Source organism: Mycobacterium sp. SMC-2 (assembly GCF_025263485.1).
Lineage (GTDB): Bacteria > Actinomycetota > Actinomycetes > Mycobacteriales > Mycobacteriaceae > Mycobacterium.
In genome coordinates this window covers 2,577,819-2,634,228 of record NZ_CP079863.1, presented here as the reverse complement: position 1 = coordinate 2,634,228, position 56,410 = coordinate 2,577,819, and the positions used below count along the sequence as shown (strand labels likewise).

At 69.0% G+C, this 56,410-nt stretch carries 56 protein-coding genes (1 of these 56 running past the window's edge); 17 read left to right on the top strand and 39 right to left on the bottom strand.

Annotation, left to right across the window (positions count from 1 at the left end; translation table 11 throughout):
- Window positions 1-148: 148 nt before the first annotated feature.
- From KXD96_RS12515 to KXD96_RS12505, 3 genes are read left to right on the top strand one after another with little or no spacing between them, the layout of a single operon-like run.
- Complete coding sequence (locus tag KXD96_RS12515; protein ID WP_065440787.1) at window positions 149-463, top strand: putative quinol monooxygenase; 315 nt, start codon at window positions 149-151, stop codon at window positions 461-463.
- Entirely contained in the window at window positions 460-1,281 is an 822-nt protein-coding gene (locus KXD96_RS12510) for a mycofactocin-coupled SDR family oxidoreductase (protein ID WP_260745348.1), read from the top strand. The genes KXD96_RS12515 and KXD96_RS12510 overlap by 4 nt, the downstream gene beginning before the upstream one ends.
- Before the next feature lie 4 nt (window positions 1,282-1,285).
- Entirely contained in the window at window positions 1,286-2,149 is an 864-nt protein-coding gene (locus tag KXD96_RS12505) for an SAM-dependent methyltransferase (protein WP_260744848.1), read from the top strand.
- Window positions 2,150-2,222: 73 nt separating this feature from the next.
- Here the strand turns inward: KXD96_RS12505 and KXD96_RS12500 are convergent, their stop codons facing one another.
- From KXD96_RS12500 to KXD96_RS12470, 7 genes are all read right to left on the bottom strand, one after another.
- Complete coding sequence (locus tag KXD96_RS12500) at window positions 2,223-3,950, bottom strand: ribonuclease J (protein ID WP_396878541.1); 1,728 nt, start codon at window positions 3,948-3,950, stop codon at window positions 2,223-2,225.
- Window positions 3,907-4,809 (bottom strand): 4-hydroxy-tetrahydrodipicolinate synthase, encoded by a 903-nt coding sequence (gene dapA / locus KXD96_RS12495; protein ID WP_260744846.1) that lies wholly within the window; start codon window positions 4,807-4,809, stop codon window positions 3,907-3,909. The genes KXD96_RS12500 and dapA overlap by 44 nt, the downstream gene beginning before the upstream one ends.
- A gap of 87 nt (window positions 4,810-4,896) precedes the next feature.
- Window positions 4,897-5,649: an FAD-dependent thymidylate synthase gene (gene thyX, locus KXD96_RS12490; RefSeq protein ID WP_260744845.1), complete on the bottom strand. Its 753-nt coding sequence runs from the start codon at window positions 5,647-5,649 to the stop codon at window positions 4,897-4,899.
- 44 nt (window positions 5,650-5,693) lie between these two features.
- Window positions 5,694-6,938: a winged helix-turn-helix domain-containing protein gene (locus tag KXD96_RS12485; protein ID WP_260745347.1), complete on the bottom strand. Its 1,245-nt coding sequence runs from the start codon at window positions 6,936-6,938 to the stop codon at window positions 5,694-5,696.
- A gap of 28 nt (window positions 6,939-6,966) precedes the next feature.
- On the bottom strand, window positions 6,967-7,668 hold the full coding sequence (locus KXD96_RS12480; protein ID WP_260744844.1) for a cell division protein DivIVA: 702 nt from the start codon (window positions 7,666-7,668) through the stop codon (window positions 6,967-6,969).
- 92 nt (window positions 7,669-7,760) lie between these two features.
- A complete protein-coding gene (locus tag KXD96_RS12475; protein ID WP_260744843.1) occupies window positions 7,761-8,267 on the bottom strand; it encodes a dihydrofolate reductase in 507 nt (168 codons plus the stop codon).
- Entirely contained in the window at window positions 8,264-9,064 is an 801-nt protein-coding gene (locus KXD96_RS12470; RefSeq protein ID WP_260744842.1) for a thymidylate synthase, read from the bottom strand. Before KXD96_RS12470 ends, KXD96_RS12475 begins: the two co-directional genes overlap by 4 nt.
- A 209-nt stretch (window positions 9,065-9,273) precedes the next feature.
- Between KXD96_RS12470 and KXD96_RS12465 the strand changes: the two genes are divergently transcribed.
- Window positions 9,274-10,014, top strand: coding sequence for a dienelactone hydrolase family protein (locus KXD96_RS12465; protein WP_260744841.1), 741 nt, complete (start codon window positions 9,274-9,276; stop codon window positions 10,012-10,014).
- Here the strand turns inward: KXD96_RS12465 and KXD96_RS12460 are convergent.
- From KXD96_RS12460 to KXD96_RS12450, 3 genes are read right to left on the bottom strand one after another with little or no spacing between them, the layout of a single operon-like run.
- Window positions 10,011-11,105, bottom strand: a complete 1,095-nt coding sequence (locus KXD96_RS12460; protein WP_260744840.1) for an acyl-CoA dehydrogenase family protein — start codon at window positions 11,103-11,105, stop codon at window positions 10,011-10,013. The genes KXD96_RS12465 and KXD96_RS12460 overlap by 4 nt on opposite strands.
- Entirely contained in the window at window positions 11,102-12,295 is a 1,194-nt protein-coding gene (locus tag KXD96_RS12455) for an acyl-CoA dehydrogenase family protein (RefSeq protein ID WP_260744839.1), read from the bottom strand. The genes KXD96_RS12460 and KXD96_RS12455 overlap by 4 nt, the downstream gene beginning before the upstream one ends.
- Before the next feature lie 2 nt (window positions 12,296-12,297).
- Window positions 12,298-13,074: an SDR family oxidoreductase gene (locus KXD96_RS12450; protein WP_260744838.1), complete on the bottom strand. Its 777-nt coding sequence runs from the start codon at window positions 13,072-13,074 to the stop codon at window positions 12,298-12,300.
- A 90-nt stretch (window positions 13,075-13,164) separates the two neighbouring features.
- On the opposite strand from KXD96_RS12450, the gene KXD96_RS12445 reads away from it, so the two are divergent.
- A complete protein-coding gene (locus tag KXD96_RS12445; RefSeq protein WP_260744837.1) occupies window positions 13,165-13,512 on the top strand; it encodes a PE-PGRS family protein in 348 nt (115 codons plus the stop codon).
- Here KXD96_RS12445 and KXD96_RS12440 read toward each other — a convergent pair whose 3' ends face one another.
- Window positions 13,513-16,728, bottom strand: a complete 3,216-nt coding sequence (locus KXD96_RS12440; RefSeq protein WP_260744836.1) for a carboxyl transferase domain-containing protein — start codon at window positions 16,726-16,728, stop codon at window positions 13,513-13,515. It lies immediately after the preceding gene.
- Window positions 16,725-18,260, bottom strand: coding sequence for a class I adenylate-forming enzyme family protein (locus KXD96_RS12435; protein ID WP_260744835.1), 1,536 nt, complete (start codon window positions 18,258-18,260; stop codon window positions 16,725-16,727). Before KXD96_RS12435 ends, KXD96_RS12440 begins: the two co-directional genes overlap by 4 nt.
- A gap of 39 nt (window positions 18,261-18,299) precedes the next feature.
- Here KXD96_RS12435 and KXD96_RS12430 point away from each other — a divergent pair, with 39 nt between their 5' ends.
- Window positions 18,300-19,133: a thioesterase family protein gene (locus tag KXD96_RS12430; RefSeq protein WP_260744834.1), complete on the top strand. Its 834-nt coding sequence runs from the start codon at window positions 18,300-18,302 to the stop codon at window positions 19,131-19,133.
- Between the two features lie 5 nt (window positions 19,134-19,138).
- On the opposite strand, the gene KXD96_RS12425 is transcribed toward KXD96_RS12430, so the two are convergent.
- Genes KXD96_RS12425 through dapB form a run of 3 tightly spaced genes read right to left on the bottom strand, consistent with a single transcriptional unit; the run spans window position 19,139 to window position 20,791 of the window.
- Window positions 19,139-19,594, bottom strand: a complete 456-nt coding sequence (locus tag KXD96_RS12425; RefSeq protein ID WP_260744833.1) for a flavodoxin family protein — start codon at window positions 19,592-19,594, stop codon at window positions 19,139-19,141.
- A complete protein-coding gene (locus KXD96_RS12420) occupies window positions 19,591-20,046 on the bottom strand; it encodes a hypothetical protein (protein ID WP_260744832.1) in 456 nt (151 codons plus the stop codon). Before KXD96_RS12420 ends, KXD96_RS12425 begins: the two co-directional genes overlap by 4 nt.
- Before the next feature lie 7 nt (window positions 20,047-20,053).
- A complete protein-coding gene (dapB, locus tag KXD96_RS12415) occupies window positions 20,054-20,791 on the bottom strand; it encodes a 4-hydroxy-tetrahydrodipicolinate reductase (protein WP_260744831.1) in 738 nt (245 codons plus the stop codon).
- Between the two features lie 391 nt (window positions 20,792-21,182).
- Between dapB and KXD96_RS12410 the strand changes: the two genes are divergently transcribed.
- Window positions 21,183-22,529: an HNH endonuclease signature motif containing protein gene (locus KXD96_RS12410; protein WP_260744830.1), complete on the top strand. Its 1,347-nt coding sequence runs from the start codon at window positions 21,183-21,185 to the stop codon at window positions 22,527-22,529.
- A 9-nt stretch (window positions 22,530-22,538) separates the two neighbouring features.
- On the opposite strand, the gene KXD96_RS12405 is transcribed toward KXD96_RS12410, so the two are convergent.
- Window positions 22,539-23,621, bottom strand: a complete 1,083-nt coding sequence (locus tag KXD96_RS12405) for a dihydrodipicolinate reductase (RefSeq protein ID WP_260744829.1) — start codon at window positions 23,619-23,621, stop codon at window positions 22,539-22,541.
- Window positions 23,618-24,625 (bottom strand): Rieske 2Fe-2S domain-containing protein, encoded by a 1,008-nt coding sequence (locus KXD96_RS12400; protein ID WP_260744828.1) that lies wholly within the window; start codon window positions 24,623-24,625, stop codon window positions 23,618-23,620. Before KXD96_RS12400 ends, KXD96_RS12405 begins: the two co-directional genes overlap by 4 nt.
- A gap of 98 nt (window positions 24,626-24,723) precedes the next feature.
- On the opposite strand from KXD96_RS12400, the gene KXD96_RS12395 reads away from it, so the two are divergent.
- Together KXD96_RS12395 and KXD96_RS12390 are read left to right on the top strand one after the other, a co-directional pair.
- Window positions 24,724-25,377, top strand: coding sequence for a TetR/AcrR family transcriptional regulator (locus KXD96_RS12395; RefSeq protein ID WP_396878532.1), 654 nt, complete (start codon window positions 24,724-24,726; stop codon window positions 25,375-25,377).
- A gap of 22 nt (window positions 25,378-25,399) precedes the next feature.
- The gene (locus KXD96_RS12390; protein ID WP_260744827.1) at window positions 25,400-25,912 is read left to right on the top strand and encodes a GNAT family N-acetyltransferase; all 513 of its coding nucleotides are present in this window, start codon (window positions 25,400-25,402) and stop codon (window positions 25,910-25,912) included.
- Here KXD96_RS12390 and KXD96_RS12385 read toward each other — a convergent pair.
- The gene (locus KXD96_RS12385; RefSeq protein ID WP_260745345.1) at window positions 25,899-27,320 is read right to left on the bottom strand and encodes an NAD(P)/FAD-dependent oxidoreductase; all 1,422 of its coding nucleotides are present in this window, start codon (window positions 27,318-27,320) and stop codon (window positions 25,899-25,901) included. The genes KXD96_RS12390 and KXD96_RS12385 overlap by 14 nt on opposite strands.
- Window positions 27,321-27,367: 47 nt before the next feature.
- Window positions 27,368-27,829, bottom strand: coding sequence for an SRPBCC family protein (locus KXD96_RS12380; protein ID WP_260744826.1), 462 nt, complete (start codon window positions 27,827-27,829; stop codon window positions 27,368-27,370).
- A gap of 100 nt (window positions 27,830-27,929) precedes the next feature.
- Here KXD96_RS12380 and ald point away from each other — a divergent pair, with 100 nt between their 5' ends.
- Window positions 27,930-29,045: an alanine dehydrogenase gene (gene ald, locus KXD96_RS12375; RefSeq protein WP_260744825.1), complete on the top strand. Its 1,116-nt coding sequence runs from the start codon at window positions 27,930-27,932 to the stop codon at window positions 29,043-29,045.
- 81 nt (window positions 29,046-29,126) lie between these two features.
- On the opposite strand, the gene KXD96_RS12370 is transcribed toward ald, so the two are convergent.
- The 5 genes from KXD96_RS12370 to KXD96_RS12350 all read right to left on the bottom strand — a co-directional run bounded on the left by KXD96_RS12370 (window position 29,127) and on the right by KXD96_RS12350 (window position 35,504).
- Window positions 29,127-30,152 (bottom strand): nitronate monooxygenase, encoded by a 1,026-nt coding sequence (locus tag KXD96_RS12370; RefSeq protein WP_260744824.1) that lies wholly within the window; start codon window positions 30,150-30,152, stop codon window positions 29,127-29,129.
- 4 nt (window positions 30,153-30,156) lie between these two features.
- Window positions 30,157-31,419, bottom strand: a complete 1,263-nt coding sequence (locus tag KXD96_RS12365; RefSeq protein ID WP_260745344.1) for a pitrilysin family protein — start codon at window positions 31,417-31,419, stop codon at window positions 30,157-30,159.
- Window positions 31,420-31,516: 97 nt separating this feature from the next.
- The gene (locus tag KXD96_RS12360) at window positions 31,517-33,793 is read right to left on the bottom strand and encodes a polyribonucleotide nucleotidyltransferase (RefSeq protein ID WP_260744823.1); all 2,277 of its coding nucleotides are present in this window, start codon (window positions 33,791-33,793) and stop codon (window positions 31,517-31,519) included.
- 333 nt (window positions 33,794-34,126) lie between these two features.
- Entirely contained in the window at window positions 34,127-34,396 is a 270-nt protein-coding gene (gene rpsO / locus KXD96_RS12355) for a 30S ribosomal protein S15 (protein ID WP_003878661.1), read from the bottom strand.
- A gap of 130 nt (window positions 34,397-34,526) precedes the next feature.
- Window positions 34,527-35,504 carry a bifunctional riboflavin kinase/FAD synthetase gene (locus KXD96_RS12350; RefSeq protein WP_260744822.1) on the bottom strand — a complete coding sequence of 326 codons (978 nt, stop codon included), beginning with the start codon at window positions 35,502-35,504 and terminating at the stop codon, window positions 34,527-34,529.
- Window positions 35,505-35,605: 101 nt separating this feature from the next.
- Between KXD96_RS12350 and mntR the strand changes: the two genes are divergently transcribed.
- Window positions 35,606-36,310 (top strand): manganese-binding transcriptional regulator MntR, encoded by a 705-nt coding sequence (mntR, locus tag KXD96_RS12345; protein ID WP_260744821.1) that lies wholly within the window; start codon window positions 35,606-35,608, stop codon window positions 36,308-36,310.
- Window positions 36,311-36,399: 89 nt separating this feature from the next.
- On the opposite strand, the gene KXD96_RS12340 is transcribed toward mntR, so the two are convergent.
- Genes KXD96_RS12340 through KXD96_RS12320 form a run of 5 tightly spaced genes read right to left on the bottom strand, consistent with a single transcriptional unit; the run spans window position 36,400 to window position 41,448 of the window.
- Window positions 36,400-37,659: an acyl-CoA dehydrogenase family protein gene (locus tag KXD96_RS12340; protein WP_260744820.1), complete on the bottom strand. Its 1,260-nt coding sequence runs from the start codon at window positions 37,657-37,659 to the stop codon at window positions 36,400-36,402.
- Window positions 37,660-37,662: 3 nt separating this feature from the next.
- A complete protein-coding gene (locus KXD96_RS12335) occupies window positions 37,663-38,853 on the bottom strand; it encodes a lipid-transfer protein (protein ID WP_260744819.1) in 1,191 nt (396 codons plus the stop codon).
- Window positions 38,854-38,903: 50 nt separating this feature from the next.
- Window positions 38,904-39,797, bottom strand: coding sequence for a tRNA pseudouridine(55) synthase TruB (gene truB, locus KXD96_RS12330; RefSeq protein WP_260744818.1), 894 nt, complete (start codon window positions 39,795-39,797; stop codon window positions 38,904-38,906).
- Window positions 39,794-40,474: a 4'-phosphopantetheinyl transferase gene (locus KXD96_RS12325; RefSeq protein WP_260744817.1), complete on the bottom strand. Its 681-nt coding sequence runs from the start codon at window positions 40,472-40,474 to the stop codon at window positions 39,794-39,796. Before KXD96_RS12325 ends, truB begins: the two co-directional genes overlap by 4 nt.
- Entirely contained in the window at window positions 40,471-41,448 is a 978-nt protein-coding gene (locus KXD96_RS12320; protein ID WP_260744816.1) for a metallophosphoesterase, read from the bottom strand. The genes KXD96_RS12325 and KXD96_RS12320 overlap by 4 nt, the downstream gene beginning before the upstream one ends.
- 148 nt (window positions 41,449-41,596) lie before the next feature.
- On the opposite strand from KXD96_RS12320, the gene KXD96_RS12315 reads away from it, so the two are divergent.
- Complete coding sequence (locus KXD96_RS12315) at window positions 41,597-42,181, top strand: DUF3558 domain-containing protein (protein ID WP_260744815.1); 585 nt, start codon at window positions 41,597-41,599, stop codon at window positions 42,179-42,181.
- 26 nt (window positions 42,182-42,207) lie between these two features.
- On the top strand, window positions 42,208-43,923 hold the full coding sequence (locus KXD96_RS12310) for a CocE/NonD family hydrolase (protein ID WP_260744814.1): 1,716 nt from the start codon (window positions 42,208-42,210) through the stop codon (window positions 43,921-43,923).
- Here the strand turns inward: KXD96_RS12310 and KXD96_RS12305 are convergent.
- Together KXD96_RS12305 and KXD96_RS12300 are read right to left on the bottom strand one after the other, a co-directional pair.
- Window positions 43,882-44,454: a DUF1802 family protein gene (locus KXD96_RS12305; RefSeq protein ID WP_260744813.1), complete on the bottom strand. Its 573-nt coding sequence runs from the start codon at window positions 44,452-44,454 to the stop codon at window positions 43,882-43,884. The genes KXD96_RS12310 and KXD96_RS12305 overlap by 42 nt on opposite strands.
- On the bottom strand, window positions 44,451-44,720 hold the full coding sequence (locus KXD96_RS12300; protein ID WP_260744812.1) for a DUF2277 family protein: 270 nt from the start codon (window positions 44,718-44,720) through the stop codon (window positions 44,451-44,453). The genes KXD96_RS12305 and KXD96_RS12300 overlap by 4 nt, the downstream gene beginning before the upstream one ends.
- Before the next feature lie 44 nt (window positions 44,721-44,764).
- Between KXD96_RS12300 and KXD96_RS12295 the strand changes: the two genes are divergently transcribed.
- Both KXD96_RS12295 and KXD96_RS12290 read left to right on the top strand, forming a co-directional pair.
- Window positions 44,765-45,514, top strand: a complete 750-nt coding sequence (locus KXD96_RS12295) for an enoyl-CoA hydratase (RefSeq protein WP_260744811.1) — start codon at window positions 44,765-44,767, stop codon at window positions 45,512-45,514.
- A 50-nt stretch (window positions 45,515-45,564) separates the two neighbouring features.
- Window positions 45,565-46,140, top strand: coding sequence for a hypothetical protein (locus KXD96_RS12290; protein ID WP_260744810.1), 576 nt, complete (start codon window positions 45,565-45,567; stop codon window positions 46,138-46,140).
- Between the two features lie 11 nt (window positions 46,141-46,151).
- Here the strand turns inward: KXD96_RS12290 and KXD96_RS12285 are convergent, their stop codons facing one another.
- From KXD96_RS12285 to rimP, 6 genes are all read right to left on the bottom strand, one after another.
- Entirely contained in the window at window positions 46,152-47,162 is a 1,011-nt protein-coding gene (locus KXD96_RS12285) for a bifunctional oligoribonuclease/PAP phosphatase NrnA (protein ID WP_260744809.1), read from the bottom strand.
- Window positions 47,137-47,610, bottom strand: coding sequence for a 30S ribosome-binding factor RbfA (gene rbfA, locus KXD96_RS12280; RefSeq protein WP_260744808.1), 474 nt, complete (start codon window positions 47,608-47,610; stop codon window positions 47,137-47,139). Before rbfA ends, KXD96_RS12285 begins: the two co-directional genes overlap by 26 nt.
- Before the next feature lie 146 nt (window positions 47,611-47,756).
- On the bottom strand, window positions 47,757-50,489 hold the full coding sequence (gene infB, locus KXD96_RS12275; RefSeq protein ID WP_260744807.1) for a translation initiation factor IF-2: 2,733 nt from the start codon (window positions 50,487-50,489) through the stop codon (window positions 47,757-47,759).
- Between the two features lie 64 nt (window positions 50,490-50,553).
- The gene (locus KXD96_RS12270; RefSeq protein WP_260744806.1) at window positions 50,554-50,928 is read right to left on the bottom strand and encodes a YlxR family protein; all 375 of its coding nucleotides are present in this window, start codon (window positions 50,926-50,928) and stop codon (window positions 50,554-50,556) included.
- 96 nt (window positions 50,929-51,024) lie between these two features.
- Window positions 51,025-52,080, bottom strand: a complete 1,056-nt coding sequence (gene nusA, locus KXD96_RS12265; protein ID WP_260744805.1) for a transcription termination factor NusA — start codon at window positions 52,078-52,080, stop codon at window positions 51,025-51,027.
- Entirely contained in the window at window positions 52,077-52,604 is a 528-nt protein-coding gene (gene rimP, locus KXD96_RS12260) for a ribosome maturation factor RimP (protein WP_260744804.1), read from the bottom strand. The genes nusA and rimP overlap by 4 nt, the downstream gene beginning before the upstream one ends.
- Before the next feature lie 187 nt (window positions 52,605-52,791).
- On the opposite strand from rimP, the gene KXD96_RS12255 reads away from it, so the two are divergent.
- Entirely contained in the window at window positions 52,792-53,361 is a 570-nt protein-coding gene (locus tag KXD96_RS12255) for a hypothetical protein (protein ID WP_260744803.1), read from the top strand.
- The gene (locus KXD96_RS12250; RefSeq protein ID WP_260744802.1) at window positions 53,358-53,804 is read left to right on the top strand and encodes a ferritin-like domain-containing protein; all 447 of its coding nucleotides are present in this window, start codon (window positions 53,358-53,360) and stop codon (window positions 53,802-53,804) included. Before KXD96_RS12255 ends, KXD96_RS12250 begins: the two co-directional genes overlap by 4 nt.
- Window positions 53,805-53,824: 20 nt before the next feature.
- On the opposite strand, the gene KXD96_RS12245 is transcribed toward KXD96_RS12250, so the two are convergent.
- Both KXD96_RS12245 and KXD96_RS12240 read right to left on the bottom strand, forming a co-directional pair.
- Window positions 53,825-55,573, bottom strand: coding sequence for a proline--tRNA ligase (locus tag KXD96_RS12245; protein WP_260744801.1), 1,749 nt, complete (start codon window positions 55,571-55,573; stop codon window positions 53,825-53,827).
- Between the two features lie 146 nt (window positions 55,574-55,719).
- Window positions 55,720-56,410: the final stretch of an MFS transporter gene (locus tag KXD96_RS12240; RefSeq protein ID WP_260744800.1), read on the bottom strand. It continues 902 nt past the right edge of the window; only the last 691 of its 1,593 coding nucleotides appear in the window; its start codon lies beyond the right edge, outside the window; it ends in the stop codon at window positions 55,720-55,722.

Genomic DNA, 56,410 nt, shown 5'->3' with positions numbered 1-56,410 from the left:
TGCACCACCCGCCACACTGGTATCGCCTCGGGCAGGTCAGCCATCTGGCGGGTTGGCTGCGGCGCCGCGTGAGTAGGGTGGACAACCGGTGACCTAGATAACAGAAGCCATGCGCGTCACCCACCCCGTAGCCCCAGGAGGCCCCAGCATGCCCGTCGTCGTCGTTGCCACCATGACCGTCAAACCCGAATCGGTCGACACAGTCCGCGACATTCTCACGCAGGCGGTGGAGGAAGTGCACAACGAACCGGGCTGCCAGTTGTATTCATTGCACCAGTCGGGCGAGACGTTCGTCTTTGTCGAGCAGTGGGCGGACCCCGAGGCGCTCAAGGCCCACAGCACCGCTCCCGCCGTCACCAAGATGTTCACCGCGGCCGGCGACCACCTCGCCGGGGCGCCGGACATCAAGATGCTGCAACCGGTCCCCGCGGGCGACCCGGACAAGGGTCAGCTCCGGTCCTGATGACCCGGCCACTCGAAGGCAAGGTCGCCTTCATCACCGGCGCGGCGCGCGGCCAGGGACGCGCGCATGCGGTGCGACTGGCCGCCGACGGCGCGAACATCATCGCGGTCGACCTGTGCGACCAGATCGCCAGCGTCCCCTATGCCCTGGCCACCGAGGAAGACCTGGCGCAAACCGTCAAGCTGGTCGAGGACACCGGCGCCCGCATCGTGGCCGCTCGTGGCGACGTCCGCGACCGGGAATCGCTGTCGGCCGCCCTGCAGGCCGGCCTGGACGAGTTCGGCCGGCTCGACATCGTCGTCGCCAACGCCGGTATCGCTCCGATGCAATCCGGTGACGACGGCTGGCGCGACGTCATCGACGTCAACCTCACCGGCGTCTACAACACCATCAAGGCCGCCATTCCGACCATGGTCAAGCAGGGCGCCGGGGGCTCGATCGTGCTGATCAGTTCGAGCGCCGGGCTGGCCGGTGTCGGCAGCCCGGACGCCGGTTCCGTCGGCTATGCCGCCGCCAAGCACGGCGTCGTGGGGTTGATGCGGGTATACGCCAATCTTCTTGCCACGCAGTATATTCGGGTCAACTCGATCCACCCGTCCGGTGTCGAAACCCCGATGATCAACAACGAGTTCACCCGTGAGTGGCTGGCCAAGATGGCCGCCGCGACCGAGACACCGGGAGCCATGGGCAATGCCATGCCGGTCGAGGTGCTGCAAGTCGAAGACATCGCCAACGCGGTCGCGTGGCTGGTGTCCGACCAGGCCCGCTATATCACCGGCGTGACGCTCCCGGTCGATGCCGGCTTCCTGAACAAGTAGTCCCATGGCACGAAACCGCGCCGCGCAGACCGTCTTTGGTCCCATGGTGTTGACGGCCGTCGAACAGAACGAGCCGCCGGGCCGCCGCCTGGTGGACGACGACCTCGCGGAACTGTTTTTGCCCGCACCACTGCGGTGGCTCGTGGCCACGACACGCGCGGCGCCGGTGCGCCGCTTGATGCTCCGCGGGTCGGAGTGGTCCGGCCGCGGGCTGTGGGTGAACATGGCATGCCGCAAGCGCTTCATCGGCGACAAGCTGGCCGAGGCGCTCGACGGCGTCGACGCGGTCGTCATCCTGGGCGCTGGGCTCGACACCCGCGCCTACCTCATGACCCGCCAGGTCCGCATCCCGGTGTTCGAGGTCGACCTGCCGGTGAACGTCGCCAGGAAGCTCAAGACGGTCCGGCGGGTGCTGGGCGGCCCACCGATGTCGGTTCGGCAGGTGGCGTTGGACCTCGAGCGCGACGACCTGCTCACCGCCCTGGCCGAGCATGGCTATCGCACCGACTACCGGACGTTCTTCATCTGCGAGGGCGTCACCCAATACCTGACCGAAGCCACCGTCCGACGGACGATGGAGGGGCTACGCGCGGTCGCGCCCGGCAGCCGTCTGGTATTCACCTATGTCCGTAGGGATTTCATCGACGGCACGAATAGGTATGGTACGCGCACGCTGTACCGCAGTGTCCGGCAGTTGTGGCACTTCGGCTTGCAGCCCGACGAGGTCGCCGGTTTCATCGGGGAATACGGTTGGCGGCTGCTCGAGCAAGCCGGCCCCGACGAACTCGTCCGGCGTTACGTCGAGCCGACAGGTCGCAAACTCAAGGCCTCGCAACTGGAATGGTCGGCCTACGCGGAGAAGCGCTAGCCGCTCCACGACACATACACGTCTGCGACGACGCGCCGAAAAACGTGGCGGCGGTTTATCTCTCGTGAGCCGGTCAGACCTCGATGACCGTCGGCACGATCATCGGCTGACGGCGGTAGGTCTCGCCCACCCACTTGCCAACGGTGCGGCGCACGGCCTGGGCGATGCGGCCCGGATCGGTGATGTTGTCGGCGGCAAGCAATTCGAGCTCCGCCTCGACCCGGCGCCCGGCGGGTTCCAGCGCCTTGGGGTCTTCGGAGAACCCGCGTGAATGCAGGTGCGGGGCAGCCGCCGGACGCCCGGTGCCGCGCTGGACGACCACGGTCACCGCCACGAAACCCGACGACAGGATGAGCCGTTCCCCCAGCGTGATGTCGCCGACGTCGCCGCCGATCAGTCCGTCGACGAACATCTTGCCCACCGGGACCGCCCCGGAGATCGACGCCGTGCCGGCGACCAGGTCGACGCTGACGCCGTTCTCGGCCAATAGGATCGACTCCTCCGGCACTCCGGTGCTGGCGGCCAGCTTGGCGTTGGCGCGCAGCATCCGCCAGGTGCCGTGCACCGGCATGACGTTGCGCGGCCGCACGCCGTTGTAGAGGAACAACAGCTCGCCGGCGTATGCGTGACCCGAAACATGCACGCGCGCTTGGGCATTAGTGACGACGCGGGCCCCGATCTTGGCGAGCGCGTCGATGACGCCGTAGACCGCCTCCTCGTTGCCGGGGATCAGCGACGACGCCAGCACGATGAGATCACCCGCCGTCAGCGTGATGCTGCGGTGCTCGCCGCGCGACATCCGCGACAGCGCGGACATGGGCTCGCCCTGGGTGCCCGTGGTGATCAGGACCACCCGCTCGGGCGGCATCATCTCGGCCGCGCCGATGTCGATCACATCCGAATCGGCCACCCGCAGAAAGCCCAACTCGCGGGCGATGCCCATGTTGCGCACCATCGACCGCCCGACGAACGACACCCGCCGACCCAATGCGGTTGCGGCATCGATGATCTGCTGCACCCGGTCCACGTTGGAGGCAAAGCACGCCACGATGACCCGGCCCTCGGCCCCCCGGATCAGGCGGTGCAGTGTCGGTCCCACTTCGCTTTCGGACGGGCCCACGCCGGGTATCTCGGAGTTCGTCGAGTCGCACAGGAACAGGTCCACCCCGGCGTCGCCGAGCCGGGACATCCCGGGCAGGTCGGTGGGCCGGCCGTCGAGGGGAAGCTGGTCGAGCTTGATGTCGCCGGTGTGCAGGATGGTTCCCGCGCCGGTGCGCACGGCGATCGCCAGCGCGTCCGGGATCGAGTGGTTGACGGCGAAGTATTCGCACTCGAAGACGCCGTGGGTGCTGCGCTGCCCCTCGGCGACCTCGGCGAACACCGGCTTGAGCCGGTGTTCACGGCATTTCGCGGCTACCAGCGCCAGGGTGAACTTCGACCCGACGACGGGGATGTCGGGGCGCAGCTTGAGCAGGAACGGGATGCCGCCGATGTGGTCCTCGTGCGCATGGGTCAACACCAGCGCCTCGATGTCGTCGAGCCGGTCCTCGATATGGCGCAGGTCCGGAAGTATCAGGTCCACCCCGGGCTCGTCATGGGTGGGAAACATCACCCCGCAGTCGATGATCAGCAGCCGGCCGAGGTGCTCGAAAACCGTCATGTTGCGGCCGATTTCGCTGATGCCGCCCAGCGCGGTGACCCGCAACCCACCGGTGGTCAAGGGACCAGGAGGGGCGAGTTCCTCGTTCACGTTCGGCTCACCGCAGCACCGACGCGGCGCGCATGTCGGCGGCCAGCGCATCGATTTGCTCGGGCGTCGCCGGCATCTGCGGCAACCGGGGATCGCCAACCTCGATGCCCTGCAGCCGCAGACCCGCCTTGGACAACGTCACGCCGCCAAGCCGGCTCATCGCGGCGCACAGCGGGGCGACGGTGGCATTGATCTTGCGCGCGGTGGCGACGTCGCCGGAAGCGAAGGCGGACAACATCTCTCGAAGCTGACCTGCGGCCAGATGAGAGATCACACTGATGAAGCCGGTGGCGCCCATGGCCAGCCACGGCAGGTTCAGCGCGTCGTCGCCGGAGTAGTAGGCCAATCCGGTCTCGGCCATGATCTGGCCGCCGCCGTGCAGGTCGGCTTTGGCGTCCTTGACTCCGACGATATTCGGGTGCAACGCCAACGCGCGCAGCGTGTCCGGCTCGATCGGTATCACCGAGCGTGGCGGGATGTCGTAGAGCAGCACCGGCAGCTCGGTCGCGTCGGCGATGGCGGTGAAATGTGCGATCAGCCCGCTCTGCGGCGGTTTGGAGTAGTAGGGCGTGACCACCAGCAGCCCGTGGGCGCCCTCGGCCGCGCAGGCCTTGGCCAGCCGGACGCTGTGTGCGGTGTCATAGGTGCCCGCGCCGGCGATGACCCGGGCGCGGTCGCCCACCGCCTCGAGCACGACACGCAGTAGCTCGCGCTTCTCGTCGTCGGTGGTGGTCGGCGATTCACCGGTGGTTCCGGAGACCACCAGGCCGTCACACCCGGCGTCTACCAGGTGGTTCGCTAGGTGCTCCGCGGCGGAGGTGTCGAGCGAGCCGTCGGGGGCGAACGGTGTCACCATCGCGGTCAGCACGGTTCCCAACCGGGCCGGGGCGTCGAATCCGACGGTGCTCACGGTCCTTAGGTTACCTGGCGGCGGCAAGGTATTTGGCAACGGCGCAGGCCTGCGTTGCGGCGGGTGGAAGGGGGTGCGGCCGGAATCTCAGGCTTCGGTCGCCAGCGGGCTGGTGGCCACCTCGGTCCCGTCGGCCAGCGTCGAGATCTCGAAGTCGGCGAACACCGCGGGCGCCGCGTCGGCGAGCTGGCGCAGGCACTCGATGGCCAGCCGCCGGATTTCCACGTCGGCGTGTTCGCTGGCGCGCATGGCGATGAAATGCCGCCAGGCCCGGTAGTTGCCGGTCACCACGATGCGGGTTTCGGTCGCGTTCGGCAGCACCGCCCGAGCGGCCTGCCGCGCCTGCTTGCGGCGCAGCACGGCGTTCGGCTGATCGGCGAACTTGGCCTCCAGCCTGGCCAGCAGGTCGACGTAGGTGGCTCGGCTGGCGTCGGCGGCCTCGGTCAGGATCCGGCGCAGTTCGGGGTCGTCTTCCATGCCCGGTGGTACGACGACCTGCGAATCCCCCTCCGGCACATAGCGCTGCGACAACTGCGAGTAGGAGAAATGCCGGTGCCGGATCAGCTCGTGTGTGAGCGATCGGGAAATGCCGGTGATGTAGAACGACACATTCGCGTGCTCGAGCACGGAGAAATGCCCCACGTCGATGATGTGCTTGATGTAGCCGGCGTTGGTCGCGGTCTTGGGATTCGGTTTCGACCAGCTTTGATAGCAGGCCCGCCCGGCGAACTCGACCAATGCCGGGCCACCGTCGGCGTCGGTGGTCCATGGCACGTCCGGCGGCGCCAGGAACTCGGTCTTGGCGATCAGTTGCACGCGTAGCGGCGCGGTCTCGGCCACGGCGCCACCTTAACGTGGTGACCGGATCGGCAACCCACCCGACATCAGCTGGCCGCCCGCAGGTCGGCGGCCAGGTCGCCCCGGCTGGCGACGCTGAACCCGCCCAGCCCCAGCCACGACGCCATGGACCGCAGTTCGCCGGCCAGCGCGGCGGCCACGCGCGGCCGCGGAATGCCGGGCTCGCCGAACGCACCCATGACGCGCAGCGTGTCACCGGCCCGGTCGGCCTTGAGGTCGACCCGCGCCACCAGTTGCCCGTCCATCAGCAGCGGCCACACGTAGTAGCCGTATTGGCGCTTGGCGGCCGGGGTGTAGATCTCGATGCGGTAATGAAACCCAAACAGCCGCTCGACCCGGGGCCGGAAGAAGATCAGCGGGTCGAACGGACACAGCAGCGCGGTGCCACGGTCGGAACGCGGCACCGGCCGGCCGGTGCGCAGATAGGCCGGCGCGGGCCAACGATCCACCTCCACCCGCTCGATCTCACCCGCCGCCAGGAGGTCGGCGACCGCGGGCTTGACCTGCTGGGCCGACAGCCGGAAGTAGTCGCGGATGTCGGCCTCGGTGGCCACGCCCAGCGCGGTGGCGGCGCGCAGCGTGAGTTCCCGGACGGCCTGCTCGTCGTCGACCTCGCGCGCCAGCACGCCCGCCGGCAGCACCCGTTCCACCAGGTCGTAGTGGCGGGCGAAGCCCACCCGGGTGGCCGTGGTGAGCACGCCGGCGGCAAAGAGCGCCTCGGCGACCCACTTGGTGTCGCTGCGGTTCCACCAGGTGCCCTTCTTGCGGCGCGGCTCGGCGGCCAGGTGCGCTTCGATCTGCCCGGCGGTGCTGGGGCCGAGTTCGGCGACGGCGGCGACGATGTCCTCGGCAAGTTGGGGATTGGCCTTGACGATGTGCGTGCCCCAGCGACCATGACGGTACTGGCGCATCCGCCAGCGCAGCAGCGGCCAGTCATCGACGGCCATCAGCGCGGCCTCGTGCGCCCAGTACTCGGCCAGCAGCCGCGACGAACGCGGGCCCCAGGCGGCGCGATCCAACACGTCACGGTCGTAGGGCCCGAGCCTGCTGAACACCGGCGCGTAGTGGGCGCGCACCGCGACGGATACCGAATCCAGTTGCAGCACTTGGATCCTCGATATCAGGCGCTTCAAATGGGATCGAGTGACCGGACCGGCTGGCCGCGGCTCGCTAAAGCCTTGGGCCGCAACGGCGATCCGCCGGGCTTGCGCGGCCGACAGCCTGTGGGTCCGGATCGACACGGCGCCGAGAATACCGGCCGGGTACGACAGCGCTCAGCGGCGACGCGGCCCCGCGGGCTCAGCCCGTGCTGACTTTCCCGTCCAGCGGCACCACGACGCTCGGGTCCGGCGCGTTCTTCTGCTCCTGGTAGGCCGACTCGAGAGCGGCCGGGACCGCCTCGAGGTCGCGGTAGACGCCCATCAGCTGCTCGAGGACGTTGATCCGCTGCCGGATCGCCTCGTCCGCCGCGCGCCGGGCCTGCTCACGATAGTGATCGGCTTCCTTTTGGGCGTCCCGCCACGCCTTGTCGATCGCCGCTTCGGTTTCGGCACGCATCCCGGCCAACTCGGCCTCGAGTTGCTTCTTGGCTTCCTCGTAATCGGTTTCCATGGCTTTTCGTTGCTCGGCCATCTCCGCCAACTCCTCTTCGTGCTTTCGCTGCGTGGCCTCGATCTCGGCCTCGGCCGCTGCGATCAGCCGGCCCGCCTCGCTCCGCGCCTCGGCCTGCATCTCGGCAACCTCGTCGACCGCGCGCCGCAGCATCTTCGCCATCCGGCGCTGCACCGCGTGGGGTGAGGGTGAGCTGTCGGTGAGGACGGCGATTTCTTTGCGCAGCGCGGCCGCTTCGTCGCCGGCTTCCTTCAGCCGGTTCCTCAGGCTCTCGACGTCGTCGAGCAGCAACTGCTGCTTGGTGGTCAACATCTCGATGTGGGCATCGACCGCGGCCGGGTCGTACCCCCTGAACATGCGAGTGAACGCTTTCGTGGGTTCGGTTATCACTGCCAACTCCCCCTCCTGGCAACGTGTGGTGACCTGGTGCGGGCGAGACCGACCCCCGCGTCCGAGTATGTCACGGGCGGGGAGCCCAACACTTATGCCCGACGGTAGCTGTGCAGCCGGTACCGCAGTCCCGTGCGGCTGACCTGCCACTCCCCCGTCTCACCAAGCCAGCTGTCGTCGAGCACGGGCGCGAGCGCGTCGTCGTCGTCCCGCCGCAGGTCGACTTCGACCTCGGTGACCTCGCACCGGGTCGCGTAGGGCAGCGCCAGCAGATAAACCTGCTCGCCGCCGATCACCCACGTCTCCGGCTCGCCCTCGGAGCCGGCCAAAGCCGCCTCGAGCGATCCGACGACCTGCGCCCCTTCGGCCACGAAGTCGCTGCGTCGCGACAGTACGACGTTCTTGCGACCCGGCAGCGGCCGGACCTTGGTCGGCAAGGATTCCCACGTGCGCCGGCCCATGATCACGGTGTGCCCGACGGTCAGCTCCTTGAAACGGGCCAGGTCCTCGGGCACCCGCCACGGGATGTCGCCGCCGCGGCCGATGATGCCCGACGTCGACTGGGCCCAGATCAGGCCCACGACCGTCGTACGCGTCATACGGCGACGGGGGCTTTGATGGCCGGGTGCGGGTCGTAGTTCTTCACGACCACGTCGTCGTAGGTGTAGTCGAAGATCGAATTCCGCTGCGCCAGAACCAGTTCCGGGTAGGGCCGCGGCTCGCGGCTGAGCTGGGTGCGCACCTGCTCGACGTGGTTGTCATAGATGTGGCAGTCGCCGCCCGTCCAGACGAATTCACCGACCGACAGCCCGGCCTGGGCGGCCATCATGTGGGTGAGCAGCGCGTAGCTGGCGATGTTGAAGGGCACACCGAGAAACAGGTCGGCGCTGCGCTGATACAGCTGGCAGCTGAGCCGGCCGTCAGCCACGTAGAACTGGAAGAACGCGTGACACGGCGGCAGCGCCATCTGCGGGATCTCCCCGACGTTCCAGGCCGACACGATGATCCGCCGCGAGTTCGGGTCGGTGCGCAGCAACTCCAGCGCCGCGCTGATCTGGTCGATGTGCTCACCGGTCGGCGTCGGCCAGGACCGCCACTGCACGCCATATATCGGCCCGAGATCGCCTGTGTCGCTGGCCCATTCGTCCCAGATGGTGACGCCGTGCTCGTGCAGCCAGGCGACGTTGGAATCGCCGCGCAAGAACCACAGCAACTCGTAGACCACCGACTTGAGATGCACCTTCTTGGTGGTCAGCAGCGGGAAGCCGGCGGCCAGGTCGTAGCGCAACTGCTGGCCGAACAGGCTGCGGGTCCCGGTGCCGGTGCGGTCGGACTTGGCCGTGCCCCGCTCGAGCACCAGGCGCAGCAGGTCCTCATACGGCGTCGGGATCGGCACGCGGAAAGCTTAGCGGCGATCGCAAGCGCGGCGAAGCCGGGCGCGGCGGGTCGACGCCAAAAAATCCCGCGGCGATCGCAAGCGCGGCGAAGCCGGGCGCGGCGGGTCGACGCCAAAAAATCCCGCGGCGATCGCAAGCGCGGCGAAGCCGGGCGCGGCGGGTCGACGCCAAAAAATCCCGTCCAGACCTCGGGAGTAAAACGGAGGCCATGCCGAAAATCACCGACAGCGTCACCACCGCCGATGGCACCTGCCCCGTCGGCCTGTTCACCCCCGAGGGGCCCGGTCCCTGGCCGGGGATAGTCATGTACTGCGATGCCGGCGGGGTGCGCGACACCTTCGACCAGATGGCCGCCAAGCTGGCCGGGTTCGGCTATGCGGTGCTGCTACCCGACGTGTATTACCGCAGCGGAGACTGGGCCCCGTTCGACATGGCCACCGTGTTCGGCGACGAGCGGGAGCGCAGGCGGCTCTTCGGCATGATCGGCAGCGTCACCGCGGACATGATGGCCGGCGACGCCGCCGCCTTCTTCGACTACCTGGCGGCCCGCCCGGAGGTATCCGGGGAGCGCTTCGGCGTGTGCGGCTACTGCATGGGCGGGCGGACCTCGCTCGTCGTCGCGGGCCGGGTGCCCGAGCGCGTCGCCGCCGCGGCGTCGTTTCACGGCGGCGGCCTGGTGACCGATACCGCGGACAGCCCGCACCTGCTGGCCGACCGGATGACCGCCACGGTCTACGTCGGTGGGGCCAAGGACGACGCGTCGTTCACGCGCGCGGACGCCGAACAGCTGGACAAGGCGCTGACGGCCGCCGGCGTGCAGCACACCATCGAGTGGTATCCGGCGGCCCACGGGTTCGCGGTGCCCGACAATGTGCCGTACGACCCGGCCGCGGCCGAACGTCACTGGCAGGCCATGACCGAGGTCTTCGGTTCCGCGTTACCGCGTTAGCCCGTCGAAGGCAGGTCCACCAACTCGGCCAGTCGGGCTCGGTGACGATACGCGGTGCCGAAGATCAACTGGTCGCTTTTGGCTCGCTTGAGGTACAGGTGCGCGGGATACTCCCACGTCATGCCGATACCGCCGTGCAGCTGTACGCATTCCTCCGCCGCGTGCACGGCGACGCCACTGCAATACGCCTGCGCCAGCGCCGCCGCGACGGGCGCATCTTCGTCGTTCCGGGCGCACGTGTCGGCGGCGTGCCGGGCCGCCGCGGTCGCGGCGCTGACCTCGAACCACAGATCGGCCAGCCGGTGTTTGATCGCCTGGTAGGAGCCGATCGCGCGGCCGAACTGCTTGCGCTGCTTGACATAAGCCAGCGTGGTCTCGAAACACCACTGGGCGACCCCGAGTTGCTCGGACGCGAGCAGCGCCGCCCCGGTGCGCAACGCCTCGGCGACCGGCCCGTCCCCCGGCCCGACCCGTGACGAGTCCGTCGCCGAAAAGCTCACGTTCGCAAGGGGTCTCGTCATGTCCAACGCCAGCAGCGGCGACACCTTCACCCCCGCCGCGGTGCGCGCGACGGTATGCAGCTCGAGCCCGAAGGGGCCGGCGACCGGCACCACCAGCACGTCGGCCTCGGCGGCACCGGCGACGGTGGTCACCGCTCCGCTCAGCCCGTCGGCGCCGCCGGTCACCGCCCCGATCGGATCGCCGGGCACGGTCGACACCGGCACCACCAACGCGGCCGTCAGCTCGCCCTGCGCGAGCGCGGACACGGTCTCGGTATCGCCGGCGCGCAGCAGCGCGACCGTGGCCAGCACAGCGCTGGACAGGACCGGCACCGGCGCCACAGCCCGGCCGATCTCCTCCATGATGACCGCGACCTCCCGGGCACTCGCGCCGGCGCCGCCGAGCGACTCGGGCACCAGCAGCCCGGCCACCCCCAGCTCGGCGGCCAACGTCCTCCAGACGCCCGAAAAGTCCGGCGGCTCAGGGTCGTACGCGCGTGCCACCGCTTCGGGCGGGCAGCGGTCGGCGAACAAATGCCGAACGCTGTCCCGCAGCGCCTCCTCGGTGTCGGAGTACAGCAGGTCACTCACCGATCCAGGTCCTTCCAGGCGACGTCTTTGTCGACGCGGTGCTCACCCGGCAGGCCGAGGATGCGCTCGGAAATGGTGTTGCGCAGGATCTCCGAGGTGCCGCCCTCGATCGAATTGCCGCGAGCGCGCAGGTAGCGGTATCCGGGCTCGCGTCCGACCAGATCGACGACTTCGGTCCTGCGCATGGTCCAGTCGTCGTACTGCAGACCCGCCTCGGCGTGCAACTCGATGTCGAAGCCCGAAATGGCTTGCGCCAGCTTGCCGAAGGCCACCTTCATGCCGGCGCCTTCGGGTCCGGGCTGACCGGCCTGGGCCTGTTGTCGCAGCCGCTCGCCGGCGAGCCGCAGGACCTCCGCGTCGACCCACAGCTTCATCAGCTCGTCGTGCATCGCGGGGTTGCGCAGCCCCGGCTCGTTTCGCCACGCCTTGGCGACCTTCCCGATGATCCCGCCCTCGCGCGGCGTTCCGGCGCGGGTGCCGATGGCGACGCGCTCGTTGTTGAGCGTGGTGGTCGCGACCCGCCACCCGCCGCCGACCGGCCCGAGCCGGTTCGCGTCGGGCACCCGCACGTCGGTGAGGAACACCTCGTTGAACTCCGCCTCGCCGGTGATCTGGCGCAACGGGCGCACCTCGACGCCGGGCTGGGTCATGTCGCACAGGAAGTACGTCAGTCCAGCGTGTTTGGGCACCGTCGGGTCGGTGCGGGCGACCAGGATGGCCATCTGCGCGTGCTGCGCCATCGAGGTCCACACCTTCTGCCCGTTGACGATCCAGTCGTCACCGTCGCGGACCGCGCGAGTGGCCAACCCGGCCAGGTCCGACCCCGCGCCGGGTTCACTGAACAGCTGGCAATAGACTTGTTCGCCGGTGAACAAGGGGCGTAAGAACTTTCGCTTCTGCTCGTCGGTTCCGAAAGCCGCGATGGTCGGCGCCGCCATGCCCATCCCGATGAAGTTCTTCGCGGTGCCACCGACAGGCGCCCCCGCGGCGGCCAGCTGCGCGTCGACGAGTTCCTGGGCCTTCCGCGTCAGGCCGAGCCCGCCGAAGCCGTGCGGCAGGTGCACCCAGGCCAGGCCCGCGTCGTACTGGGCGCCGAGGAACTCCCCCGGGTCGGTACCGGCCGGGTCGTGTTCGTCCAGCAGCGCCTGTACCCGTGCCTTCAGGTCCACCGCCAAGTCTTCGGAACTCATGGCTAGCCCCGCGGCCGAGCCTGAAAGCCGTACGCGCCACCGAGTAGCTGGCCGCCGTCGATGACCATCGTCTCGCCGGTGATCCAGCTCGCGGCGTCGGAAACCAGGAAGGCGATCGCTTCGGCCACATCGACGGGCTCGCCGATGCGGCCGAGCGCTATCGCTGATCCGAGCGGATCCTCGTGGCCCTTCCACAGCGCCTCGGCCAACCGGGTGCGCACCACCCCCGGCGCGACGGCGTTGACCCGGATACCCGGTGAGAGTTCCAGCGCCAGTTGCTTGGTGACGTGGATCAGCGCGGCCTTGGTGGCGTTGTACATGCCCATCGCCGGGGATTGGTGCAGGCCGCCGATGGACGCGGTGTTGACGATCGCGCCGCCGTGCTCACCCATCCACGATTTGACGACGAGCGAGGTCCACAGCAGCGGCGCCCACAGGTTGACGTCGAAGATCTTGGCGAAGCGGGCGTGGTCCTGGTCGATCAGCGGGCCGTAGGCCGGGTTGGTGCCCGCGTTGTTGACCAGGATGTCCACGCGGCCGAAGCGCTCCAGCGTCAGATCCACGCAGCGCCGCGCGGCGTCCTCGTCGACGGCGTGCGCGCCGACGCCCACGGCGTTGCCGTCCACCTGGGCGGCCGCCTCGTCGGCGGCCTCCTGCTTGCGGGCGGTCAGCACCACATTGGCCCCCGCCGCCGCGAGCTGCTGGGCGCTCGCGAGGCCGATTCCGCGGGAGGCGCCGGTGACGATCGCGGTTCGGCCGGTCAGATCCAGTGAGCTCATCGTGCTGCGCCTTCCGTCGCGCAAAATCGAGCGGTTTCCCGTTCGCTACATGGATGTTTTACACGTCTGTTTGGGTGGTATGCGACCTGCATGTTCTCGAAATTAACCGTTACGAAAAGACTGGTGGTGGGCGGGGCTGCGGCCGCTGCCATCGCCGTTGCGCCGATCGCCATCACCGATTCCCTTGCCTGGGCGGCCGCGCCGTCCGCGGCGCCCACGCACGTGGTCTTCAAGGACCAGCCGGGCGGCGGCGGTTGCGATGCTAACGGCAACTGCGGCTCGGGCGGACAGAACCAGGGCCCGGGCGGCGGTCCGGGCGGCCAGGGCTGCGCACCGGGCGTCGGCTGCGGCTCCGGGGGCCAGAACGCGGGACCCGGCGGCGTTCCGGGCGGCCAGGGTTGCCTGCCCGGCGTCGGCTGCGGCGGCGGCCACGCCTGATCAGCCCGATCTGCGCGGCTCCCGGAGCCTGGCGATCCAGGCCCGGGAGTCCGCGGGGTCGATGACGTCGTCGAGTTCGAACGTGGTGGCCGCCCGCAGCGCCTTGCCGTGCTCGTAGGCGGCGGCCACTAGCTTGTCGAACAGTTCCTCGCGCCTGGCGGGGTCGCCCTCGGCGGCCAGCTCCTTGCTGAACCCGAGACGCACGGCGCCCTCCAGGCCCATTCCGCCGATCTCGCCGGTCGGCCACGCGACGGTGAATTGCGGCGCGTGGAAGGAACCGCCGGCCATCGCCATCGCGCCGAGCCCGTAGCCCTTGCGCAAGATGATCATTCCGACCGGCACGGTCAGCCGTGCGCCCAGGACGAACATCCGGCCGAACCGCCGCACCGCCGCCTGGGCCTCCGCCTCGGGCCCGACCATGAAGCCGGGGGTGTCGCACAGCGAAATCACCGGCAGCCGAAACGATTCGCACAAGGCCAGGAAGTCGCCGGCCTTGTCGGCCGCCTCGGCATCGATGGCGCCGCCGAGATGGTGGGTGCTGTTGGCGATCAGCCCATATGCTGCCCCTTCGACGCGCACCAGCGCGGTGACGATGCCGACGCCGTAGTCGGGCCGCAACTCCAGCACCGACCCGGCGTCGACGATCGCCTCGATCGCCCTGTGCACGTCGTAGGCGCGTAACCGGTTCTGCGGCACCACATGCCGAGCCAGGCGCGGCTCCGGTGCCACCCAATCATCCAAGCTGCCCAAAAAGTACGACAGGTACTGCTTGGCGAGTGAGACCGCGTGCGCTTCGTCGCGGGCGACCAGGCTGACCACGCCGTTGCGCCGCTGCACGCCGATCGGCCCGATCGCCTCCGGCGGGTACACCCCGAGCCCGCCGCCCTCGATCATGGCCGGCCCGCCCATCCCGATGTTGGCGTCCGGGGTCGCGATGATCACGTCGCACACCCCGGCAAGCGCGGCGTTGCCGGCGAAACAGCGGCCGGAGACGATCGAGATCAGCGGCACCCGGCCGCTCAGCGCGGCCAGCATCCGGAAGGTCGGCACGTCCAGTCCGGCAGCGCCGCCGACGTCGGTGTCCCCCGGCCGGCCGCCTCCGCCCTCGGCGAAAAGCACCACCGGCAGCCGTTTTCGGGCGGCCAGGTCGAACACGCGGTCGGTCTTGGCGTGGTTGCGCATGCCTTGCGTACCGGCCAGCACGGTGTAGTCGTAGGAGACCACGACGGCCTCGCCGCCCCCGATCGTGGCCAGGCCGGCGACCAGGCCGTCGGCCGGCGTGTTGGCGATGAGGTCGGCTTCGGAGCGCCGGCTGCGCTGCGCCGCAATGGCCAGCGCGCCGTATTCCACGAAGCTGCCCGGGTCGATCAAGTCGGCGATGTTCTCGCGCGCGGTGCGACGACCTTGCTTGTGCCGCTTGGCAATCGCGGCCTCGCGGCCCTCATCGAGGGTGAGCAGATGGCGCCGGAGCACCTCGTCGAGGTCGGCGCGTGGCCGGTCGAGATCCGTGGTGGCCGTTGCGGAGTCACTTGCGGCGTCCGCGCCGGTGCGGGCGAAGACCAGCAGTGGGTCGCCGGTTCCCACCACCTGCCCGGGGGCCACCAGACTGCGCACGGTCCGCAGCGCGTCGGGCGCGACCAGCACGTGCTGCATTTTCATCGCTTCCAAGACGACGAGCTGGCTGCCCGCGGGAAAGTCGGCGCCCTCGGGCACCACTTCGACCACGGTGCCGGCCAGTTGGGCGCGCAGCACGTCCTCACCGGGATAGAGCTCGACCGGCGCGACTGGGACGCCGTGCCGGTGCGACGATGCCGCCGCCACCAGCTGGGGCAGCTCCGCGTCAAGGAAAGCGGTGCTCACCCAACCGGATTCGAGCTGGGGGTGGGACAGCAACTCGCGCAGGAAGTCGATGTTGGTGCGGACGCCTTCGATGCCGAACTCCGCCAGGGCGGTCCGGGCCTTGCGCAGCACGGCCCGCGGAGACGGGGCGTGCACGTGGGCGACGACCTTGGCCAGCAGTGAGTCGTATTGCGGGTTGACTACCAGCCCGGCCCGGCCGTAGGTGTCCACGCGGATCCCCGGCCCGCTCGGCGGCGCGAACGCGGTGAGGGTGCCGGCGGAGGGCACGACCGAGAGGTCGGGGGCGAAAGTCTCCATGTTCACCCGGGCCTGGATCGCGACGCCGCGGTGCGCGGCGGGTTCGCCGATGACTTCGTTGCCGTCGGAGGCGATTCCGGCCGGTAGCCCGAGTTGGTAGAAGGAGCCGCCCGCGGCGATCGCCAGCTGGAGGGCCACCAGGTCGAACCCGGTCGTTTCCTCGGTGATCGTGTGCTCCACCTGAATCCTCGGGTTCACTTCGAGGAACACGAATTCCTCACCGGCCACCAGGAATTCGACAGTGGCCAGCCCCCGTAGCCCGACTCGCGCGCACAACTGGGCCGCGGCCTGGTGCAAGTCGCGCCGTAATCCGTCGGAAAGCCCTTGCGCGGGTGCCATTTCGACGAGCTTCTGATAACGCCGCTGGATGCTGCAGTCGCGGTCGCCAAGCGCGAGCGCGCGGGTTTGGTGCCCCGCCGGCGCGGCGACGACCTGGACCTCGATGTGCCGCGCGCCGTCGAGCAACGCCTCGGCGAACAGCGCCGGATCGCCGAAGCCCAGTTGCGCCTCCGCCCCGCACTGTTGGTAGGCGTCGCCGATCTGATCGGCGCTGCGCACCGTGCGCATTCCGCGCCCACCCCCGCCGGCCACCGCCTTGATCATGATGGCGCCCTGCGCTTCGAAGAAGGCCTCGATGTCCGCGATGCTGCTGGGTCCTTCGGTCGCGGCCAACACCGGCACCTCGGCGGCGACGGCGGCACGGCGGGCCGCGGACTTGTTGCCCATCAGCTCGAGCACGTCGGCGTCCGGTCCCACGAACGTGTACCCGGCGCCGGCGCACGCGCGGGCGAATTCGGCGTTCTCGCTGAGGAACCCGTAACCCGGGTGGATCAGCTCCGCGCCGGAGCTTTTCGCCGCGGCCAGCACGGCGGACTGGTCCAGGTAGGCCCGCGGCCCGTCGCCCGGGAGGCCGATAGCTTCGTCGGCGGCATGCACATGCGGGCTGTCGGCATCGTCTTCGGCGTAGACCGCGACGGTTCGCATGCCCAATTCGATTGCCGTGCGGATGATTCGGAGCGCGATCTCGCCACGGTTGGCAACCAGCAGCGTCGCGTTCATCGCAGCGGCTCCCCCCACTGCACCTGCTCGCGGAGTTTGCCCTTGAGCAGCTTGCCGCCGGCGTTGCGCGGCAGCGCGTTTGCGACCACCGTGACGTACTGCGGCACCTTGAAGTCGGCGAGTTGCTCGCGGCAGTGGTCGAGCACCGCCGGCACGTCGATCTCGTCCGCGCCGCCGAAGAGCACCGCGCCCACCTTCTCGCCCATGACGTCGTCCGGAACCGCCAGCACGCACGCGTCCGCGACATGGGGCGCCGCCAGCAGCACGGCTTCCACCTCGACGCTGGAGACGTTCTCGCCGCCGCGGTTGATGATGTCCTTGAGCCGGTCGACGATGTGCACCCTGCCCGCCTCGTCGACCCGCACCACGTCGCCGGTGTGCAGCCAGCCGTCCACGATGGTGGCCGCCGTCGCTTCCGGCCGGTTCCAGTACCCGGCGGTGACGTTGGCGCCGCGCACCACCAGCTCGCCGACGCCCGGCTCGTCGCCGCCGAACGGGATCAGGCCGAGGTCGATGGACGGGACCGCGTACCCGACCGAGTCGGCGTGCTCGACGGCGTCGCGGCTCGGCAGCACGGTCATCAGCGATGCGCTCTCGGTCATGCCATAGCCGTTGAAGACCGTGGCCTGGGGAAAGGCGTCCTTGACCGCTCGAACCAACGACGGGGCGATCGGGGCACCCCCGTAACCCACCCAGCGGACGCCGGAAACGTCGACATCTGCGAAGGTGTTGTGCCGCAACATCAATGCGTAGATGGCGGGGACGGTGACCATGACGGAGATCCGCTCGGCGGCCAGCGTGGCGATCAGCCCGTCCAGGTTCAGGGCCGGCATGATCACCGAGGCCCCACCCAGCCGGGTGGCGGCCAGAAGCTGTGAGTTGCAACCGGTCACGTGGAACAGCGGCACGGAGATGAGCGTGCGCATCGCTTCGCCCAGGTCGCGCGGCTGGTCGAGGCAGCGAATCCCGTTCTCGGTGTTGGCCAGGAAGGCCTCGTGGGTGGTCGGCACCCCCTTCGGATAGCCGGTGGTGCCCGAGGTGTAGAACAGCGCGGCCACGTCGGCGCGGCCGAGCAGCTCGGTCACGTACGGCCGGCCGTCGGGCAGCGGGGCGTCCGCCGCCAGGTCGAACGTTACCCCGGAGTCCGAGAGGACGAACTCGACCTCCGGCTGCGCCGAACGCGTATTGACCGCCACCGCAACGCCACCGGCCATCACGATGCCCCAGAACGCCAGCACCCAGTCGATGCCGGCGGGGTAGCGCACGGCGACGCGATCACCGGGCCGCAGCCCGGCCGCGCGCAGCCCACCGGCGACGCGCGCCGCGCGGTCCCACAGCTGGCGGTAGGTCAATCGGCCGGCACCGAGCTCGACCACCGCCTCGCTGTCCGGCCGGTGCTCGACCTGTTCGGCGAGCATGTCCAACAGGGTGGCGGGGAGATCGTCGTAGTGCGGGACGCCGTCGGCGTCGCGGGTCACGCCTGTCGTCGGGAACGGGTTGTGTGCGCGCGGAATTTCGATCACTGGAGGCATGCCCCGTCCTTACTATCGGCGTGTCCTATCGTGATAGCGGTGACGATCGACGATTCCGCCATCATGCCCGAGGCGTTCTTCACTGTCGACGGCGACTCCTACCTGCCGGGCGCGCTGACCCGAGGCCCCTGGGGTGCCGCGATGGGCGGTCAGATCGTCGGCGGCCTGTTGGGTTGGGGCATAGAGCAATCCGGCGTCGAGCCCGAGTTCCAGCCGGCCCGCCTCACGGTTGACCTGCTGCGTCCGGCGTTGCTCGAGCCGGTGCAGATCCGAACCTCGGTGCAGCGGGAAGGCCGGCGGATCAAGCTCGTCGACGGCGCGCTGGTGCAGAACGGGAACACCGTCGCGCGGGCCAGCGCGCTGTTCCTGCGCCGAGGCGAGCACCCCGAGGGGACGGTGTGGTCCGCGCCCCTGGCCATGCCGCCGCTTCCGGCCGATGCCGAGCGCTTCCCGCCCGACATGCCGTTTCTGATCTGGGGTTACGGGGCCACCGCCGCGGGCAGTCCGGGCATCGCGGCCGGCGAGTGGGAACAGTCCCATTCCCAGAAGTTCGCCTGGACGCGAATCTTTCGCCCGATGGTGCAGGGCCACCCGCTGACCCCGTTCACCCGGCTGGCCTTCGTCGGTGATATCACGAGTTCGCTGACCCATTGGGGCACCGGCGGATTGCGCTACATCAACGCCGACTACACCGTCACCGCGAGCCGCTTGCCCGACGGCGAGTATCTGGGGCTGGCCGCGCAAAGCCACTACGCCACGGCCGGTGTGGCCACCGGCGCCGCCACCCTGTTCGACCGGCATGGGCCGATCGGTACCAGTTCGGCGCTGGCCCTGGCCCAACCGGCCGAGGCGTTCAAGCCGACCTACACCTAGGCGGCTCATTCCATCAGCTGGGCCGCGACCGTCGCGCCGAGCTCCCAGCAGGCCTGTAGGTCGCTCTTGTCCGGCTTGCCCGAAACCACCACGGTCTCTGCGGCTTTCGTCCAGCCGAGCCCGGTGGTGATCGACATGACGCCGCGCTCGGCGCCCTCGGTGCCCTCGTTGCCGTGCAGGTACAGACCGAACGGGCGCCCACGCGTCGAGTCGAGCAGCTGGTAGTAGGAGCAGTCGAACGCGTGCTTGAGCGCCCCGCTCATGTAGCCCAAGTTCGCGGGGCTGCCGAGCACATAGCCGTCGGCCGCCAGCATCTCGACGGGTGACACCGTGAGCGCCGGCCGTCGGACGACCTCGACGCCCTCGATCTCGGGGTCGGTGGCGCCCGAGACGACCGCCTCGAACATCTCTTGCGTATGCGGTGACGGCGTGTGATGGACGATCAGCAGTGTCTTGCTCATCGGCGGCCCTGCAACTCGAGTGCGGTCTTCATCGCGTCCCGCGCCCGGCGGCGGTCTCCCGCGTAGTCGTACGCGCGGGCCAGCCGGTACCAGCGCCGCCAGTCGTCCGGGTGGTCTTCGACTTCCGTGCGCACCGAGGCGAACAGCGCGTCGGCGGCGCCTCGTTCGATGCGGCCGGACGCCCGCCGCGGCAGCGCGGTGACGTCGAGCTCCATGCCATCGGCCGCAATGAGATTGGCCAGCCTCTGGTGGGCGAACCCGGACCGCAGGGTCGCGACCATGGCCCACAGCCCGATCAGGGGCATGATCAACACCGCCAGGCCCAGCCCCACGGCGGCGGCCCGGCCCGAGGCGATCATCGCGACGGCCATCCGCCCCAGCAGCACGAAGTACGCCAGCATCGCCACGCACATCAACGCGATCAGCAACTGGGTGCGCAGGGCGGCGTTCATTGCATGTTCACTGCAGGTCGAGCAAGGGTTCGAGCCCCACGGTGAGGCCGGGCCGTTCCCGGACGCGCCGCACGGCCAGCAGCACGCCGGGCACGAACGAGGTGCGGTCCAGGCTGTCATGGCGGATGGTGAGCGTCTCCCCCTCGGTGCCGAAAAGGATTTCCTGATGCGCGACCAGCCCGGCGAGCCGCACCGAGTGCACCGGGATGCCGTCGACGTCGGCGCCGCGGGCGCCGGGCAGGCTGGTGCTGGTGGCATCGGGGTTGGGCGGCAGGCCTTTTCGCGCTTCGGCGATCAGCTTGGCGGTGCGCGCGGCGGTGCCCGACGGGGCGTCGGCCTTGTGCGGGTGGTGCAGCTCGATCACCTCCACCGACTCGAAGAAGCGCGCCGCCTGCTTGGCGAAATGCATCGACAGCACCGCCCCGATCGCGAAGTTGGGCGCGATCAGCACCGCCGTGTTGGGGCTCTTGGCCAGCCACGCCTGGACCTGCTCCAGCCGTTCGGCGGTGAAGCCGGTGGTGCCGACGACGCCGTGAATTCCGTTGCCGATGAGGAACTCCAGGTTGCCCATCACCACGTCGGGGTGCGTGAAGTCGATGACCACCTCGGTGTCGGAGTCGGTGAACAGGCTGAGTGGATCGCCGGCGTCGACCTCCGCGGAGAGGGTCAAATCCTCGGCGGCCTGCACGCCCGCCACCATCGCCGAACCGACCTTGCCCTTGGCTCCCAAGACGCCTACCCGCATTGCTGCAGCCTACTGCGGCGGCTCTTTCGGGCGAGCGTGCGCGTTGACGTGCGCGTCGACGTGCGCGTTGGCATGGCGACGCGCCGCAATGGCCGGCATTCTGCGCGCGCTCAGCGTCTGGCTGCTTCGCCGGCCGATACCCTGCTGCGGCAAGCCACGCTCGGGCACGGCCACCTGGCGCTCGCGGGGTAAAGGGCCTGGACGACGGAACCGTCATCGCGAATCGCTGCCGCTTGCAGGGCTTTGACGGCGCTCGCGTGCCAGTGACGCACGAATTGGCGGTAACGAGCAACGGCACTCAACTCGCCGGCTTTGTCCACAGTGCGGCATTCATCCACAGATAGCTCCGGCGCCGTGGCTTCCGGCTCCGTCGCGAGCCTATGATTCGAACATGCTTTCGATTGGTGACCCGGCCGACGTGGATGCCGCGCTCGACGCGCTCGACGCAGCCGTTGCGACGATCGGTGAGCTCAAGTTCGACACGATGAGCCCGGTCGTGCGGCTGCGAGCGCTGGAACGGATGGAAACCTCGCGCCGCCGCCAAGTCGCCATCAGCTATGACGTGATCGCCGGTCTCGATAAGGAGGACCCCGCCGACGTCGGCGGCCCCGTCCACAAGGTGCTCGCCGACTGGTTGCGGATTAGCTGCGCCGAGGGCGCCCGGCGGGTGCGCGACGCCAAACAGCTTTCCCCGAGGGTGACCCTCACCCGCCAGGAGCTGCCACCGGAGTTGCCAGCCACCGCGCAGGTGTGGCGAGAGGGCATGCTCGACGGGCAGCACCTGCGGGTGATCCAAACGTTCGTCCGCGACCTGCCGGAGGACGTACCGGTCGATACGGTGGAAAAAGCCGAGCGATTTCTGGCGCAGCAGGCGGCGAAATTGCGGCCCGATCAGCTGGAAAAGGCGGCTCGTCGGTGCGCATTGCAGCTGAACCCCGATGGAAAGTTCTCCGACAACGACCGCGCGCGTCAGCGCGGTTTCACCTGGTGCGGGCAGCGGGCCGACGGGATGAGCCTCGGCAAGCTGGTGGCGTCGCCGGAATTGCGCGCCAATATCGATGCCTGGCTGGCGCGGTTCGCGGCGCCCGGCATGTGCAATCCGGACGATGAAAGCCCCTGCGTCGCCGGCGAACCCGCAGAGGAAGTTGCAAGCAGGGACACCCGCAGCCACGCCCAGCGCCAGCACGACGCGCTCAACGCTCTGGTGCGCGGCCAGCTGGGCGACCCAAAGCTTGGTCAGCACAACGGCTTACCCGTCACGGTCATCGTGTCGACCACGCTGCAGGAGTTGACCTCGTGCACGGGGCAGGCGGTGACGGGCAGCGGCAACGTGGTTCCGATGCGCGACTTGATCCGGATGGCAAGCCACGCCTACCACTATCTCGCCGTGTTCGACCAACACTCAAGCCGCCCACTGTATCTCGGCCGGTCGCGGCGAATCGCCACACCCGACCAGCGCATCGTCCTCTACGCGAAGGACCGCGGCTGCACGCATCCGGGCTGCGATGCGCCGGGCTACTGGTGCGAGGTGCACCATGTCGACGAGTGGGCCGCCGGCGGACTGACCGATGCTGACAAACTCACCTTCGCCTGCACGCCGCACCACAAGCTGATCGAACAGGGCTGGCGGACAAGGAAGCTGCCCAACGGGCGCACCGAATGGCTACCGCCGCCGCACTTAGACCGCGGGCAGCGCACCAACCACTACCACCACCCCGAACGCTTTGAAGATCCTTGATCCGCGCGCTTACCTCTTGAACCGCCCCGCGAACCCGCGCAGCGGGAGGTCGGCGCTGGTGAGGAGTCCCGGCGGCGCGGCCACCACCGATTTGATCGAGGCGAGCGCGGGCATGCCGGTGACGGTCATCCCGATGGAGGCGAAGTTGTCCGGGTTGGAGAGGTCCACGCCGGGCTTGGGGAAGATCATGTGCTTGTTGTAGATGCACGGGTCGCCCTGAATCTGGGTGATGTAGCAGCCCTTGATATTCCAGCTTGGGTCGGTGTGCGGGGTCATCTGCCACTCCAGGTGCGTCTCGACCCGGGGAATCCCGTTCACCATGCCCTGGTACTTGATGTAGTTGCCGCCCAGCGAGCCCTTGGGCAGCGTGTACCAGCCCAGGTCGACGTCCTTGGTGCAGGCGCCCAGTTCGTAGCTGAACTTCACCTCGTCGAGGGTCAGGTCGAAGCAATCGGCCATCATCAGCACGCTGTCAGCGAAGACGCGGGTGTACTTCTCCAGCTTCGACGGGATCTCCGGATCGTCGACCGGCTGGCCGTAACCCACCTCGATCCAGGTGTCCTTGGAGTGGTGGCACGACACGTCGACGGACTCGATGGTGGTGACGTTCTCGATATCGGCGACGTCGGCCGAGCACACCACACCCAGTATCTGGTTCAGCCCCGGGTTCATCCCGGTCCCGTAGAACGTCGCGCCGCCCTTTTCGCAGGCCTCGGCCAGCAGCTGGCTCACCGGCTTGCCCGACGGGTGCGGGTGGTTCTTGTCGCGGTGCCAGCCGGTGATCCAGTCGGCCGTGGTGACGATATTGATGCCCGCCTCAAGCACTTTGACGTAGAGGTCCTCGTCGGGGAACACGCCGTGGAAGGTGAGCACATCCGGCTTGGCGGCGATGATGTCCTCGATGGAGCCGGTGAACTTCACCCCGTTGGGCGCCACACCCGCGAACTCACCCGTGTCCTTGCCGACCTTCTCCGGCGAATAGCAATGCACGCCAACGAGTTCGAGGTCGGGATGGGTGGCGATCCGCTTGATCATCTCCGTACCGACGTTTCCGCTTCCGACCTGGAAGACGCGGATCGGTGCTGTACTCATTCCGTCGAGCCTCTCTGCGTTGCGAATGCATCGGGATAGAACTGCTTGGCCCACTTGCGGATTGCCGTGAAGCCCTCGTACTCGTCGGTGGCCAGGGCCGGCGCGTCCGAGTAGCGCTGATGCTGCCAGATCTCGATGTCCTGCTCGAACTGCCGGATCACCTCGCGGCCGAACTCGGCGGCCTTGCGCTCGGCGCGGTCGGGATCTTTGCCCGGGGTTCGGCCGATGTAGACCATGAACCGGACATCGGAGGTGAACTCGTCGACCGGGGTGACCGCCGAGATGGTGCGGTTGTCGACCATCCCCCAACTCTTGGTCACCGCGACGCCCAGACCGCCGTTGATGGCCTCCACGCCGCTGTTGACGTCCTCGATCTTCTGCCCGTCGTCACCCTCGAAGGTGATGGTGAAGTCGACGAACGACACCGGCCCGGCGAAGTCGTGGCGGGTGAACACCGGCACGATGGGGGTGTTGTGCACGAACTTGAAATGCGCGAAGTCGACACCGTTTTCGAGCACGTACTGCGGATGCAGCTCCAGGGCCTGCCGGTACAACCGCTGCTGCGGGTAGTAGTCGTCCGCGCTGCTGTCGTCGCGGAACGCGCCGAACACGTCCGGCGCGTCGAAGTACGGCTCGCGGCGCTCGACGTCGTGCCAGATGTAGACCGACGCGTTGCGTTCCACCACGGGGTAGGTGCGGATGCGCCGCCCGCGGTTGGGTCGATCCTGGTAGGGAATGCAGACGTTGCGGCCCTCCTGGCTCCACTGCCAGCCGTGGAACGGGCACTGCAGTACCTCGCCGACGACCTTGCCGCCGTAACCCAAGTGCGCGCCGAGGTGTTCGCAGTAGGCATTCATCACGCTGAGCTGCCCGGACTCGGCCCGCCAAGCGACCAGTTCCTGCCCGAAGTACTTCATCTTGTGCACGTCGCCCACACCGATCTCATCGGACCAGGCGACCTGAAACCAGCCGGTTGGTTTCATCGACAACGGCGGCTTAGCCATGCGGGATCCCTCCTTGAGAACGAGGATAGGCCGCCGCCCCGTGCTAATCAAAGTACCTTCTATGAAAATTTCGGGGCTCCGCGCGATATCCTCGGCACATGGCCCCACAGCCGAACGGCACCGGAACGGCGAACCGGCGCCCCAATCGGCGTGGCAACGCCACGCGCGAGAGCATGCTCGAAGCCGCGCTCCGGTCATTGGCCTCCGGCGACCCGGGCTCGGTGTCGGCCAATCGCATCGCCAAGGAGATCGGCGCCACCTGGGGCGCGGTGCAGTACCAGTTCGGCGACACCGACGGGTTCTGGGCGGCGGTGCTGCACCGCACCGCCGAGCGACGCGCCGCGACCTTCTCCACGCTGTCGACGCCGATCTCACCGGATGCACCCCTGCGCGAGCGGGTCGGCGCCATCATCGACACCCTCTACAGCGGGCTCGCGTCACCGGATTCCCGCGCGATCGAGAACCTGCGGGCGGCGCTCCCCCGCGATCCCGGCGAGCTCGAGCGGCTGTTCCCGCGCACCGCCGCCGAGCTGTTCTCGTGGGGCAAGAGCTGGCTGGAGACCTGCCAGAACGCCTTCGCCGGCCTGGACGTCGACCCGGACCGGGTACGCGAGGTGGCCGCGCTGATCCCCGCCGCGATGCGCGGGCTGGTGTCCGAACGCCAGCTCGGCTCGTACGCCGACCTCGATATGGCGCGGCGGGGCCTGACCAACGCGCTGGCCGCCTACCTGGAGCAGTCCCGCCCGGCATGACCACGAGAACGCCTTAGCCCCGGTGAAACCCCGCGGCCTCACCATCCGCCGGGCCGGGCCAGGCGATCTGGCGAACGTCGCCGAGATGCATTACCCGGTCTGGCGGCAATCGTGGACGGGCATGCTGGCGGATTCCACGCTCGACGCCCTGGGATCGCCGCGGCGCTGGGCCATCCTGGCCTACCCGCGGATCCTGCAGCGCCGCGGCTGGAGTATGTGGATCGCCGAGTCCGGTTCGCAGACAATCGGAATGACCATTTTCGGTCCAGATCCCGACAGTCCCGGGCAGGTTGAACTGGACTCACTCTACGTCGCGGCACAATGTCAGCGGCACGGCCTGGGCGGCCGCCTGCTCGACACCGCCCTGGACGCACATCCTTTCGGTGATGTCGTGCTGTGGTGCGCGGAACACAACGCGCAGGCGCGAAAGTTCTACGAAAGAAACGGCTTTCGCGCCGACGGCCGCACCCTGGACTGGGAGCCACTGCCCGGTGTCAAGGTGGCCCATCTGGGCTTCCGGCTCAGCCGGCGGTGACGTGCCGGCGCAGGTCGTATTGCCCGAGATCGGTATTCGCCAGCATGGCGCGATGTTCGCCCGGCGTGAAGGGCCACACCTCGGGCACCCCGTCCTTGTTCAGGTACCAGCTCTGACACCCGGTGGTCCACACCGTGTCCGGCATCGCGGCGCGTAGCTTGGCGTTGAAGCTCTCGGTCGCCGGCCATGTCGGCTCCACGGTGTCGAATTCGCCCCGCCGCCAACGTTGAATCCACCGCAGTATGTGGTCGGCCTGCGATTCCGCGACCGTCGTCAGTGCGAGATTGCCGACCGGGCTGTGCGGCCCCAGCATCATGAAGAAGTTGGGGAAGCCCGGGAGCGCCACCGTCTGGTAGGCACGCGGACCGTCGCGCCACACGTCGTCGGCGGCGATGCCGTCGCGGCCGATCAATTGCATCGGGCGGAAGAAGGCGTGGGTGTCGAATCCGGTGGCGAGCACGATGATGTCCACCTCGTGCAGGACGCCGTCGTCGGTCACGACGCCGCGCCGTTCCACGTGGTCGATTGCGGCGGTGACCAGTTCGACGTCGTCGCGCTGGACGGCGCGGTAGAAGCCATTGGACATCACCAACCGCTTGCACATCGGCGTGTAATCCGGGGTGAGGGCCCGGCGCAGCTCGGGATCGCGGATCTCGCGCAGGCTCGCGCGGCACAGCGCCCCCATGATCTTTCGGCGCAGACCGGGCTTTGTGAGCCCGGCGGCGAAGAGGTCGTAGCCAAAGCTGTAGCACCGGTAGGCCATCCGGTCGAGCCAGCCGAACCTGTTGTGGGTGACGTTGGTGAGCCTGCTGTATCGGGGATTGGGCAACCGAAGCACCCACTGCGCGGTGCGCTGGAACAGCATGATCCGGCCCGCCACGCCGGTCAGGCCGCAGACGAGCTGCACCCCGGTCGAGCCGTTGCCGATGATGGCGATCCGCCGATCGCGCAACTCCACTGGGTGATCCCACCGCGCCGAGTGAAAAGCGGTTCCGCCGAAGTCATCCAGGCCGGGGATCGACGGTAGGCGCGGGTGATGGAGCACCCCGGTGGCGCAGATCAGGAAGTCGACGGTCGATTCCGCGCCGGCGTTGGTGCGCAGCCGCCAGCGTTCACCGTCGAATCGCGCGCAAACGATTTCAGTGCCGAACCGGATGCGGTCACGCACCCCGAAGCGCTCGGCGACGTCGCGAAAATAGGCCTGGATCTCGCGGCCGGGCGAGAAGAGGTGCGACCAGTTGGGATTTTGGGCGAACGTGTACTGGTAGACCCGCGACGGGATGTCACAGACCAGGCCGGGGTAGGTGTTCTCGCGCCAAGTCCCGCCGACCTCGTCGGCCTTCTCGTAAATGGTGACATCCGTTATCCCGCTGCGCAGCAACGCGATCGCGACGCACAGCCCCGACATGCCCGCTCCGACGACGGCAACGGCGGGATCGCGTCGCACGGTCGCCGCTACTCGGACTCGGCGCGCTGCTTGAGGCGCTCCAGTGTGAGCCGGATGTGTTCGGTGTTGGCGGCCAGGCGATCCGGGACACCGGTGGCCCTGCCGGCGAGCTTGCGGAACCAGCCGGGCCTGCGGTCCCAGGTGCTCTCGGTGACCCGGCAACCACCGTCGGCCGCCACGATGTCGTATTGCCAGCGCGCGATCGGGAGCATGGAGTACCGCACGTCGAACGCGAAACGCCGCCCCGGTTCCGCGTCGGTGACCGTGCACGCGGTGCTCCAGCGCCGTTTGCCGTTCTCGTTGTGACCGGTGAACACTGCCCCGGGGCGGGCCACATGGCCTTTGCGCCACTCCATCGCCACCGCCTCTTCGGCGAACGAGGCGAGCGTGGGCAGGTCGGTGATGAGCCCATACACCACGTCGGGGCGGGCGTCGACCTGCACGGTGGCCGTCACGCACGGATCAGTCATGCGCCGATCATAGCCACGACACGGGCGGCTTCACCTCGATTGCGGCCCAACCGAACTTTCTCCACACTTGAGGGCGAACCTCCCAAAGCAAGGGGCAACCATGCGAGTCGGCGTACCGACCGAGATCAAGGCCAACGAGTTCAGAGTGGCCATCACCCCCGCCGGTGTCGCCGAACTGAGCCGCCGCGGCCACGAGGTGCTCGTCCAGGCCGGCGCCGGGGACGGGTCGTCCATCCCTGACGAGGAGTTCAAGGCGGCGGGCGCCCAATTGGCCGGCTCGGCCGAACAGGTGTGGGCCGAGGCCGATCTGCTGCTCAAGGTCAAGGAACCGATTCCGGCCGAATACGGCCTCCTGCGCCCACGTCAGGTGTTGTTCACGTATCTGCACCTGGCCGCCTCGCGCACCTGCACCGAGGCGCTAATGTCTTCCCGCACAACCTCGATCGCCTACGAAACCGTGCAGGCCGCCGACGGCTCGCTGCCGTTGTTGGCTCCGATGAGCGAGGTCGCCGGGCGGCTCTCGGCGCAGGTCGGCGCCTACCATCTGATGCGGTCCCACGGCGGGCGCGGCGTGCTGATGGGCGGGGTGCCGGGAGTCAAACCCGCCGACGTCGTGGTGATCGGCGCCGGTACGGCCGGTTACAACGCCGCCCGGGTCGCCAACGGCATGGGCGCCAGTGTGACGGTTCTCGACGTCAACATCGGCAAGCTCCGGCGGCTTGACGCGGAGTTCGGCGGACAGGTCCGCACGCGCTACTCGTCGGCGTACGAGCTGGAGGGCACCGTCACGCGAGCCGACCTGTTGATCGGCGCGGTGCTGCGGCCGGGCGCCAAGGCGCCGAAACTAGTTTCGAATTCCCTTGTCGCGCAGATGAAGCCGGGTGCCGTGCTGGTGGATATCTCGATCGACCAGGGCGGCTGCTTCGCGGATTCCCGGCCGACCACCCACGATGACCCGACGTTCCCCGTGCACGACACGCAGTTCTACTGCGTGTCGAACATGCCCAGCGCGGTACCCAAGACGTCGACCGTGGCGCTGACCAACGCGACGATGCCGTACGTGCTCGAACTGGCCGACCAGGGCTGGCAAGCGGCGTGCCGGTCGGATGTCGCTCTGGCTAAGGGCCTTTCGACGCACGACGGCGCGCTGCTGTCCGAACGGGTGGCCGCCGACCTGGGCCTGCCGTTCACCGACCCCGCGAGCCTGCTGGCCTAGTTGTACTGGCCTAGCTGTACTGGCCTAGTTGTACTGGCCTAGTTGTACTGGCCTAGTTGTACTGGCCTAGTTGTACTGAACCTAGTCGGCCTCGACCAGGCTGGCGATGATGTCGGCCACCGGACCGGGTCGGGCCTCCTTGAACGACGTTCCCGCCCACAGCGGAATCCCGTTCGGGTCCTCCATGGCGGCGGCCGCCTCCCGGATCGGGGACGTCATCTGGTTGACCTCGGGGTAGCCCAGTGGCGCCACGTTGTCGAGCAGGCGGGTGAAGTTGTTCTCCAAGCCGCGAGCGTAGCGGCCCGAGAAGGCGCGCGTGACGACGGTGGTGCCGAAGATCGGATTCTTCAGGGCGGTGCGATGCGCGGTGCTGGTGCCCGCCTCGTCGCTGAGCAGCAGCGCCGTACCGACCTGAGCGGCCACGGCGCCGCGGTGCAACACGGCGGCGATGTCCCGGGCGTTGCCCAAGCCGCCGGCCGCGACGAGCGGCACGTCATGGGCGCTGCGGATCCGGGTGATCAGCTGGTGCAGCGATTCACTGCCGGGCTCCATGTCGGGCGCAAAGGTGCCCCGGTGCCCGCCCGCATCCGGGCCCTGGACGATCAGGCTGTCCGCGCCGGCGGCGACGGCCACGCCCGCCTCGTACGCCGAGGTCACGGTGACCATCACCAGCAAGCCGAGCGCCCCCAGCCGCCGGATGACATCGGGCGGTGGGACCCCGAAGGTGAACGACACCAGCTCGGGCCGCAGGTCGGCCACCACCTCGAGCTTGGCCTCCCAATCGTCATCGTCGCCGTGGTGCGGGTGGCCGACCTCCACCTGGTAGTAGTCGGCGATCTCTTCGAGTTCTTCGGCGTAGTAGTCCAGCGCCATCCAGTCGGCAACGCTGGGTTGCGGAACGAACAGGTTGACGCCCAGCGGTCCGGTGGTCGCGGCGCGGGCGGCGACGATGTTCTCGGCGAATCGCTCCGCGGTTTGGTGGCCGCCGGGGACGAAGCCGAGCCCACCCGCGTTGGACACCGCGGCGGCCAGTTCGGGCGTGCCCGGTCCGCCGGCCATCGGCGCACCCACGATGGGCACCATGATGTCCCAAAAGCCCAGTACCACGGAGCTAATTTACCATCGCCCGAAGTTGTTGGGGCAGTGACCGTTTGGAGGCATACGGACCCAGGACCGCGCCGCCGTAGGGCTGGCCCAGCAGCCGGTGGGCGACCGCGTTGACCTCCGCGACGGTTACCTGGTCGATCTGCCGCAGGGTGTGCTCGATGCTGCGGTACTCGCCGTAGTTCAGCTCGTTGCGGCCCAGACGACTCATCCGCGAGCTGGAATCCTCCAGGCCCAGGACGAGCCCGCCACGCAACGACCCCTTGGCAATGCGGCACTCCGCCTCGGTGATGCCGTCGCGCGCCACCGATTCGAGGACCTCGTTGGTCACCTGCATCACCTCGGCGAACCGCTCGGGCTGGCAGGCGGCATAGATGGACAGCGCACCGCTGTCAGCAAAGATGTCCACCGTCGAGTAGACCGAGTAGGCCAGCCCGCGCAACTCGCGAACCTCTTGGAACAGCCGGGAACTCAGGCCTCCACCGAGTGCGCTGTTCAGCACCGCAAGCGCCCAGCGATGCCGCCAGCTACGCCCGGGGGTGCGCACACCCAGCGCGACGTGGGTCTGCTCGGCGTCCCGATTGCCCACCGTCAGACCCGGCCGGCCGCTCACCCGTCCGGCGCCCTTGCGCGGGGCGATGGGCCGGCGCCCGCGGACCAGATGCGGCCCGAAGTGCTCACGCACCAGCGCGACCACCTCGTCGTGGTCGACGTTGCCGGCCACCGCGACCACCATGCGTTCCGGCGTGTAGCGCCGCACGTGAAAGGAGTGCAGTTGAGTCCGGGTCATCGACGACACCGAGTGCGCGGTGCCGATCACCGGCCGGCCCACCGGATGGTCACCAAACATCGCGCCCAGGAACATGTCCCCCAGCGCGTCCTCGGGGTCGTCGTCGCGCATCGCGATCTCTTCGAGCACCACGTCGCGTTCCAGCTCGACGTCTTCGGCGGCGCAACGACCGTTGAGCACCACGTCGGCCACCAGGTCGACCGCCAGCTCGAGGTCGCTGTCCAGCACGTGCGCGTAGTAGCAGGTGTGCTCCTTGGCGGTGAAGGCGTTCAGCTCCCCGCCGACCGCGTCCATTGCCTGCGCGATGTCCACCGCGCTGCGGGTGGGCGTCGACTTGAACAGCAGATGCTCGAGGAAGTGCGCCGCTCCCGCCACGGTGGCACCCTCATCCCGCGATCCGACCCCGACCCAGACCCCGACGGACGCCGACCGCACCGCCGGCAGGTGCTCGGTGACGACCCGCAGGCCGCCCGGAAGCATGCTGCGGCGCAGCGACGTCTGGTCTGCCGGTTTCGCCTCGGCGATCTGCTTACCCCGGCGCAGGGCGCCCGCACGAGCCGGACGCGGCCGGGGGTCGTCAGCTGCTGGCGGTCGCGGCATCGGCTGGTGCGGCCTCCTGAGGAGCCCCGGCGTCGGCCGAAGCGGCGCTGTCTTCTTCGACCAAGACGAGAGAGATCTTGCCGCGCTTGTCGATGTCGGCGATCTCGACCCGCAGTTTGTCGCCGACGTTCACCACGTCCTCGACCTTCGCGATGCGCTTGCCCTTGCCGAGCTTGGAGATGTGCACCAGGCCGTCACGTCCCGGCAACAGTGACACGAAGGCACCGAAATCGGTTGTCTTGACGACGGTTCCGAGGAACCGTTCGCCCACGGTCGGTAGCTGCGGGTTGGCGATGGCATTAATCCGGTCGATCGCGGCCTGCGCCGAGGGCCCGTCGGTGGCGCCGACGAACACGGTGCCGTCGTCCTCGATGGAGATCTGCGCGCCGGTTTCCTCGGTGATGGCGTTGATAACCTTGCCCTTGGGCCCGATGACCTCGCCGATCTTGTCCACCGGGACCTTGATGGTGGTCACCCGCGGTGCATACGGGCTCATCTCGTCGGGCCTGTCGATGGCCTCAGCCATGACCTCGAGAATCGTCAGGCGCGCATCCTTGGCCTGCGCGAGGGCACTCGCCAGGACCTGGGAGGGGATGCCGTCCAGCTTGGTGTCCAGCTGCAGCGCGGTGACGTAGTCCTTAGTGCCGGCGCACTTGAAGTCCATGTCGCCGAACGCGTCCTCGGCGCCGAGGATGTCGGTCAGGGTGACGAAGCGACGCTCGGTCTTGCCCTCGACCTCGACGTCGTCGGAGACCAAGCCCATCGCGATGCCGGCCACCGGCGCCTTGAGCGGCACGCCAGCGTTGAGCAGCGCCAGCGTGGAGGCACACACGGATCCCATCGACGTCGAGCCGTTGGAGCCCAGCGCTTCGGACACCTGCCGGATGGCGTACGGAAACTCCTCGACGCTGGGCAGCACCGGGATCAGGGCCCGCTCGGCCAGGGCGCCGTGCCCGATCTCACGCCGCTTGGGCGAACCGACCCGGCCGGTCTCGCCGGTGGAGTACGGCGGGAAGTTGTAGTGGTGCATGTAGCGCTTGGACGTCTCGGGCCCCAGCGAGTCGATCTGCTGGGCCATCTTGACCATGTCCAGCGTGGTCACACCCATGATCTGGGTCTCGCCGCGCTCGAACAGCGCGCTGCCATGCGCCCGCGGCACCACGGCGACCTCGGCCGACAGGGCGCGGATGTCGGTGATGCCGCGGCCGTCGATGCGGAAGTGGTCGGTCAGGATGCGCTGGCGGACCAGCTTCTTGGTCAGCGAGCGGAAGGCGGCGCTGACCTCCTTTTCCCGGCCCTCGTAGGTCTCGGCGAGCCGCGACAGCACCTCGACCTTCAGCTCGTCGGTGCGCTGCTCGCGCTCGGCCTTGCCGCCGATGGTCAGCACCTTGGCCAGCTCGTCGGTGGCCACCGAGGCCACCGAGTAGTAGACGTCGTCGCCGTACTCGGGGAACACCGGGTACTCGCCGGTGGGTTTTGCCGCCGCGTCGGCCAGCTCCTGCTGCGCGGTGCACAGCACGGCGATGAACGGCTTGGCGGCCTCCAGGCCTTCGGCCACAACGGTTTCCGTCGGCGCCTGGGCCCCGCCTTCCACCAGCTCGATGACCTTCTCGGTGGCCTCGGCCTCGACCATCATGATGGCCACGTCGTTTTCGTCACCGTCGCCGACCTTGCGGCCCGCGACCACCATGTCGAACACGGCCCGCTCGAGCTGCTCGACCGTCGGGAACGCGACCCAGGTGCCGTCGATCAGTGCCACCCGCACGCCCCCGATGGGACCGGAGAACGGCAGCCCGCCCAGCTGGGTGGAGGCCGACGCGGCGTTGATCGCCAGCACGTCGTACAGGTCGTTGGGGTCCAGGCTCAGGACCGTCACCACGACCTGGATCTCGTTGCGCAGCCCGGCGACGAACGACGGGCGCAGCGGGCGGTCGATGAGCCGGCAGGTCAGGACCGCGTCGGTGGAGGGCCGGCCCTCGCGACGGAAGAACGAACCCGGGATGCGGCCGGCGGCATACATCCGCTCCTCGACGTCGACCGTCAGCGGGAAGAAGTCGAAATGCTCCTTGGGGCTCTTGCTGGCGGTGGTCGCCGACAGCAGCATGTTCTCGTCGTCCAGGTAGGCGACGACGGCGCCGGCGGCCTGGCGGGCCAACCGACCGGTCTCAAAACGGATGGTGCGGGTGCCGAAGCTCCCGTTGTCGATTACGGCGGTTGCCTCGAACACGCCTTCTTCAATTTCAGCGACAGACATGGGTGTCCGTACGGCCTCTCTGGGTATTCAGCTTTTTCGCGTCGTCACGCGCAAGTAACCCGAGAGCTTCCTCCGAGAGGAAAGAGTCTGAATGCGGCTACGGCCATCGATCGAAGCGGCCGACCTGCCCCAGATCCGGAGAGCCCGGCAGCCACTACCGAAGACCGCCCGATACAGACTGGGCTGCTCCCTCGTGACACGCTGGAACGGCACACGCGGATCTGCGCGGCCGCACCATTCGCTCGGGCCAAACCGGCCCAGAACGCTCCCACTCTACACGGGCGGGCTTAGCCCCCAGTAGGGCTGGGAAGGGTTGGCGGTCTCCTGCCCGGGTCAGCGGCGCAGGCCCAGGCGCTCGACCAGCGAGCGGTACCGCTCCACGTCGATCTGCGCGACGTACTTCAGCAGCCTGCGCCGCCGCCCGACCAGCAGGAGCAACCCCCGCCGGGAGTGGTGGTCGTGCTTGTGCACCTTCAGGTGCTCGGTCAGGTCGGCGATCCGCTTGGTCAGCAGCGCGACCTGCGCCTCCGGGGAGCCGGTGTCGGTGTCATGCAGGCCGTAGGTGCCCAGGATTTCTTTCTTCTGCTCGGCTGTCAGCGCCACGAAAACATCTCCATCGATTGGTCCGCGAAAATTTCGAATCAAGGCGCGGCCACCGCGAACCGCAGCGCGCGCCGATGTCGCCCGGCAGTTTAGCAGCCGCGCGGGCCGCACCCCGAATCGTCGGACGGGGTCAGGCGTCAGCGGCCAGCAGGGCGCGCGCCCGCTGGGTGTCGTTCCCCATCGCGTCTATCAGGTCATTCACCGAGTCGAACTTGCGCTGCCCGCGGATGCGTGCGACAAAGTCCAGCGCCACATACTGCCCGTAGAGGTCGGCGTCGGTATCCAGGACGAACGCCTCGACGGTGCGGGTGCGGCCGGAGAAGGTCGGGTTGGTGCCGACGGACACGGCCGCTTGGTAGCGCTCACCCGGGACGACGGTGCCGGTCACCGGCCCGTGCCCGAGCACGGTGAACCAGGCGGCGTAAACGCCGTCGGCCGGGATGGCCGAGTACATCGGCGGCGCCACGTTGGCGGTCGGGAATCCCAGCTCCATGCCCCGCCCCTCGCCCCGGACGACGACGCCCTCGACGCGGTGCGGGCGGCCCAGCGCGTCGGTGGCCGCCACCATGTCGCCGGCGTCGACGCACGAGCGGATGTAGGTGGACGAGTACGTCACGGTCTCGTTGCTCAGGTGCTCGGTGAGCAGCGACATCGATTCGACCGCAAAGCCGAATCGCTCGCCGGCGCGCCGCAGGGTGTCGACGTTGCCGGCCGCCTTCTTGCCGAACGTGAAGTTCTCGCCCACCACGACCTCCACCACGTGCAGGTGTTCCACCAGCAGCTCGTGGATGTAGCGCTCCGGCGTGAGTTTCATGAAGTCGCTGGTGAACGGCATCACCAGGAAGACGTCGATGCCCAGCTCCTCGACGAGTTCGGCGCGGCGGGTCAACGTCGTCAGCTGCGCCGGGTGACTGCCCGGGTAGACCACTTCCATCGGGTGCGGATCGAACGTCATCAGCACGGTCGGCACGTTGCGGGCGCGCCCGGCCTTGACGGCGTGCGCGATTATCTCCGCGTGGCCCCGGTGCACGCCATCGAACACCCCGATGGTGAGCACGCATCTGCCCCAGTCCGTGGGAATCTCGTCTTGGCCGCGCCACCGCTGCACGACCGCAAGCCTACGGCTCGGAGCGGTCCGCCGGGAGATCCGCACGCGCGCGGGTGGCGAGGAGCACACGATCAGGCTTGGGTTGCCTAAACTTTCTCGTTGTGAAGGCTGACGAAGAGCGTGGCGGTCTCACCCCGGTCGGCCAGGACTACCTCAAAGCCATCTGGAACGCCCAGGAGTGGTCCCCCAAGGACGCGCCGCAAAGGGTCAGCACCAAGATGCTGGCCGAGAAGATCGGGGTGTCGGCCAGCACCGCCTCAGAGTCGATCCGCAAACTCGCCGAACAGGGCCTGGTGGATCACGAGAGATACGGCGCCGTGTCGCTGACCGAGGCGGGCCGGCGGGCGGCGCTGGCGATGGTGCGCCGGCACCGGCTGCTGGAGACCTTCCTGGTCAACGAGCTCGGGTATGGCTGGGACGAGGTGCACGACGAGGCCGAGGTGCTCGAACACGCGGTGTCGGATCGGCTGGTGGCCCGCATCGACGCCAAGCTGGGGTTCCCGCAGCGCGACCCGCATGGCGACCCGATCCCGGCCTCGGACGGGCAGGTGCCCACGCCGCCGGCCCGTCAGCTGTGGGCGTGCGACGACGGCGACAGCGGGACGGTCGCCCGCATCTCCGACGCCGACCCGCAGATGCTGCGCTATTTCGCCGACGTCGGCATCAACCTCGACTCGCGGCTGCGGGTCCTGACCCGTCGCGAATTCGCCGGCATGATCTCGGTGGCGATCGAGTCCGGCGACGGCGCGGAGTCGACGGTCGACCTGGGCAGCCCGGCCGCCCGGGCGATCTGGGTGGTGGGCTAGCTCGTCTTGCCTCGCGCCGAGCGTGAAACTGCGGCGACTTTTGGCGCGAATTTTCGCCGTGGCTTCACGCTCGGCGCGGCTTGGCAGCTTCAGTCGGCCAACAACCCCTTGGCGATGTGGGTCACCTGAACCTCGTTGCTGCCGGCGTAGATCATCAACGACTTCGCGTCGCGGGCGAGCTGTTCCACCCGGTACTCGGCCATGTAACCGTTGCCGCCGAAAAGCTGGACGGCCTCCATCGCGACCTCGGTGGCCGCCTCCGACGAGTACAGCTTGATCGCCGACGCCTCGGCCAGCGTCAGCGGTTTGCCCGCCTGCTGCCGCTCGATGGTGTGAAACACCATGTTCTGCACGTTCATTCGGGCGATTTCCATCTTGGCCAGCTTGAGCTGGATCAGCTGGAACTGCCCGATGTTGCGGCCCCACAGCGTGCGCGTCTTGGCGTAATCCACACACAGCCGGTGGCATTCGTTGATGATGCCCAGCGCCATCATCGCGATCCCGATCCGCTCCGCGGCGAAATTGTCGCGCGCGCTGTCGCGGCCGTCCCCTCCCGCGTGCTGTTCGCTCTCCCCCAGCAGCCGGTCGCGGCCCAGCCGCACGTTGTCGAAGAACAACTCACCCGTCGGCGAGGACATCATGCCCATCTTCTTGAAGGGCTTGCCCTGTGTCAGCCCCGGCATGCCGGAATCGAGCACGAAAACCAGCACCGGCCGGTTGCGCTTGTCCTGCGCGTCCAGGGCTGAGCCATCTTCGAGCTTGGCGTAGACCACCAGGACGTCGGCGTAGGGCCCGTTGGTGATGAACGTCTTCTGCCCATTGAGGATGTAGTCCTCACCGTCGCGTTTGACGTAAGTCTTCATGCCGCCGAACGCGTCCGAGCCGGAGTCCGGCTCGGTGATGGCCCACGCCGCGATCTTCTCCAGCGTCATCAGCTCCGGCAGCCAGCGTTCCTTCTGGGCCAGCGTGCCGCGGCTCATGATGGTCGCCGCTCCCAGGCCGAGGCTGACCGAGACGGTGCTCAACAGCCCGATGCTCACCCCGGCCAGTTCGGAGACCAGCATGGCCACCATCGACGCCTGAGCGGCCAGCCCACCGGAACCGCCTGCCCCGTCGGACTTTTCGCCGGCCGCCGCACCGGCCTGCCTGGCGCGCTCGCGCTCCAGCATCGATTTGACCGACTCGGCCGCCATCGCGTCGAGACCGAACTGGCTGAACAGCTTGCGCGCGATCGGATACGGCGACAGCGCGCCGGTTTCCAACTCGTCGAGGTGCGGACGAATCTCCTTGTCGATGAACTGACGGACGGCGTCGCGAACCATCAGGTCCGCGTCGGACCACTCGATCACGGGTCAGCGTTCGGCGCGCCGGTAGGCGGTGACGACGGCCGCGCCGCCCAGCCCGATGTTGTGTTGCAGTGCGGCGCTGACGCCCTCGACCTGACGCTTGTCGGCGGTGCCCCGCAGCTGCCAGGTCAGCTCGGCGCACTGCGCCAGCCCGGTCGCGCCCAGCGGGTGCCCCTTGGAGATCAGCCCGCCCGACGGGTTGACCACCCAGCGCCCGCCGTAGGTGGTGTCGCCGTTGTCGATCAGCTTGGGCGCCTCACCCGGGCCGCACAACCCCAGCGCCTCGTACAGCAGCAGCTCGTTGGCCGAGAAGCAGTCGTGCAGCTCGATCACCTGGAAGTCCTCGGGGCCCAACCCGCACTGATCGTAAACCTGTTGCGCGGCTTGGACATTCATGTCGTAGCCGATCAGGTTCTTCGCGCTTCCGTCGAAGGTGGACGCGAAGTCCGTCGTCATGGCCTGGCCGACGATCTCCACCGCCCGGCCGGCCAGCCCGTGGCTGTCGACGAAGCTCTCCGAGGCCAGGATCGCCGCGCCGGAGCCGTCGGAGGTGGGCGAGCACTGCAACTTGGTCAGCGGGTCGGAGATCATCCGCGACGCCAGGATGTCGTCGAGCGTGTAGGACTCCTGGAACTGCGCGAACGGGTTGTTGACCGAGTGCTTGTGGTTCTTGTAGCCGATCTTGGCGAAATGCTCGGCGGTGCTGCCGTATTGCCGCATGTGTTCACGGCCGGCGGCGCCGAACATCCACGGCGCGACCGGCATCGCGAACTCGTCGATCGCGGCCATCGCCTTGACGTGCCTGCCCATCGGGGATTCGCGGTCGGAGGCGCCGCCGCCCAGCGAGCCGGGTTGCATCTTCTCGAAGCCCAGCGCGATCGCGCAGTCCACGATCCCGCCGCGGATGGCCTGGGCCGCCAGGAACAGCGCGGTCGAGCCGGTCGAGCAGTTGTTGTTGACGTTGACGATCGGGATCCCGGTCATGCCCAGCTCGTAGAGCGCCCGCTGCCCGGACGTCGAATCGCCGGCGACGTAGCCGACGTAGCCCTGCTGCACCTCGCGGTAGTCGACACCCGCGTCGGCCAGCGCGTTGGTGCCCGACTCCCTTGCCATGTCGGGATAGTCCCAGCCCTCTCGGCGGCCGGGCTTCTCGAATTTCGTCATACCGACGCCGACGACGTAAACCTTGCTGGACATAGCGCGCACCTTCTTCGACAGGCTTGGACGATCCGCGCCCCAGCGTATTCCTAGAGCGTCGCCGGCCGGATCACAACCACCGACTTGGTGCGCGAGCCCTCGTCGCGCAGCAGCGCGATCACCCGGCCGCCGGCGTCGCAGGCGGCGTACACGCCGTCGATGCCGGCCGCCGAAAGCGCCCGCCCGTTGGCCGTCGCCTCGGCCTCCTGGCCGGTCAGGTCGCGGCGCGGAAACACCAGCAGGCACGCCTCGTCCAGCGTCAACGACAGGGTGGGCCGCTCGGCCAGCTCGTCGAGCGAGCGCGCCTGCTCCAGGGTGAAGCGGCCGACGCGGGTGCGCCGCAGCGCCGTCAGGTGCCCGCCCACGCCGAGCGCGGCGCCGACGTCGCGGGCCAGCGCGCGAACGTAGGTTCCCGACGAGCAGTCGACCTCCACGTCGACGTCGACGAACTGGCCAGCGGATCGAACGTCGCACACCTCGAACCGGTCGATGCGCACCGGCCGGGCCTCGAGTTCGACGGTCTGCCCCTCGCGGACCAGCCGGTAGGCGCGCCGGCCGTCCACCTTGATCGCGCTGACCGCCGACGGCACCTGCTCGATGTCGCCGCGCAGGCCGGCGACCGCCGCGGCGATCGCCTCACGCGTCAGGTGCGCGGCCGAGACGCTGTGCAGCACTTCGCCTTCGGCGTCCTCGGTGGACGTGGTCTGGCCGAGCCGGATGGTGGCGGCGTACGACTTGGAGGCCGCCGTCAGCAGGCCGAGGATCTTGGTGGCCCGGTCGACGCCGATCACCAGCACGCCGGTGGCCATCGGGTCCAGCGTGCCCGCGTGCCCCACCCTGCGGGTGCCGAAGATCCGACGGCAACGCCCCACCACGTCGTGACTGGTCATCCCGGCCGGCTTGTCGACGAGGACCAATCCCGGGCCGCTGGGGCTTGAGCTCATAGCACGATGGCGGTCAGCACCAGTCCCCGTTCGACCGACCACCGGCCCCTCAGCGCGGTCAGCGGCGGGCCGTCGAGGGCCTGCCCGTCGATGAGGATCTTGGACACGAAATCGCCGCTGGTCGCCCCGTCGGGCGGGTCGAGGTCGAACACGACGTGGGCGTCCTCGAAACCCAGCCACCGCTTTGTCAACGGAAACCAGGCCTTATACGTTGCCTCCTTGGCGCAGAACAGGATTCGGTCCCAATGCAGACCTTCGGGCAAGGAGGCGAGCTCGTGTCGCTCCTCCTGCAGGCTGATCGCGTTCAGCACGCCGTCCGGCAACACGTCGTGCGGTTCGGCGTCGATACCGACCGAGCGCACCGCTTCGGTGCGGCCCACGACCGCACCGCGATAGCCGGTGCAATGGGTGAGGCTGCCCACCACGCCGTCGGGCCAGCACGGTTCGCCCTTCTCGCCCTTGAGGATCGGCACCGGCGGCAGGCCGAGCTCGCCCATCGCGACGCGCGCGCAGTGCCGGACGGTGATGAACTCGTTGCGCCGCTTGGGGACCGACCTGGCGATCAGGGGCTCCTCGTCGGGCAGCGGGGCCAGGCCGGGTGGGTCGGAATACAGCTCGGAGTAGGCCAGCTCGCCCATGTCGGGCAGTACCGAGGAGACCAGCATCTGCTCGGTCATCGTGATTGCCGCTGCCGCAACCGTTCCCGGAACTGCTCGGCCTGCTGCCGCATCTCGGGGGTGATCTCGAAGTGACCGCCGAAATCGTTGAGGTATCCGGGCGCATATTGCGGATCGGGCAGCACCTGGCGCAGCCAGCTGTGTGGCTTGCGGCGCCGCCACTCCCGCGGGTAACCCACCGACACTTCCTCGAAGCGCACGTCGTCGTACCAGGTGGTGCGCGGAATGTGCAGGTGACCGTAGACCGAACAGACGGCGTTGTAGCGGGTGTGCCAGTCGGCGGTCTTGGTGGTTCCGCACCACAGCGCGAACTCCGGGTAGAACAGCGCGTCGCAGGGCTCGCGGACCAGCGGGAAATGGTTCACCAGGACGGTCGGCGTCATCCAGTCGAGTTGCTCGAGACGGGCCCGCGTGGCGGCGAGCCGCTCCCGGCACCAGGCCTCCCGGGTGGGATACGGCTCCGACGAGAGCAGGAATTCGTCGGTGGCGACCACGTTGCGCTCCCGCGCGATGGTCACCCCCTCGCCTTTGCTCGTCGCGCCCTCCGGCAAGAAGCTGTAGTCGTAGAGCAGGAACATCGGCACGATCGTCGCCGGGCCGCCGCGCTCGGTCCACACCGGGAAAGGATGCTCGGGTGTGACGACGCCCATCTCGTCGCACATGTTGACCAGGTAGTCGTAGCGGGCCTTGCCGAAGATCTGCACCGGGTCACGCGTGGTGGTCCACAGCTCGTGATTGCCGGGCACCCAGATCACCTTGGCGAATCGCCGGCGCAGCAGGTCGAGGGCCCAACGGATGTCGTCGGTGCGTTCGGCGACGTCGCCGGCGACGATCAGCCAGTCGTCCGGGGACGACGGGTGCAGCGATTCGGTGACCGGCTTGTTGCCGAGGTGACCGGTATGCAGGTCGGAGACGGCCCACAGCGTCGGTTGCCCCCCATTGGGCGATTCGGACCCCGCGTTTTGACCAGCCACGATTGACCAGCCTAATGACCCGCGGCCACGGGCCGGTCGGGGCCGGGCGCTTGCTCGCGGCAGTAGAACGTGTTCTTGTTTCACTGTGACCCTGCTCAGGGCGACTTGTACACTCCGGGCAAGGAGCGCCGAGCCGTCAGGGGGTGTCGTGTTCGCCAAGGTGCGACTGATCGGGGCGGTCGGCGCCCTGGTCGCAGCGGCCGTAGCAGGCACCGCGGGGTGGCAGGGCGCAGCGCCCGGGCCGGCGGGGGGCGGGCGCCTCGAACTGCGCTCGACCGCGGCGCCGATGGAAACCACCATGAAGAGCCCGATCGTGGCGACCACCGACCCGCGCCCCTTCGACGCGTGCGAGGACATCCCGTTCGACGTGGTGCAGCGACTCGGGCTGGCGTTCACACCGCCCGAGCACGAAGACGGGCTGCGCTGCCACTTCGACGCGGGCAATTACCAGGTGGCCGTCGAGCCGATCATCTGGCGCACCTACGAGGAGACGCTGCCGCCGGACGCCGTCGAGACCACCATCGCCGGCCACCGCGCCGCGCGGTACTGGGTGCTCAAGCCGACGTATCACAACAGCTACTGGTATTACTCCTGCATGGTGGCGTTCAAGACCGGCTACGGCGTGCTGCAGCAGGCGCTCTACTACTCGACCGTCTACTCCAATCCCGAGGTGGACTGCATGTCCACCAATCTGCAGCGCGCCAACGACCTGGCGCCTTACTACAAGTTTTGAAGCCGCCCGGCCTTAACCTGGGCACCGTGAGTACCACCTCGCGTCCCGCCCAGCCCACGCTGCACACCCTGCGGCACGTCGGCGGCAAGGCCGTCGGGCGGCTGCTGGGCCTGCCGCCGGCGGTCACCGACTACACCGTGGAACGCGTCCGGGTGCCCATGCGCGACGGCGTCGACCTGGTGGCCGACCACTACACACCGAGCACCGCGTCGGCCGCCGGCACCCTGCTGGTCCGGGGGCCTTACGGGCGGGCCTTCCCGTTCTCCCTGCTTTTCGGCGCGCTGTACGCGGCGCGCGGCTACCACGTCGTGCTGCAGAGCGTCCGCGGAACGTTCGGGTCCGGCGGGGATTTCGAGCCGATGGCCAACGAGGCCGCCGACGGCGCCGACACGGTGGCCTGGCTGCGCGAGCAGCCCTGGTTCACCGGCCGCTTCGCCACCATCGGACTGTCGTACCTCGGGTTCACCCAGTGGGCGCTGCTGCAGGATCCCCCGCCGGAGCTCGCCGCGGCCGTGATCGCCGTGGGACCGCACGATTTCAACGCCTCGGTGTGGGGCACCGGCTCGTTCGCGATCAACGACTTCCTGGGCTGGAGCGACATGGTTGCCCACCAGGAGGACCCGGTGCGCGCCCGCTCCGCGCTGCGGCAACTGCGGACCCGGAACAAGGTGGCACAGGCGGCCCTCGGCCTGCCCGTCGGCGACACGGCGCGGGCGCTGCTCGGTGCGGGCGCCCCGTGGTTCGAGTCGTGGATCGAGCACGCCGACCCGGACGATCCATTCTGGGACGCCCTGCGCTGCGTCGACGCGCTGGACCGCGTGGACGTGCCCGTGCTGCTGGTCGGCGGTTGGCAGGACATCTTCGTCAGGCAGACGCTGCAGCAGTACGCGCATCTGCGCGGCCGGGGCGTAGACGTCGCGCTCACCATGGGCCCGTGGACCCACACGCAGCTGATCACCACGGGGCTGGGCACCTGGGCGCGGGAGTCGCTGGATTGGTTGGGCGCCCACCTCGGTGGCGAGCCCGCGCTGCGCCGGCCGAGCCGGGTCCGCGCTTACGTCACCGGCCAGGGTTGGCGCAACGTGGCCGATTGGCCGCCCGCCACCACCGAGCGCGCGTTCTATCTGCGTCCCGGCGGCCATCTGGGTGAGACCGTGCCGGCGGACCTGGCGGGGCTGGCGCCGGCGACTTTCCGCCACGACCCCGCCGACCCGACCCCCACCACCGGCGGCCCGCTGCTGTCCCCGAACGGCGGCTACCGTGACGACGGCCGGCTCGCGTCGCGCGACGACGTGCTGGCCTTCACCAGCCTCACCCTCACCCACGACCTGTGCGTCTACGGGAGCCCGGTCGTCGAGTTGGCGCACCGCGCGGACAATCCCCACGCCGACCTGTTCGTCCGGGTGAGCGAGGTCGACGCCAAGGGCAGGTCGAAAAACGTCAGCGACGGCTACCGGCGGCTGCCCGTCGCCGCCAAGAACTCGAGGAAAACCGTTCGGGTCGAACTCGACGGCATCGCACACCGCTTCCGCGCCGGCTCACGCATCCGAGTGCTGATCGCCGGCAGCTGGTTTCCCCGCTACGCGCGCAACCTGGGCACCGACGAGCCGATCTTGACGGCTCGACACTCCAAGCCGGCCACCCACAGCGTGCGCTACGGACGCTCCCGGCTGCTGCTGCCCGTCGGCCCGCTCGACCTGTCAGCCAACGGCGCGGCGGACGCGGGCCGCGACCTCGGCTAGCGCGGCTTCGTCATGAACCGGCGGCGCCGCTGGCGCCCGCACCGGCAGCTCCACCCAGCTTTTGCAGCCGCCGTACTCGGGCGTCCGGGTGATTTCCACCGGCTCGGCCAACGGGTGCACCGACAACACCAGCACGGCCAGCTTGTGCCTGGGGCGAAAGTCGAGCCGGTCGGCGCGCACCGACTCGGCGGTCCAGATGTGCAGGTCCTCGATCGCCGGCAGCCCCTCGGGCCGCTCAACAGCCACCGCCGCAACGACTTTCGCGGCCGCCCGGATCACCAGGCGGTCGTCGGTGCTGTCGGTGGCGGCCACGTCCAGCAGATCGCGGTGCTCGGGCCGGACACGCTCGGCGTGGCTGTGCGCGACCGTCGGAAACAGCAGGAATTCGTTGGCCGCCAACGCGAACCGCTTCTCGGAGATGCCGCCCTTGCGCAGCAGCACCCGCTGGCGGCCGTCCAGCAGGGCGTGCACCGCGGCGCTCCACTCCTTGAGCGCGGGCGTCGTGGTCGGGGTGGTCGCGGTGAGCGTCATTGCGCCCCGGCCAGCCGGGCGAGGACCTCGGGCCGGCGCAACGGCGGGACGGTCTTGGGCGGCTGGCGCCGCGGCGGCAGTGCCGCCAACAACCGCGCCGTCGCCTCCGTGACCTCGGCGACCGCCGCCTCGAACGCCTCGGCGTTGACCGCGTTCGGGCGCGTGATGCCGCTGACCTTGCGCACATACTGGCGCGCCGCCGCCGCGATCTCCTCGGCCGTGGCCGCCGGCTGCAACCCGCGCAGCTCGGTGATGTTCCTGCACATGCCCACAACGATAGGCGCGGCCCGCGACCCTTTACGGTGATCCCATGACCGACGACATCCTGCTGATCGAAACCGACGAGCGGGTGCGGACCCTGACGCTGAACCGGCCGCAGTCCCGCAACGCGCTGTCTTCGGCGCTGCGCGATCGGTTCTTCGGCGCCCTGGCCGACGCGGAAATCGACGACGACGTCGACGTCGTGATCGTCACCGGCACCGACCCGGTCTTCTGCGCGGGGCTGGATCTCAAAGAGCTGGGCGGCCAGTCGGCGCTTCCCGACATCTCCCCGCGGTGGCCACCGCTGAGCAAGCCGGTGATCGGCGCGATCAACGGCGCCGCGGTGACCGGCGGGCTGGAGCTGGCCCTGTACTGCGACATCCTGATCGCCTCGGAGAACGCCCGGTTCGCCGACACCCATGCCCGCGTCGGACTGCTGCCCACCTGGGGGCTGAGCGTGCGCTTGCCGCAAAAGGTGGGCGTCGGCCTGGCCCGGCGGATGAGCATGACCGGGGACTACCTGTCGGCCACGGACGCGCTGCGCGCCGGGCTGGTGACCGAGGTGGTGCCCCACGACCAGCTGTTGAGCGCCGCCCGCGCAGTGGCGGCGTCGATCGTCGGAAACAATCAGGACGCGGTGCGCGCGCTGCTGGCCTCCTACCACCGGATCGATGACTCGCAGACCAGCGCGGGGCTGTGGCTCGAGGCCATGGCGGCCCGCCAGTTCCGGACCAGCGGCGACGACATCGCCGCCAACCGCGAGGCGGTGCTGCAGCGCGGGCGGGCCCAGCTGCGTTGATTGGCGGCGGTCGGCTCCCGCCAGTCGCGGTCAACACCTACGATCAGCTGATGCGTGTGGTTGTCGACGTCGCCGTGAGGGTGCTCGCGGGCGCCGTGGTGCTCGCGGCGGCGATCGGGCCCGCCCCGTATGCGGCCGCGCTACCGCCGCCGGGATTTCCCAGCGTGGATGGCTTCGTGCCCGTCCCGGCCGACGGTTACGTGAGCAGCGCCGGTCCGGGCACCTCGCCGCGGATCAGCTTCTCCACCCCGTACAGCCTGGCGTGCGACTTCTATGGCGGTCCGGCGCCCGCACCGCCGCCGTCACAGGACATCAGGTGCAAGGGCGACATGCCCGGGATCGACGACGTTCCCGTTCTGGGCGGACGCCCCCGCCCGGGCGATTGCCTGGTGGGCTCCGCCGAGTTCAAGGGACCCGGCTACAAGTTGAGCCGGATGTCGTACGGCGGATGCGACGGCAACCCCGCCGCCCTGCCGCCGGGCGGCAAGTTGCTGGGCGCGGGTCAGAAGTTGACGTACCTGAACGTCACGTGCGCCGTCGGCGCCGACAACCTCGTCGCCTGCCTGGACACCACCAGCGGGGATCACGGGTTCGTGCTGCAACGCTCGGGCAGCTGGGCGTTCTAGCCGGGGGCGTTCTAGCCGAGGGCCGCGCGCAGCGACGCCACCGCGTCGTCGATCGAGCCGCTCGTCGAATAGCCGGCGGCCAGCCGGTGGCCGCCCCCGCCGAACCCGGACGCGACCGCCGCCAAATCCACGTCGGCCTTGGCCCGCATCGACACCGACCACTGCTGCGGGTCGACTTCCTTGAACACCGCGGCCACTTCGGCCTGCTGCGTGGTGCGCACGATGTCGACGATGCTTTCGACTTCCTCTGGGCGCGAAGTGACCCAATCCCGGTGTCCGACAACGGCATACACCAGCCCGCGACCGCCAGCCGCGTCGGGCAGCAACTGCGCCGAGCCCAACACGCGGGACAGCAGCGGCAACCAGGTGAAGGGATGACTGTCCATCAGCGTCCGGCTGAGCGCGCCATTGTCGACCCCGGTATCGACCAGCCGGGCCGCCAGCCGAAGGGCACGGGCACTGGCCCAGCGGAAGGACCCGGTGTCGGTCGTCAGCCCGGCGTAGATGCAGTGCGCGACGTCGGGGTCGATCGGCTTGTCCCACGCGTCGAGGATGTCGGCGATCATCATCGTCGTCGAATCCGCCGACACGTCAACGAAGTTGGCGGTGCCGAACTCCTCGTTGGAGGCGTGGTGGTCGATCACCAGCAACTCGCGGCCGGGACCGGCAAGCTCGCTGAGCACGCCCAGCCGCTTGATGCTCGGAACATCGACGGTGACAACCAGATCGACGTCGCGCCGCATCGCATCCGCGCTGACCAGCAGCCCACAGCCGGGCAACGACGCCAGCGACTCCGGCAGCTCCGCCGGCTCGGCGAAACCGACCTCGACGCTCTTGCCGCACCTGTCCAGCACCAAAGCCAGCGCCAGGCCCGCGCCGATGGTGTCGGCGTCGGGGTGGACATGGGCGACCACCGCGATAGTGGCTGCGGCGGAGAGCAATTCGACCGCGCCGTGGACGTCGACACGTGTCCCCGCTCCCGCGGCGCGGGAAAGCTCAGTCTTCGCGTCGGTCGTCGTCACCGGTGTCCTCGTCGCTTGACCCGCTGGCACGGTATGGATCGGCATCCCCGGCCGGCTTGGCCCCCGAGCGAACGCGCGCGAGGTCGGCGTCGGCGGCGCGGGCGCGCGCCAGCAACTCGTCCATCCGCTGCACGGTGTCCAACGTGGTGTCGCGGGTGAAGGTCAGGGTGGGTGTGAAGCGCACGCCGGTGCCCGCCCCCACCATGGTGCGCAGCGCACCCCTGGCCCGTTCCAGTGCGGCAGACGCGGCGGCGTAGTCCGGCTCGTCGTCCAGGGTGCGGCCCAGCACGGTGTAGAACACCGTCGCATCGTGCAGGTCGGCGGTGACCTTCGTGTCGACGATCGTCACCCCGTCCAGCCCCGGATCCTTGATCTCGAATTCGATCGCCGAAGCGACGATCGTGTTGATGCGTTTGGCCAGTCGGCGCGCCCGGGCCGGGTCAGGCATATCGATTCACCGCCTCTCCCCCGCGAGCGGGTGGGGTCCACGCGAAGCTGGGGAGTACCCCCACCTCATCACACATTCGCTTTCTGCATCGTCGGCTTCTGCATCGTCGGCTTCTGCATCGTCGGCTTCTGCATCGTCGGCGGTGGTCAGGCTCGCTCCTTCTGGACGAGCTCGTAGGACTCGATGATGTCGCCTTCCTTGATGTCGGAGTAGCCCAGCGTCATACCGCACTCGAAGCCCTCGCGGACCTCGGTCACGTCGTCCTTCTCCCGGCGCAGCGAGGTGATCGTCAGGTTGTCGGCGACCACGATGTTGTCCCGCAACAGGCGGGCCTTCGCGTTGCGGCGCACCACGCCCGAGCTGATCATGCAGCCGGCGATGATGCCGACCTTGGAGGACCGGAAGATCGCGCGGATCTCCGCCCGACCCAGCTGGTTCTCCTCGTAGATCGGCTTGAGCATGCCGCGCAGGGCCTTCTCGATGTCGTCGATCGCCTGGTAGATCACCGAGTAGTAGCGGATCTCGACGCCCTCGCGGTTGGCCAGCTCGGTCGCCTTCCCTTCGGCGCGAACGTTGAAGCCGATGATGATCGCGTCCGACGCCGACGCCAGGTTGACGTTGGTTTCGGTGATGCCACCGACGCCGCGGTCGATCACGCGCAACATCACCTCGTCGTCGACCTGGATGCCCATCAGGGCCTCCTCGAGCGCCTCGACGGTACCGGCGTTGTCGCCCTTGAGGATCAGGTTCAGCTGGCTGGTTTCCTTCAGCGCCGAGTCCAGGTCCTCCAGGCTGATGCGCTTGCGCGACCGCGCCGCCAGCGCGTTGCGCTTGCGCGCGCTGCGCCGGTCGGCGATCTGGCGGGCGATGCGGTCCTCGTCGACGACCAGGAAGTTGTCGCCGGCGCCAGGGACCGACGTGAAGCCGATGACCTGCACCGGCCGCGACGGCAGGGCCTCCTCGACGTCGTCGCCGTGCTCATCGACCATGCGGCGGACGCGACCGTAGGCGTCGCCGGCCACCACGGAATCGCCGACACGCAGCGTGCCGCGCTGCACCAGCACCGTGGCGACCGGACCGCGACCGCGGTCCAGGTGCGCCTCGATCGCCACACCCTGGGCCTCCATGTCGGGGTTGGCCCGCAGGTCCAGGGCGGCGTCAGCGGTCAGCAGCACCGCTTCTTCCAGCGCCTCGATGTTGGTGCCTTCCTTCGCCGAGATGTCGACGAACATCGTGTCCCCGCCGAATTCCTCTGGCACCAAACCGTATTCGGTGAGCTGCCCGCGGATCTTGGCCGGGTCGGCGCCCTCCTTGTCGATCTTGTTGACCGCCACGACGATCGGGACGTCGGCCGCCTGCGCGTGGTTGATGGCCTCCACAGTCTGCGGCATCACGCCGTCGTCGGCGGCGACCACCAGGATCGCGATGTCGGTGGCCTTCGCGCCGCGGGCACGCATGGCGGTGAACGCCTCGTGACCCGGGGTGTCGATGAAGGTGATCAGCCGCTCGTTGCCGTCGAGGTCGACGGAAACCTGGTACGCGCCGATGTGCTGGGTGATGCCACCCGCCTCGGCCTCGCGCACGCTGGCGTTCCGGATCGTGTCCAACAGCCGGGTCTTACCGTGGTCGACGTGACCCATCACGGTCACCACCGGCGGCCGGGTCTGCAGGTCTTCCTCGGTGCCCTCGTCCTCGCCGTAGGTGAGGTCGAAGGACTCCAGCAGCTCGCGGTCCTCGTCCTCGGGGCTGACGACCTGGACGTTGTAGTTCATCTCGCTGCCCAGCAGCTCGAGCGTCTCGTCGCCGACCGATTGGGTGGCCGTCACCATCTCGCCGAGGTTGAAAAGCGCCTGCACCAGCGCCGCCGGGTTGGCGTTGATCTTGTCGGCGAAGTCGCTCAGCGACGCGCCGCGGGCCAGCCGGATGGTCTCGCCGTTGCCGTGCGGCAACCGCACGCCACCGACGACCGGCGCCTGCATGTTCTCGTACTCGGCGCGTTTCGCCCGCTTGGACTTGCGGCCACGCCGCGGCGCACCGCCGGGACGACCGAACGCTCCGGCGGCACCGCCGCGCTGACCGGGACGGCCGCCGCCGCCACCGCCGCCGGGACGGCCCCGAAAGCCTCCCGGAGCGCCGCCGGCACCGGGCGGCGCGCCGACGCCGCCGCGGTAGTTGCCGCCGCCACCGTCACGACCACCGGGCCCGCCGGGCCGACCGCCACCCGGTCGCGGGGCGCCGGGCCGGGCCGGGCGGCCCGCACCGACGGCACCGCCGGGACGGGGCGGCATGTTGCCGGGCGAAGCGCCGGGACGTGGCCCGCCGGGCCGGGGCGCCCCGGGGCGGGGCACCGGGCGCGGGATCGGCCGGTCGACGGGCTGCGCGGAAGAGAACGGGTTGTTGCCGACGCGGGGGGTGCGGACTCCAGGCTTCGGCGCCGGACCGGGGCGCGGGCCCGGCGTCATGCCGGGTTGCGGTCCAGGCTGGCCGGCCGGCTGCCCGGGAGCGGGGGGTTTCGGCTGCCCGGGCGCCGGGGCGGGGCGCACTGGCGCTTCCGCGGGTGCGGCCGGCGACGCTTGCGCGGCGGCGGTCGTCGTTCCGCCGGCACCGGTCGCTTCGCCGTTGCCGATGGCCTTGTCGAGGGCCTGGTCGAGCGATTTGTCCGGCGCCTTGGCGGGGGCCTTGGCGGCCTTGGTCGCGGTCTTTTCGGGAGCCGCCTTGCCGCCTCCGAAGGATTCGCGCAGTCGACGGGCGACCGGCGCCTCCACCGTCGACGATGCGGATTTTACGAATTCGCCCTGTTCATTCAGCCGGGCGAGAACTTCTTTGCTGGTAACACCGAGTTCCTTAGCCAACTCGTGTACGCGGGCCTTACCTGCCACTACATCTCCTGTCTATGAGGCGACAGTCGTGGGGCCGCGCCTCGGGTTTAGCTATGACGCATGGTCATCGGGACTTCACGGTGTGCTCATGTTCTTTGCTGCCTGTTCTGTTGATGCCGAGAGGATCGGGTACCCCTAGAGACTCTAGGTGCTCGACCACCGCGGACAAGTCCGGGGAACCGGTGATGCGCAGCGCTCTGGTGAAAGCACGCCGCCGAATCGCCTGTTGCACGCACTGCGGTACGGGATGCAGCCACGCACCCCGCCCCGGCAGGCTACTCCTGGTGTCAACGATCACGGCATGCTTGCCGTTCCCGTCCGACACAGCCACCACGCGAAGCAGTTCGACGGCCAACTCTCGCTTCCGGCACCCGACGCACGTCCGGACGGGTCCGTCCACACGCCTGTGCGCCGAGACCGAAGGCTCACGCTGGATCACGGCTCAGTCTAGCGTCACTTACCCGATCGTCAGAACCGCCCGACGGTGCGGGCCGTTCTCCCCCCCGCGACGGCGCCGCGGGGCCCGGTCGCTGCGCTAGCGGTCGTGCGCCATCGGATGGGCGGCGCCGCGTTCGGGGTGGGCCTCCGAATGCGCCTCGGGCCCACCCGGCGTATCGCCGCGGATGTCGATGCGCCACCCGGTGAGCCGGGCGGCCAACCGCGCGTTCTGGCCCTCCTTGCCGATGGCCAGGGACAGCTGGAAATCGGGCACCACCACGCGGGCGGCCCGGGCGGCCTGGTCGATGATCGACACGGAGACCACCTTGGCCGGCGATAACGCGTTGGCGACGAAGCGCGACGGGTCCTCGTCGTAGTCGATGATGTCGATCTTTTCCCCGGAGAGCTCGCTCATCACGTTGCGGACCCGCTGGCCCATCGGGCCGATGCAGGCCCCTTTCGCGTTCAGGCCGGGGACGTTGGATTTCACGGCGATCTTGGAGCGATGGCCGGCCTCACGGGCCACCGCCACGATTTCGACCGAGCCGTCGGCGATCTCGGGAACTTCCAGGGAGAACAGCTTGCGCACCAGGTTGGGGTGCGTCCGGGACAGGGTGATCATCGGCTCCCTGGAGCCGCGGGTGACGCCGATCACGTAGCAACGCAGCCGGTTGCCGTGTTCGTAGCTTTCGCCGGGGACCTGTTCGGCCGCCGGGATCACGCCCTCGGAGGCCTTGGTCTCGCTGCCCATCCGGACCACGACCAGACCGCGGGCGTTGGCGCGGCTGTCCCGCTGAATGACGCCGGCGACGATCTCGCCCTCGCGGGTGGAGAACTCGCCGTAGGTGCGCTCGTTCTCCGCGTCCCGGAACCGCTGCAGCATGACCTGACGCGCGGTGGTCGCGGCGATGCGGCCGAAACCCTCGGGGGTGTCGTCCCATTCGCTGATCACGTTGCCGTCTTCGTCCGTCTCGCGGGCGATGACGCGCACGACACCGGTCTTGCGGTCGATCTCGATGCGCGCGTCGTTCTGGTGGCCCTCGGTGTGCCGATAGGCGGTGAGCAGCGCCGACTTGATCGTCTCGAGCAGCTCGTTGACCGAGATGCCCCGATCGACCTCGATGGCATGCAGCGCGGCCATGTCGATGTTCATGCTCCGGCCTCCGTCCTGTCGGCCTGGCCCGCCAGCTCCAACTCCGCTTGGGCCGGCGGTGAAAACTCCACCTGGACAACGGCTTTGGCGATATCGGCGAGCGGGATCTCGCGCACCCGCAAGTCGCGGCCTTCCCGGACCACCAGCGCGACGGCGTGACCACGCGTCTCGCCGACGCGACCGGTCAGCCGCGAACCATCCGACAAGACGACGTCGACCTTGCGGCCACGGGCGCGACGGAAGTGCTTTTCACTGGTCAGCGGGCGGTCCACGCCCGGCGAACTGACCTCAAGCACGTAGCGATCCTCGATGTCGTCGAGGCCGTCCAGCAAAGTCGACGCCGAACGCGACAGGGTCGCTATGGTGTCCAGGTCGAGGGCTTTGTCGCCGTCGGCGACCACCATGATCCGGGGCGGGCGCGTCCGGGCGTCGATGACCACGTCTTCGATCTCGTATCCCGCGCGCGCGAACTCATCACCGAGTAGCTCGATCACCTGCGTCTGCGAAGGTAGCCCGGTGGTCACGGCGAGCTCCTCATCTTGAGTTGTCCGGTCAGCTGGAGGGTGTCGCCGCCCGCTGGTTTGCGGGCGGCTCCAGTGTCCCGGCGGAACGCAAAGGCTGCCGTTCCGCGAGAGCCAGCTATCAACGATACGCCAGGAATCGCGTCTGACGGCCGGATCGCGTCCTGGCTTCGGACCCACCTCCGCACCGATGGCAGGATGTGACCGATGGCAGGATGTGTTTGTGCCTAGCGCAGTTCCCGCCATCAACCGGCGGGGTGTGCTCGCCGGCGGCGCGGCTCTGGCTGCGCTCGGGGTGGTCGCCTCCGCCTGCGGCGAGTCCCCGCCCAAGCCCCCGCCCGTCGAAGAGCTGCTGGGGCCGTTGGACCAAGCCCGCAAGGACAGCGCGCTGGCCGGTGCCGCCGCGACGGCCGTCGGCAACCCGCCGCAGATCGCCGCCGCGCTGACGGTGGTCGCTAGCCAACGCGCCGCGCACGCCCGCGCCCTGTCCACGGAGATCTCGCGGGCCGCCGGCAAGATCACCAGTTCGTCGACAAGCGAAACGACGAGCGCCAGCCCGAGCGCGGCCGAACCGGCGGGGCCGCCGCCGCCCCCACCGCCGGTGTCCGACGTGATCAACGCGTTGCGCGCCTCGGCCGACAGCGCCAGCCGGCTGGTGGCGGGTGAATCGGGCTACCGGGCGGGGTTGCTCGCTTCGATCATCGCGTCCTGCACGGCGTCGTACACCGTCGCCCTGGTGCCCGGGGGCCCGTCGATATGAGCACCGGCAAGGACGCCGACAACGCGGCGCTGTGCGATGCGCTGGCGGTCGAACACTCGACGATCTACGGCTACGGCATGGTCTCGGCGCTGTCGCCGCCCAGCGTGAACGGGCTGGTGGTGGAGGCCCTGACCCAGCACCGGCAACGCCGCGACGACGTGATCGCGATGCTGACCGCCCGCAAGGTCAACGCGCCGGTCGCCGCCCCCGGCTACCAGTTGCCGATGCTGGTGGGCAGCGCGGCGGACGCCGCGCGCCTGGCCGCGCGGATGGAAAACGACGGCGCGTCGGCCTGGCGCGTGGTGATCGAGCACGCCGAGACCGCCGACGACCGCGCCTTCGCTTCGACGGCGCTGACGCAGAGCGCCGTGATGGCCGCCCGATGGAACCGCGTGCTGGGCGCCTGGCCCATCACGACGAGTTTTCCGGGCGGAAACGACTAGCGCCGCATGGTCTTTCGTCGCTATCCGGCCAGCGCGGCCGCGACGTCGGTGGCCAATGACGGCCCGGTGGGCAGCTCGCGCGTCTGTCCGCTGAAGCGGTCGCGCAACTCGACCACGCCGTTGCCCCAGCCGCGCCCCACCACCAAAATCCATGGCACGCCGAGTAATTCGGCGTCCTTGAACTTCACCCCCGGCGACGCCTGACGGTCGTCGAGCAGCACCTCGACGCCCAACCGGTCCAGGTCGGCCGCCAGTGCGTTGGCCCCGGTGCGGGCGTCCGCGTCCTTGTTGGCTATCACCAGGTGGACGTCGAACGGCGCGACCGCCACCGGCCAGCGCAGGCCCAGCTCGTCATGGTGCTGTTCGGCGATCACCGCCACCATCCGCGACACCCCGAGGCCGTAGGACCCCATGGTCAGCCGCACCGGTTTGCCGTCCTCACCCAGCACGTCGGCGGTGAAGGCGTCGGTGTACTTGCGGCCGAGCTGGAAGATGTGGGCGACCTCGATGCCCCGCGCCGACACCAGCGGCCCGGCGCCGTCGGGAGACGGATCGCCGTCGCGCACCTCGGCCGCCTCGATGGTGCCGTCGGCGGTGAAATCCCGGCCCGCCACCAGGCCGACGACGTGCCGGCCGGGTTCGTCCGCCCCGGTGATCCAGCTGGTTCCGTCCACCACCCGCGGATCGACCAGATAGCGAACGCCATTGTCCCGCAGCGCTTTCGGCCCGATGTAGCCCTTCACCAGAAACGGATACTCGGCGAAGTCGGCGTCGTCGAGCAACGCGTATTCCGCGGGCTCGAGCGCGGCGCCCAGCCTCTTGTCGTCGACCTCCCGGTCGCCCGGCAGCCCGATGCCCAGCAGCTCCCACTCCCCGCCGGGTTGGCGCACCTTGAGCAACACGTTCTTCAACGTGTCCGCCGCGGTGACGCTGCGGCCGAGGTCGGCCGTGTTGGCCCAGTCGACCAGCGTGGCAATGGTCGGGGTGTCGCCGGTGTCGTGGACCACCGCCTCGGGCAGCCCCTCGATGGGCCTGGCCTCCGGTCGGGCGGTGACGACGGCCTCGACGTTCGCCGCATACCCGGATTCCAGGCAACGCACGAAGGTGTCTTCACCGACCGGGCTTTCGGCCAGGAACTCCTCGGAAGCGCTGCCGCCCATCGCTCCGGAGACCGCGGACACGATCACGTAGCGCACCTGGAGCCGATTGAAGATGCGCTGGTAGGCCTCCCGATGCGCGTGATAGGCGGCCTTGAGCCCGGCGTCGTCGATGTCGAAGGAGTAGGAGTCCTTCATCAGGAACTCGCGCACCCGCAAGATCCCGGCCCGCGGCCGCGCCTCGTCGCGATACTTGTTCTGGATCTGGTAGAGCAGCACCGGAAAGTCTTTGTAGGAGCTGTATTCGCCCTTGACGGTCAGCGTGAACAGCTCTTCGTGCGTCGGCCCCAGCAGGTAGTCGTTCCCGCGGCGGTCCTTGAGCCGGAACACGCCGTCGCCGTATTCGGTCCACCGGTTCGTCGTCTCGTACGGCGCGCGGGGCAGCAGGGCGGGAAACAGAATCTCCTGCCCGCCGATCGCGTTCATCTCCTCGCGGACGATGCCTTCGATCTTGCGCAGCACCCGCAAACCCAGCGGCAGCCAGCTGTACAGCCCGGGCGCGATGGGCCGGATGTAGCCGGCCCGGATCAGGAGTTTGTGGCTGGGCACTTCGGCGTCAGCGGGATCATCGCGCAAGGTGCGCAAGAAGAGCTCGGACATCCGGGTGATCACAGCGGGCCAGCCTAGCGGTGGGAACAAGCCCCGGGGATTAGGGACCATACGAGGCTTCAAGAATTTGATATCGCCGGCGCTATCAAATCCGGCGAGCACCACTTGGTCCTCGGCCCGCTACGGCGTGCGCATTAAAAACCGGCGAGTTACAGCTCGCCGGCGTCGATCGCTTCCTTGACCTCTTGCGCGTGGGCCACCTGCGCCGGCGTGTAGCCGATCAACAGCGCCGCACCGCCGACAATGACGGCCACTCCGGCCACCCACAGCAGGCCATAAGTGTAGCCCTGGTCGAGCGCGTGCAATTGGAGGTCGTTCATGATCTTCACCGGGCCGGTGGTGCCGCCCAGGTACAGCGTGCGCGAGGTGATCACGGCCTGGATGACGGCCAGCACCAGCGGCCCGCCGAGGCTCTGCAGCATCAGCGCGATCGCCGACACCGGACCGATCTGATCGAAACCGACCCCGGCGATGGCCGACAGCGTCAGCGGGACGACGCAGATCCCGATGCCGATGCCGCCGACGATGATGGGCAGCACCAGGTTCGGGAAGTAGGGCACGCCGCGGTGCATGAACCCCCAGCCGTAGAGCATCGCCCAGAACAGCAGGACGCCGCCGCCGATGGTCAAGACCCGCGGCGAAAACCGGGACACCAGTTGCGAGGAGACGCCCAGGCCGATCCCCATCGCGATGACGAACGGGATGAAGCCGACGCCCGCGCGCAGCGCGCTGTAGCCGAGGATGTCCTGCACGTACAGGCCGATGCACACGGTCAGGCTGAACATCAGGCCGCCGGCCAAAAAGATCGCGGCGAAGGTGACCAGCCGGTTGCGGTCGCGG

Bases quoted from the DNA above. Each gene is read 5' to 3' on its own strand.
- KXD96_RS12515 (WP_065440787.1), top strand. From the start codon at position 149: ATGCCCGTCGTCGTCGTTGCCACCATGACCGTCAAACCCGAATCGGTC.
- KXD96_RS12505 (WP_260744848.1), top strand. From the start codon at position 1,286: ATGGCACGAAACCGCGCCGCGCAGACCGTCTTTGGTCCCATGGTGTTG.
- KXD96_RS12500 (WP_396878541.1), bottom strand. From the start codon at position 3,950: ATGCGCTGGCCGCCGACATGCGCGCCGCGTCGGTGCTGCGGTGAGCCG.
- KXD96_RS12475 (WP_260744843.1), bottom strand. From the start codon at position 8,267: ATGACGCGTACGACGGTCGTGGGCCTGATCTGGGCCCAGTCGACGTCG.
- KXD96_RS12465 (WP_260744841.1), top strand. From the start codon at position 9,274: ATGCCGAAAATCACCGACAGCGTCACCACCGCCGATGGCACCTGCCCC.
- KXD96_RS12455 (WP_260744839.1), bottom strand. From the start codon at position 12,295: ATGAGTTCCGAAGACTTGGCGGTGGACCTGAAGGCACGGGTACAGGCG.
- KXD96_RS12450 (WP_260744838.1), bottom strand. From the start codon at position 13,074: ATGAGCTCACTGGATCTGACCGGCCGAACCGCGATCGTCACCGGCGCC.
- KXD96_RS12445 (WP_260744837.1), top strand. From the start codon at position 13,165: ATGTTCTCGAAATTAACCGTTACGAAAAGACTGGTGGTGGGCGGGGCT.
- KXD96_RS12440 (WP_260744836.1), bottom strand. From the start codon at position 16,728: ATGAACGCGACGCTGCTGGTTGCCAACCGTGGCGAGATCGCGCTCCGA.
- KXD96_RS12435 (WP_260744835.1), bottom strand. From the start codon at position 18,260: ATGCCTCCAGTGATCGAAATTCCGCGCGCACACAACCCGTTCCCGACG.
- KXD96_RS12425 (WP_260744833.1), bottom strand. From the start codon at position 19,594: ATGAGCAAGACACTGCTGATCGTCCATCACACGCCGTCACCGCATACG.
- KXD96_RS12420 (WP_260744832.1), bottom strand. From the start codon at position 20,046: ATGAACGCCGCCCTGCGCACCCAGTTGCTGATCGCGTTGATGTGCGTG.
- dapB (WP_260744831.1), bottom strand. From the start codon at position 20,791: ATGCGGGTAGGCGTCTTGGGAGCCAAGGGCAAGGTCGGTTCGGCGATG.
- KXD96_RS12410 (WP_260744830.1), top strand. From the start codon at position 21,183: ATGCTTTCGATTGGTGACCCGGCCGACGTGGATGCCGCGCTCGACGCG.
- KXD96_RS12405 (WP_260744829.1), bottom strand. From the start codon at position 23,621: ATGAGTACAGCACCGATCCGCGTCTTCCAGGTCGGAAGCGGAAACGTC.
- KXD96_RS12400 (WP_260744828.1), bottom strand. From the start codon at position 24,625: ATGGCTAAGCCGCCGTTGTCGATGAAACCAACCGGCTGGTTTCAGGTC.
- KXD96_RS12395 (WP_396878532.1), top strand. From the start codon at position 24,724: ATGGCCCCACAGCCGAACGGCACCGGAACGGCGAACCGGCGCCCCAAT.
- KXD96_RS12385 (WP_260745345.1), bottom strand. From the start codon at position 27,320: ATGTCGGGGCTGTGCGTCGCGATCGCGTTGCTGCGCAGCGGGATAACG.
- KXD96_RS12380 (WP_260744826.1), bottom strand. From the start codon at position 27,829: ATGACTGATCCGTGCGTGACGGCCACCGTGCAGGTCGACGCCCGCCCC.
- ald (WP_260744825.1), top strand. From the start codon at position 27,930: ATGCGAGTCGGCGTACCGACCGAGATCAAGGCCAACGAGTTCAGAGTG.
- KXD96_RS12365 (WP_260745344.1), bottom strand. From the start codon at position 31,419: ATGCTTCCGGGCGGCCTGCGGGTCGTCACCGAGCACCTGCCGGCGGTG.
- KXD96_RS12360 (WP_260744823.1), bottom strand. From the start codon at position 33,793: ATGTCTGTCGCTGAAATTGAAGAAGGCGTGTTCGAGGCAACCGCCGTA.
- KXD96_RS12335 (WP_260744819.1), bottom strand. From the start codon at position 38,853: ATGTCCAGCAAGGTTTACGTCGTCGGCGTCGGTATGACGAAATTCGAG.
- truB (WP_260744818.1), bottom strand. From the start codon at position 39,797: ATGAGCTCAAGCCCCAGCGGCCCGGGATTGGTCCTCGTCGACAAGCCG.
- KXD96_RS12325 (WP_260744817.1), bottom strand. From the start codon at position 40,474: ATGACCGAGCAGATGCTGGTCTCCTCGGTACTGCCCGACATGGGCGAG.
- KXD96_RS12305 (WP_260744813.1), bottom strand. From the start codon at position 44,454: ATGACGCTCACCGCGACCACCCCGACCACGACGCCCGCGCTCAAGGAG.
- KXD96_RS12300 (WP_260744812.1), bottom strand. From the start codon at position 44,720: ATGTGCAGGAACATCACCGAGCTGCGCGGGTTGCAGCCGGCGGCCACG.
- KXD96_RS12295 (WP_260744811.1), top strand. From the start codon at position 44,765: ATGACCGACGACATCCTGCTGATCGAAACCGACGAGCGGGTGCGGACC.
- KXD96_RS12290 (WP_260744810.1), top strand. From the start codon at position 45,565: ATGCGTGTGGTTGTCGACGTCGCCGTGAGGGTGCTCGCGGGCGCCGTG.
- rbfA (WP_260744808.1), bottom strand. From the start codon at position 47,610: ATGCCTGACCCGGCCCGGGCGCGCCGACTGGCCAAACGCATCAACACG.
- nusA (WP_260744805.1), bottom strand. From the start codon at position 52,080: ATGAACATCGACATGGCCGCGCTGCATGCCATCGAGGTCGATCGGGGC.
- KXD96_RS12255 (WP_260744803.1), top strand. From the start codon at position 52,792: ATGGCAGGATGTGACCGATGGCAGGATGTGTTTGTGCCTAGCGCAGTT.
- KXD96_RS12250 (WP_260744802.1), top strand. From the start codon at position 53,358: ATGAGCACCGGCAAGGACGCCGACAACGCGGCGCTGTGCGATGCGCTG.